This is a genomic window from Geodermatophilus obscurus (assembly GCF_900115395.1).
Classification (GTDB): domain Bacteria; phylum Actinomycetota; class Actinomycetes; order Mycobacteriales; family Geodermatophilaceae; genus Geodermatophilus; species Geodermatophilus obscurus_B.
In genome coordinates this window covers 170,916-228,586 of the sequence record NZ_FOWE01000011.1, presented here as the reverse complement: position 1 = coordinate 228,586, position 57,671 = coordinate 170,916, and the positions used below count along the sequence as shown (strand labels likewise).

Genomic DNA, 57,671 nt, shown 5'->3' with positions numbered 1-57,671 from the left:
AAGCCGACGTGCGGGACGGGGGAGATGAACTCCTTGGGCGAGCCGGTCAGGCCGGTCCGCACCAGGTGCGACCAGAACTGCCGGGACACCTGGAACTGCTCGTTGATCGTGCGGGCCTTGGCGGTGTCGACCCGCCCGTCGGGGCCCTGGGGCGTGTAGTTGAGCTCGCACAGCGCGGCGTGCCCGGTGCCGGCGTTGTTCCACGCGTCCGAGCTCTCCCCGGCGACGTCGGCCGCGGACTCGAACAGGGTGACGGTCCACTCGGGCGCGACGACACCCAGCAGCGACGCGAGGGTCGCGCTCATGATGCCGCCGCCGACGAGCACCACGTCGGGGTCGGTGGCTGAACCGAGGTCGCTGGACACGACTGCCTTCCTGCAGGGGGGACGTGCGCCACCCCCCAAGATCGGCCGAACGGCGGGTGAACACGCCCTCGGCGGGGTGTGAGATTCGTCTACCCCAGCACGACCTCCGACACGGCCGAGCACCGGTACCGGTCCGGAACGGTTCCCGGGGGAGCGCCGCGCGGCGGGTCGGGGGAGCCCGGGACGCGCGGCTATCGTCGCGTCGTCGGCCCCCGCCCCACCCACCGCTGCACCCACGAGGAGACGCGCTGAGCGAGCAGCCCGAGGACGCCGCCGCGCCCGCGGCGCCGCCGGTGCGCCGGCCGCGCACGCGGCTGCTGCTGACCCTCGCCGCGCTGGTCCTGCTCGCCGACCTGGCCACCAAGCTGCTCGTCGTCGCCACCATCGACCGCGGCGAGAACATCCGCCTGCTCGGCGGGCTGGTCTACCTCACCCAGGCCCGCAACACCGGCGCCGCCTTCTCCCTGGCCGAGGGCTTCACCGTGGTGTTCACCCTCATCGCCGCCACGGTGGCCGTCGTCATCGTGCGGACGGCGCGGCGGCTGGCCTCCACGGGCTGGGCGGTGGCGCTGGGGCTGGTGCTCGGCGGGGCGCTGGGCAACCTCGTCGACCGGGTGTTCCGCGACCCCGGGTTCCTGCGCGGCGGCGTCGTCGACTTCGTGTCGGTGTTCGCCCCGGACGGCGAGGTCTACCCGATCTTCAACGTCGCCGACTCGGCGATCGTCTGCGGCGGCGTGCTCGGCGCCTACCTCGCCCTGCGCGGCGTCGAGTTCGACGGGACGCGCGCCCGGGACCGCGGTGCCGGTCCCGACTCCGGCGCCGTCCCGCACGACTGACCTGACACGATGACACCGTGAGCTCTCCCGGTCCGCACCGTGCGCTCCCGGTGCCCGACGGGCTGGAGGGCCAGCGCGTCGACCAGGGCCTGGCCCGGTTGTTCGGCCTCTCCCGCGCCGTGGCCGCCGAGCTCGCCGACGCCGAGCGGGTGTGGGTCGACGGCCGGGTCCGCGGCAAGGGCGACCGGCTCACCGGCGGCAGCTGGCTGGAGGTCGAGCTGCCCCCGCCGCCCGGCGAGCCGCCCGCCCCCGAGCCCGTCCCCGGCCTCACCGTCGTCCACGACGACGACGACGTCGTGGTCGTCGACAAGCCGGTCGGCGTCGCCGCGCACCCCAGCCCCGGCTGGGACGGGCCCACGGTCGTCGGCGGGCTGGCCGCGGCCGGCTACCGCATCTCGACCTCCGGCGCGGCCGAGCGGCAGGGGGTCGTGCACCGCCTCGACGCCGCCACGACCGGCCTGATGGTGGTCGCCAAGAGCGAGCGCGCGTACTCGGTGCTCAAGGCGGCGTTCAAGGAGCGCACCGTCGACAAGGGCTACCACGCACTGGTGCAGGGCCACCCCGACCCCTCCCGCGGCACCATCGACGCGCCCATCGACCGCCACCCCCGGCACGACTGGCGGTTCGCCGTCGTCACCGGCGGGCGCCCGTCGGTCACCCACTACGAGGTCATCGAGGCCTTCGCGGCCGCCAGCCTGGTCGACATCCACCTCGAGACCGGCCGCACCCACCAGATCCGCGTGCACTTCTCCGCGCTGCGCCACCCCTGCGTCGGCGACACGACCTACGGCGCGGACCCCACGCTGGCCGCCCGGCTCGGCGTGTCCCGGCAGTGGCTGCACGCGGTCCGCCTCGGCTTCGCCCACCCCGCCGACGGGCACTGGGTCGAGTTCACCAGCGCCTACCCGGCCGACCTCGCGGGGGCACTGGCGATCCTGCGCGCCGAGTCCTGACGCCGGCGGTGCGCCACCCGTGACCGAGCTGCCCGCCTCCCTCGACGCGTTCGGCCCCGCCGCGCTGTCGGCCGTGGTGGTCGCGGTGTACCTGGTGGCCGGCGAGCCGCTGGTCGGGCACGTGCTGCACCGGCGCTTCGAGGGCCGGCTGCGCACCGACCCCGCGGCCCGGCGCTCCTTCTACCGGCGGCTGCTGGTCCTCGAGTGGGGCCTGGCGCTGCTGGCCCTCGTCCTGTGGCTGGCCGCCCCGGGGGTCGACGCCGCGGCCGTCGGGCTGTCCTGGCCCACCGGCCTGCCCGGCCCGGTGACCGGGACGGCGACCGTGCTGGTGGTCGTGTTCTCCCTGGCCTCGGTGCGGGCGCTGCGCTCCGGTGCGCTGGCCCGCGCGGTGCCGCCACCCGGACCGCCGCCGGGCGCCGGGCGGCACGCGGAGCCGCCGGGGCACGCGACGCTGGCCCTGCTGCCGCGCTCGCCGGCGGAGCGGCGGCTGTTCTCGGTGGTCGGCGTGACGGCCGGCGTCTGCGAGGAGTGGCTCTACCGCGGGTTCTTCCTCGCCGTCGTCGCCGCGGTCGGCGGGGACCTGCCGACGGTCGTGCTGGTCGCCGTCGGGGCGGTCGCCTTCGGCCTGGCGCACGCCTACCAGGGCCTGCCCGGCGTCGTGCTCACCGGCGTCCTCGGCGGGCTGTTCGCCGCGCTGTACCTGGAGACCGGCTCGCTGCTGCTGCCCGTGCTGCTGCACGCCGCCGTCGACCTGCGCTTCCTCCTGGTGCCGGCCTCGGCGCTGCCCGGCGGGCAGCCGGGGCCGCTGCCCGGCCGGCACCCCGCCGGCGGAGCGCCCGCGTGAGCCGGCCGTCCGCGTCGCTCGCGACCGCCGCGGACTGGCCGGAGGTGGTGGCGCTGCGCACCCGGGTCTTCGTCGAGGAGCAGGGGGTGCCGCCGGAGGTCGAGCAGGACGCCGCCGACGCCACCGCCGTCCACGCCGTGGCCCGGGGCCTGGGCGGTGAGCTGGCCGGCCGGGTGGTGGCCACCGGCCGGCTGCTGGAGCGCGACGGGCGGGCGGTGATCGGCCGGATGGCGGTGGACGCGTCCGCCCGCGGCGGCGGGTACGGCGCCGCGGTGCTGGCCGAGCTGCACCGCCGGGCCCGCGAGCGCGGCCTGACCGAGGTGGAGCTGCACGCCCAGGTCGGTGCCCGGGGCTTCTACGAGCGCGCCGGCTACACCGCCGTCGGCGACGAGTACGTGGAGGCGGGCATCGTGCACGTGACGATGCGCCGCGCCCTGTGACGGCCGCGCCGTGACGACCGGGGGACTGTGACGCGGTCGGCCCTCCGGGCCGAGACACGTCCTGTCAGACCCTCGGCGTAGAACGTCCCCGGTGCGAGGATCGGGAGGACCGGCCCGGGCCCGTCCGGACCTCCGCACCACGCCGCCCGGTCTTCCCCGCCGGTCGCCCGCCGGAGCACCATCCGGCCGGGCCAGCACGACCCGTGAGGAGCACCGCACCGCCGTGAGCAGCGCAGCCGCCGAGAGCACCGACTCGTTCGTGCACCTGCACGTCCACACCGAGTACTCGATGCTCGACGGGGCGGCGAAGCTGCCCGAGGTCACCAAGGCCGCCGCCGAGCAGGGCATGCCGGCGCTGGCGATGACCGACCACGGCAACGTGTTCGGCGCCTACGACTTCTACAAGCAGGCCCTCGGCGCCGGCGTGAAGCCGATCATCGGCATGGAGGGCTACTACACGCCCGGCTCCCGCTTCGACCGCGCCCCGTTCGACTTCGGCGACAGGCTGATCGACGAGGAGGGCGACGGCGGCTCCAACCGCGGCAAGGCCGCCTACACGCACATGACGCTGCTGGCCCGCACCACCGAGGGGATGCACAACCTCTTCCGCATCTCCTCGCTGGCCAGCCTCGAGGGCCAGTACCGCAAGCCCCGGTTCGACCGGGACCTGCTCGAGCGGTACGGGAAGGGCCTCATCGCCACCACCGGCTGCCCCTCCGGCGAGGTCAACATGTGGCTGCGCGCGGGCAAGCACGACCGCGCCCGGCAGGCGGCGGCCGACTTCCAGGACATCTTCGGGCGGGAGAACTTCTACGCCGAGCTGATGGACCACGGCCTGTCCATCGAGCAGAAGACCCGCCCGGCGCTGCTGGAGATCGCGAAGGACCTCGGCATCCCGCTGCTGGCCACCAACGACCTCCACTACACGCACAAGGAGGACGCCGAGGCCCACGACGCCCTGCTGTGCATCCAGACCGGGTCGCGGCTCAACGAGCCGAACCGCTTCAAGTTCAACGGCGACGGCTACTACCTCAAGAGCGCCGCGGAGATGCGCGCGCTGTTCACCGGTGACCTGCGCCAGGCCTGCGACAACACGCTGCTGGTCGCCGAGCAGTGCGAGGTCTCCTTCACCGAGGGTGCCGACCTCATGCCGCGCTTCCCCCTGCCGCCGGGGGAGGACGAGACCTCCTGGTTCGTCAAGGAGGTCGAGCGGGGGCTGCACAAGCGGTACCCGAACGGCATCCCCGACCACGTGCGCAAGCAGGCCGACTACGAGGTCGGGATCATCTGCCAGATGGGCTTCCCGGGGTACTTCCTCGTGGTCGCCGACTTCATCAACTGGGCCAAGGACGCCGGTATCCGCGTCGGTCCCGGCCGCGGCTCGGCCGCCGGGTCGCTGGCCGCCTACGCCATGGGCATCACCGACCTCGACCCGCTGGCGCACGGGCTGATCTTCGAGCGGTTCCTCAACCCCGAGCGCGTCTCCATGCCCGACGTCGACATCGACTTCGACGACCGCCGCCGCGGGGAGGTCATCCAGTACGTCTCGCAGAAGTACGGCGAGGAGCGGGTCAGCCAGATCGTCACCTACGGCACCATCAAGGCCAAGGCCGCGATCAAGGACGCCGCACGGGTACTCGACCGGCCCTACTCGGTGGGCGACGAGCTGACCAAGCTCATGCCGCCGGACGTGATGGGCAAGGGCATCCCGCTCTCGGGCGTCTTCGACCCGGCCCACCCGCGCTACAAGGAGGCCGCGGAGTTCCGCGCCCGCTACGAGTCCGACCCGGGCGCCGCCGAGGTGGTCGACCAGGCGCGCAAGCTCGAGGGGCTGAAGCGCCAGTGGGGCGTGCACGCCGCCGGCGTCATCATCGGCCGCTACCCGCTGATCGACTCGATCCCGATCATGCGGCGCGAGGCCGACGGCGCGATCATCACGCAGTTCGACTACCCGACCTGCGAGACGCTCGGCCTGCTCAAGATGGACTTCCTGGGCCTGCGCAACCTCACGGTCATCGACGACGCGCTGCGCAACATCGTGGCCAACGGCAAGGAGCCGATCGACCTCGACGAGATCAGCAAGGACCTCACCGACAAGGCCACCTACGACCTGCTGGCCCGCGGTGACACCCTGGGCGTCTTCCAGTTCGACGGCGGGCCGATGCGCTCGCTGCTGCGGCTGATGCGGCCGGACAACTTCGAGGACATCTCCGCCGTCGGCGCGCTCTACCGGCCCGGGCCGATGGGTGCGAACTCGCACACCAACTACGCGCTGCGCAAGAACGGTCAGCAGGAGATCACGCCGATCCACCCCGAGCTGGCCGAGCCGCTCGAGGAGATCCTGGGCGGCACGTACGGCCTGATCGTGTACCAGGAGCAGGTCATGGCCATCGCGCAGAAGGTCGCTGGGTACTCCCTCGGCAAGGCCGACCTGCTGCGCCGCGCGATGGGCAAGAAGAAGAAGTCGGTCCTCGACGCGGAGTTCGTCGGCTTCGAGGCCGGCATGAAGGAGCGGGGCTTCTCCGCCGCGGCGGTCAAGACGCTGTGGGACATCCTCGTCCCGTTCGCCGACTACGCCTTCAACAAGGCCCACTCGGCCGCCTACGGCCTCGTCTCGTACTGGACGGCCTACCTCAAGGCGAACTACCCGGCCGAGTACATGGCGGGCCTGCTCACCAGCGTCGGTGACGACAAGGACCGCCGTCCGGTCTACCTCGCCGAGTGCCGGCGGATGGGCATCAAGGTGCTCCCGCCGGACGTCAACGAGTCCTCGTGGGACTTCACCGCCGTCGGCACCGACATCCGCTTCGGCCTGGCGTCGGTGCGCAACGTCGGGCACAACGTCGTCGAGTCGATCGTGCGGGCCCGTGAGGACAAGGGCGCGTTCAAGGACTTCGCCGACTTCATGCGCAAGATCGACACGGTCGCCTGCAACAAGAAGGTGATCGAGTCGCTGGCCAAGGCCGGTGCCTTCGACTCCCTCGGCCACTCCCGGCAGGGGATCGCGGCCGTGCACGCCCAGGCGGTGGACTCGGCGATGGCGCTCAAGCGCAAGGAGGCCGAGGGCCAGTTCGACCTGTTCGGCAGCTTCGGCGATGACGGCGCCGCCGACGACCCGTTCAGCGGCGCCCTCGACATCGCCGTCCCGACGGCGGACTGGTCGAAGTCCGAGCGGCTGGTGTTCGAGCGCGACATGCTCGGCCTCTACGTCTCCGACCATCCGCTGCACGGCGTCGAGCACGTGCTGGCCGCCAACGCCGACACCCCGATCGCCGAGATCAACGCCGGCGGTGTGGAGGACGGCGCCAACGTCACCATCGCCGGCATCCTCACCGCGGTCTCCCCGCGCACCAACAAGCAGGGCGCGCCGTGGGCGATCGCCACGCTGGAGGACCTCGAGTCCGGCATCGAGGTGCTGTTCTTCCCCAAGACGTGGGCGGAGGTCTCGGAGAAGGTCGTCCGTGACCAGATCGTCGTGGTCAAGGGACGGATCAGCCGGCGCGACGACCAGCCCTCGCTGTTCGGGTCCGAGGTGACCATCCCCGAGCTCACCGAGGGCCCGCGGGGGCCGGTGCTGGTGTCCATGGCCGCGGCCCGCTGCACCCCGCCGGTGGTCGAGCGGCTGCGCGAGGTGCTGGGCAGCCACCCCGGCACCACCGAGGTCCACCTGAAGCTGGTCAACGGCGGCCGGGAGACGGTGCTGCGGCTGGACCAGGGGCTGCGGGTGCGCCCGAGCACCGCGCTCATGGGGGACATCAAGGCCCTGCTCGGACCCACGAGCGTCGCCCTGCTGTGAGCCGCGACGGCGGCGCCCCTGGCAGCGGGGACCCCGGGGCAGCGGGTTCACTGGGAGCCGTGAGCAGTCCCGCCCCGGTCCCCGACGGCCCGCTCCCGGTCCCCGCGGCCGGCCCCGCCGTCGTCGCCGGCTCCGCTGTCGTCGCCGGCTCCGCTGTCGTCGCCGGCCCCGCCCGGCCGCTCGCCGCGCAGCTGCTGGCCGAGCTGCGGACCGACCTGCGGGGCGCCACCCTCTGGGGGTGCCTGCTGGCGCTGTGCGGCGTGCCCGCCGGCCTGCTGTGGGTGTGGCTGGCCCCGCGCGCCCGGTTCGAGGTCGTCGAGGGCGGCGCGGTCCCCGTCGGGCGGCCCTCGGCCGAGCTGCTGGTGGCCGACGACGCCGTGCTGGTGCTCGTGCTCGCCGGCCTCGGGCTGCTCGCCGGCGGCGTCGCGTGGGCGATGCGCCGGCGCCGGGGTGTGGCGGTCCTGCTCGCGACGGCGCTGGGCACCGCCGTCGCCGGGCTGCTGGCCTGGCAGCTCGGCGAGCTGCTCGCTCCCGGCCCGTCGGCGGCCGAGCTGGCCGAGGTCGGCGCGCAGGTCACCACCGGGCTGCGGCTGTCCTCGACCCCGGCGCTGGCGGTGGCGCCGTTCGTCGCGCTCGTCGTCTACGTCGTCGCGGCACTGTTCTCCACCTCCGACGACCTCGGCCGCGACCCGCAGTAGTCGTCCTCCCGAGGACTCGGGCCGCACGTGACCAGCCTCAGGGGGTCCCGTCGCGGTGGTCCATCGGTCCTGTCCCTGACGGGCAGAGTCCGAGACATCCCGGGCGGATTCCCGTCCGGGCGGAGCGCCTCACGGGCCTGACAGTGCCGGGCTCGGAGCTCTGGCCGCACGTGGTGGCTCGCGCAGGACCCGTCGTCGACGAAGGGCGGCATCGCCCGGATATCGAGCTCTCGGAGTAGCCGGAGGTCGAGCCGGCCGACTCGCACATCGCCGGTCGTCGAGGCCATCCCGGAGGCGTGCTCAGGGCCGCACGGGCTCCCTAGCCTGCATCGAGTACGCCAGCCACCACTTCGGCCACAGTCCCGGCAGCCTCGACGACGGTGCCGGCGACCTCGACGACGGTCCCGACCGCCTCGGTGACGGTCCCGACGACTCCGACAGTCGCCTGCCCGACGCTCCACAGGACCCCGCCGACGCCCAGAGCAACGGCGACGACTCCGGCGTCGCCCGCGGATCGACCCCGCGAGCCGTCCTGAGACCCGGCGCCTCCCGCCGGCTCTCCTCGGACGTCCGGTGCGGCCGTCGAGCTCTCGGAGACGTCGCGATCTCCATCGGCCGAGGCGCGGAAGTGGGCAAGCGAGAACACAGGATCCCCCGTCAGCATGTGCGGTGCCAGGAACGAGAGCTGAGGCAACCCCACGGGAGCCGAGCTGTCCGGGATCCGTCGTGCGACGCTGCGTTGCCTGCTGCCGGTGTTGCACGAGGGGCGACGAACGACAGGAGGGAGACCCGACTTCGGAGCCCGACCCTCGGACTACTCCGCCTGACCGGACCCGTTGAGCGCGTCCGATCCCCCTGGGGGGCCACTCGGCCGTCGGCCAAGGGTGGCGTCATGGCTGCCATTCGGGCGTGTAGTCGGAGTGATCGGCGTACGGCAGGGCCATGACCCGCAGGACGTGACCGAGCGTCTGCCACGCCACGAGGCGCTCTGTCCGCCGTGCATCGTCGCCGGCGGTCCCGGACAGGGCGTCCTGCCATCGTGCGTGCGCTGTGACGATCTGCCGCTTCGCGTCGCACTCGGCGAGCACTCGCTCGGGGTCGTGCCGGACCATGTGGTGAGCCGACGGCTGGTCCATCAGCTGCTTCCACGGGCCACAAGCGATGGGGACGTCGGTTCCGTCGAGGAAGACCGCGTCGCCCGCATCGCTCCAATACCATCCCGCGGTCTCACCTGAGTCCGTGACCTTTACCGCCGCCCGAGCCGCTGCCTCGTCCTCGGCGATGCGGTCAGCAGGAAGCCCGGGAGGTCCACCATGCGCCGATCCTCCCGCGACCGTCCTCCCGCGAGCGTCGGCCGGTGATCGACCTCTCCCCAGGCGGGTCGATCGAGGACGCGGTCTCAGTGCCGAGCCGTCATGGGAACGCCGTCGAGCCCCGGACCCTGCCCGCATTGCCGCGGGAGCGTCCCGGCTGCCGCTCCGCCGGCCGGCTCAGTTCAGGCTGAGCGACCCGGCGAACTGGTGCATCGGCGCGGGCACCGCGCCGACGGCCTCGAGCAGCGTGAGCTCCCGGCGCAGCATCCGGCTCTCGGTGACCAGCCGCCGGCGGGTGGCCGACTCGGCGAGCAGCGCCTGCCGGTCCTCGGTGGTCAGCAGCGCCGCCGAGGCGACGAGGTAGGACAGCGCCCGCGGGTCCCCGGCCACCGCCTCCAGCAGCGCGGCCGCGCCGATCGGGTCCTCGCCGGCACCGGCGAGCTCCGCGGCCCGGCCGACCTCCTCGGAGTCCAGACCCGCCTGCAGCCCGGCCACCGCGGTGACGTACCGGGTGAACAGGCCGCCCACCCCGCGCTCGAGCAGGGCCAGCGACCCGCTGGCCACCTCGGCCACCAGCCCGTCGTCGGGTCCCGGCGCGCCGGCGGCCGGCGCGTCGGCGACCGCTTGCTGGTCGCCCGCGGCCTCCTCGGCGGCCTCCTCGTCGGCGAGCCACTCGACCTCCGCCCGCAGGTACGGCGGCCCGTCGTCCCCGGCCTCGCCGTCGCCGTCCGCGTCCCCGTCGCCGTCCGCGTCCCCGTCGTCGTCCGCGTCCCCGTCGTCGTCCGCGTCCCGGCCGCGGCCGCTCACCAGGACGTCCAGCAGCCGGAACCGCTCGCCGCCCACGGTGACCACGGCGAAGCCGCCGTCGGGCTGCGGCCGGACCACCTGCAGCACCGCGGTGCAGCCGACGTCGTAGAGCGCCTCGGCCGGCGCCACCTGCTCGACCTCCCAGCCCTGCCGGATCGCCACCACCCCGAAGCGCCGCTGCTCGCCCTCGGGCAGCGCGAGGAGGTCGCGCACCAGCGCCCGGTACCGCGGCTCGAAGACCTGCAGGGGGAGCACGATGCCGGGGAACAGCGGCGTCCCGAGCGGGAAGAGCGGGATGAGGTCACCCACGTCGCGGAGCCTACGGGCGTTTCCGCAGGCAGGGGCGCTCCGGCGGGGGCCGGCGGGCGCCCGACTACCCTCGGGGGTCGACTCCCCGTACGTCCCGACCCCGGAGGCCCGCCCGTGCTCGCCCGCATCGACCTGCGCGGATCCGCGCTGCCCGGGGTCCGCGACCTGGCCGGCCTGCTGCCCCGCGCGGCCACCGACATCGATTCGGTGCTGGCCACCGTGCGGCCGCTGTGCGAGGACGTCCGCATCCGCGGCGCCCGGGCGGTCCGCGAGATCACCGCCCGCCTCGACGGCGTCGACTCCGAGGACTTCACCGTCCCGCCGGAGGCGATCCGGGCTGCGCTCGACGGCCTGGCCCCCGACGTCCGGGCGGCGCTGGAGGAGTCCATCGCCCGCGTGCGGAGGGTGCACGCCGACCAGGCCCGCACCGACGTCGCCACCCAGGTGGTGCGCGGCGGCACGGTCACCGAGCGCTGGGTGCCGGTGCGCCGCGTCGGCCTGTACGTGCCCGGCGGGCTCGCGCCCCTGCTGTCGAGCGTGGTGATGAACGTCGTCCCGGCGCAGATCGCCGGCGTGCAGTCGATCGCCGTCGCCTCCCCGCCGCAGCGCGACCACGGCGGCCTGCCCGACCCCGGCGTCCTCGCCGCGTGCGCGCTGCTCGGCGTCACCGAGGTGCACGCCGTCGGCGGCGCGCAGGCGATCGCCGTCTTCGGCTACGGCGCGGGCTCCTGCGAGCCGGTCGACCTGGTCACCGGCCCGGGCAACGTCTACGTCACCGCCGCCAAGCGGCTGCTGCGCGGCCTCATCGGCATCGACTCCGAGGCCGGCCCCACCGAGGTCGCCGTGCTCGCCGACGACACCGCCGACCCGGTGCACGTCGCCGCCGACCTGGTCAGCCAGGCCGAGCACGACCCGCTCGCCGGCGCGGTGCTCGTCACCACGAGCGAGGCACTGGCCGACGCCGTCACCGACCTCGTGCCCGCCCAGGTCGCGGCCACCAAGCACTCCGAGCGGATCCTCACCGCCCTGGGCGGCAGCCAGTCGGGGATCGTGCTGGTCGACGACGTCGACGCCGGACTCGCGGTGGTCGACGCCTACGCCGCCGAGCACCTGGAGATCCAGACCCGGGACGCCCGCGAGGTGGCCATGCGGGTGCGCAACGCCGGCGCGGTGTTCGTCGGCGCGTGGTCGCCGGTGTCGCTGGGCGACTACATCGCCGGGTCCAACCACGTGCTGCCCACCGGCGGCTGCGCCCGGCACAGCAGCGGCCTGAGCGTGCAGTCGTTCCTGCGCGGCATCCACGTCGTCGAGTACGACGAGCAGGCACTCGCCGAGGTGGCCGGGCACGTCGACGCGCTCGCGCACGCCGAGGACCTGCCCGCCCACGCGGCCGCCGTCCGGGTCCGGCAGAAGCCGTGAGCTCGCTGGACCAGCTCCCGCTGCGGCCGGAGCTGCGCGGCCGCACGCCCTACGGCGCCCCGCAGCTGCAGGTCGCGCACCGGCTCAACACCAACGAGAACCCGCACCCGCTGCCGGCCGAGCTGCTCGCCACGCTGGGGGAGGCCCTCGGGCACGCGGCGGTCGACCTCAACCGTTATCCCGATCGGAACGCCGTCGCGCTGCGCGCCGACCTCGCCGCCTACCTCAGCCGCGGCGGGGAGCGGATCGACCCGGCGCAGGTGTGGGCGGCCAACGGCTCCAACGAGGTGCTCCAGCAGCTGCTGCAGGCCTTCGGCGGCGCGGGGCGGACGGCGCTGGGCTTCACGCCGTCGTACTCGATGCACCCGATCATCTCCGCGGGCACCGGGACGGCGTGGGCCGACGGGCACCGCCGCGCCGACTTCACCATCGACCCCGCCGCCGCCGTCGCCCAGGTGCGCGAGGTCGGTCCCGACGTCGTCTTCGTGACCAGCCCCAACAACCCCACCGGCACGGCGGTCGCGCTGGAGACGATCACCGCCCTCTACGAGGCCACGTCCGGCGTGGTCGTCGTCGACGAGGCGTACGCGGAGTTCGCCCGCGCCGGCACGCCGTCGGCGCTGACCCTGCTGCCCGGCCGGCCGCGCCTGGTGGTCAGCCGCACGATGAGCAAGGCGTTCGGCATGGCCGGCCTGCGCCTGGGCTACCTCGCCGCCGACCCGGCCGTCGTCGACGCGGTGCAGCTGGTCCGGCTGCCCTACCACCTGTCCTCGCTCACCCAGGCCGCCGCGCGAGCGGCGCTGGCGCACACCGACGCGCTGCTGGCCACCGTCGACGCGGTCAAGGACCAGCGCGACCGGATCGTCGCCGCGCTGCCGGGCCTCGGGCTGACCAGCGTGCCCAGCGACGCCAACTTCGTCCTGTTCGGCCGGTTCGCCGACGCGCCCGCCGCCTGGCAGGCGCTGCTCGACCGCGACGTCCTCGTCCGCGACGTCGGCATCCCCGGCTGGCTGCGGGTCACCGCCGGCACGGCCGCCGAGACCGACGCGTTCCTCACCGCGCTGGGTGAGGTCGCCCCCGACCACCACCTGGGAGACTGAGACCCATGAGTCGTACCGCCCGCGTCGAGCGCGCCACCAGCGAGACCAAGCTGGTCGTGGAGCTCGACCTCGACGGCACCGGGAAGAGCTCGATCAGCACCGGCGTCGGCTTCTACGACCACATGCTCACCGCGCTGTCCAAGCACAGCGGCATCGACCTCACCGTGCAGGCCGACGGCGACCTGCACATCGACGCCCACCACACCGTCGAGGACGTCGCCATCGCGCTCGGCCAGGCGTTCGCCGAGGCACTCGGTGACAAGCAGGGCATCACCCGCTACGGCGACGCCACGATCCCCATGGACGAGGTGCTCGTGCAGGCCGCCGTCGACCTCTCCGGCCGGCCGTACTTCGTGCACGCCGAGCCCGAGACGATGACGCCGATGATCGGGCCGGACTACCCGACGTCGCTGACCAAGCACGTGCTCGAGTCGTTCGCGTTCAACGCGCGGATCACCCTGCACGTGCGGGTGCTCTACGCCGGCCGCGACGCCCACCACATCGTCGAGGGGCAGTTCAAGGCGCTGGCCCGGGCGCTGCGCACCGCGGTCGCGCTCGACCCGCGCACCACCGGCGTCCCCTCCACCAAGGGCGCGCTGTAACCGCATGGAATTCGGCGTCGTCCTCGTCGTCCTCGGCGGGTTCCTGATCGGCGGGGCGTGGAGCATCTGGAAGGCCGACCACGACACCAAGGGCCGCACCGGCCCGCAGGTGTTCTTCGCCGCCGTGCTGTTCGTGGCGGCGGCCCTGGCGACGGCGTCGGGGATCCTGCGCCTCGTCTGACGGAGGACCGCTTCCTGCGTCTGGTCCTCGCCGACCCGACCGTCGCCGCGGTGCTCGACCGGGCGCCGTCCCTGGGCGTGGGGGAGTGGTGGCTCACCGCCGGGCTGCTCTTCCAGACGGCGTGGAACGCCCTCACCGGCCGCCCGCCGGGCACCGGCATCCGCGACGCCGACCTCTTCTACTGGGACGACGACCCCTCCTGGGACGCCGAGGACGCCGTCATCCGCCGCGGCGCGGACGTCTTCGCCGACCTGCCGGTGCCGGTGGAGATCCGCAACCAGGCGCGGGTGCACCTCTGGTACGCCGGCCGCTTCGGCACCGCCGCGCCCGCGCCGTTCCCTGACTGCCGGGCGGCGGTCGACGCGTTCGCCGCCGTCTGCTGCGCGGTGGGCGTGACCGTCACCGGTGGCGGCCCGCGGGTGTACGCCCCGTACGGCCTCGACGACCTGCTCGGCCTGGTGGTGCGGCCGAACCCGGCGAGCCCGGCGCCGCGCGAGGTCTACGAGACCAAGGCCGCCCGCTGGCAGTCGGTGTGGCCGGAGCTCACCGTGCTCCCGTGGGGGTCCTGACCGGGAATCCCGGCGGGGTCGCGGGTGCTGCTCGGTACCGTGGCAGGCGTGAAGAAGGTGGTCGTCCTCGACTACGGCTCGGGCAACCTGCGGTCCGCGGAGCGGGCGCTGACTCGCGTCGGCGCCGACGTCACGGTGACCGCCGACCAGCGGGCCGCCCTCGACGCCGACGGCCTCGTCGTCCCCGGCGTCGGCGCGTTCGCGCACTGCATGCGGGAGCTGCGCGCCGTCGACGGGCCGCGCACGATCGGCCGCCGGCTGGCCGGCGGCCGCCCGGTGCTCGGCATCTGCGTGGGCATGCAGGTCCTCTTCGAGCGCGGCGTCGAGCACGGGCACGACGCCGAGGGCTGCGGCGAGTGGCCCGGCACGGTCGAGGAGCTGAAGGCGCCGGTGCTGCCGCACATAGGGTGGAACACCGTCAGCGCACCCGAGGACACGGTCCTGTTCGACGGGCTGGCCGGCGAGCGCTTCTACTTCGTGCACTCCTACGGCGTCCGCGAGTTCACCCTCGGCCAGGACGGGCGGCCCGGTCCGCTGGCCCCGCCCAAGGTGACCTGGGCCGAGCACGGCGACCACTTCGTCGCCGGGGTCGAGAACGGCGCTCTGTCGGCCACCCAGTTCCACCCGGAGAAGAGCGGTGACGCCGGCGCCCAGCTGCTCAGCAACTGGCTGGCGACGCTGTAGTCGGCCCCGTCAGGGTCCGCTGCTCCAGCCCCGTCCCGGGGCCCGCCCCGAGCACGCGAGGGGTGGGGAGGACGGGGTCCTCCGATCACTGCAAGGGGACCGGCGGCTGCAGCCACCACGGCGCGTCGACCACCTCCACCCGGCGCACCCACTTGACCCACCAGTAGCCACGCCGGCCGGGTGCGACCAGCCGCACGGGCGCGCCGTGCCCGGCCGACAGCGGCTCACCGGCGTAGTGCGTGGCCAGCAGCAGGAACGCGGCGTCGTCCAGCGGCAGCCGCCGCCGGTAGCCGGTGACGCTCACGACGTCGACGCTGCCGCCGTCGGGCAGCTCGACGCCGGAGCCGGCCAGCAGCCGGTCCAGCCGCACCCCGCGCCACTCCTGCTCGGCGTACCAGCCGCCGGTGCAGTCGAGGACGGCGGTCACGACGTCGCCGCCGTCGAGGTCGCTGGCGCGCAACCGGGTGGTGCGGCCGCCGGCGACCAGCTCGAGCGCGCCGCCGTCGCCGGTCGGCACGGTGTCGGTGAACCACTGGGTGACCGGCATCGCCGACGGGTCGCCGCTGCCGCGCTCGTGCGAGCCGGTGGCCCGCCGCCGCCCACCCGGCGCCCCGGTCAGCCGCAGGCCGCCCTCGACCGCGCCCCACAGCGCCAGCGCGCCGGCCGCCAGCACGCCGGCCTGCAGCAGCACGCGCCGGGAGGCGTCGCTGCGCCGCGGCCGCTGGCGGGCGCCGACGGCGTGCAGCACGACCAGCAGGCCGGTGGCGACCCCGAGGGCCACGTGCACCTGCAGGATGCCGACCCCGGCGACGGCCACGGCGGTCCCGCCGACCGTGTGGAGGACGCCGGTGGCCAGGGTGAGGACCACGAGGACGGCCAGCGCCCACGCGACCGTGGGGTCGCGGCGGCCGAGCGCGCGGCGCCGTGAGCGGCGCACGACGACGGTCTTCCACGGCACGAGGAGCAGCAGGCCCAGCCCGGCGGCGCCGTGGACGGTGGCGACCACCTGCGAGGGCAGCGGCGTCCCGACGCCGAAGGCCAGCACCCCCGTGCCGCCGGCGACGAGCAGCAGCGCGAGCAGGCCGAGGTTGGTGCGGCGCCCGGCACGGCGGGGGAGCGCACCGGTCGGCATGCCCGGAGTCTCCACCTGTCCGCGGCCGGGGCGCGCAGGCCCGGTCAGCGAGAGGGCTGCTCCGAGGAGCCGTGCACGGCGACCAGTTCTGCACCGATGACGGCCAGCTCGGCGCGGACCTCGGCCGGCCCGACCACCTCGACGGCGCCGCCGAAGCCGGCCAGCTGCTCGGCCACCGACCGCGCCGTGTGCGCCGCGACCTGCAGCGCCACCCGCCCGTCGCCGTCGGGCCCCCCGCCGTCCGGCCGCTCGCCGACGGTGCAGTGCCGGCCGAACCGGTCGCGCAGCACCGGCACCAGCCGCGCGGGCGCCCGCACCGACGCGGTCACCAGCGACCGGCGCCGCTCCATCTCGCCGACCACCTCCTGCCAGGCGCCGGGCACGTCGAGGCCGGCGGGCCGTGCGAAGCCCTCGCCGGTCAGCGCGACGCCGGTCATCCGGTCGACCCGGAAGGTGCGCCGCCCGCCCGCCGTGCCGGCCACGAGGTACCAGGTGCCGTCCTTGTCGACCAACCCCCAGGGCTCGGCCCGCCGCCGGCCCGGTGCGCTGCCCCGGCCGGCGTAGTGGAACTCGACGACCCGACGCGCGACGACGGCGTCGGTCAGGAGCGCCACCTCGGGGCGCTCCGGCACGTCCTCGCCCCACCCGGCCGGGTCGACGACGACGGCCTCGGCGGCGGCGGCCGCCTCGGCGCGGAAGGTCCCCGGCAGCGCCCGCACCAGCTTGCGCAGGGCCGCCCGGGCGGACGGACCCGCCGAGGACGCCGGGCCCAGCAGCAGGAACAGCGCGCGGGCCTCCGGTGCGGTGAGCCCGGTCAGGTCGGTGCGTGCCCCGCCGAGCAGCTGCCACCCGCCGCCGCGTCCGGCCTGCGGGTAGACCGGGATCCCGGCGGCCGACAGCGCCTCGAGGTCGCGGCGCGCGGTCGCCACCGACACCTCGAGCTCCGCGGCGAGGGCAGCGGCGGTGACCCGGCCGCGGGCCTGCAGCAGCAGGAGGGCGGCGACGAGCCGGTCGGCACGCATGGGGTGAGGATGCCGCGGAAAGTGCTCAGGAGGTGAGCACTTCGCCGAGCAGTGTGGTCCTCGAGCGGGACGCAAGAGGCGAACCGCCCGACGGAGGGACCCTCCCGTGCTCCGAGGCCTGGCCACCGTGACCCTGACCGCCGCCGACGTCCCCGCCGCCGTCCGCTGGTACGCCGACCTGCTCGGGCTCGAGCCGTACTTCACCCGCCCGGTCGAGGGGCCGCCGGCCTACGTCGAGTTCCGCGTCGGCGACGACGAGGACGAGATCGGCGTCATGGACGCCCGCTACGCCGCCTGGCCGGTGCGGGAGGCGGCCGGCGTCGTCGTCCACTGGCACGTCGACGACCTGCCCGCCGCCGTCGGCCGGTTCGAGGACGCCGGGGCCCGCGTCGTCTCCCCGCCCACCGTGCGCGGCGAGGGCTGGGCCACCGCGGTGGTCGCCGACCCGTTCGGCAACCTGCTCGGCCTCATCACCAGCCCGCACTGGGCGGCCGCGCACGGTGGCTGACCGGCCTCAGCTGCGCAGGTGGGACGCCCCGTTGACGTCGACGATCGTGCCGGTGCTGAACCGCGCCTCCGGCGAGGCCAGCCACAGCACCGCGGAGGCCACCTCCTCCGGCCGGGCGACGCGGCCGAACGGCGACTGCGCGCGGACGGCGTCGCCGCCGGGTCCGTCGAGGACCTCCCTCGCCATCTCGGTCTGCACGAACCCCGGTGCCACGCAGGTCACCGAGATGCCGAGGGGGCCCAGCGCGAGCGCCATCGACTGGGCGAACGCGTTCATGCCGGCCTTGGACGCGCCGTAGGCGGGGTTGTCCGGCTCGCCCCGGAAGGCGCCCCGGCTGGACACGTTGACCACCGCGCCCCCGCCAGCGGCGCGCAGGTGCGGGACGGCGCGGAAGGTCGCGTTGGCCGCGCCGACCAGGTTCACCGCCAGCGTCCGCGCCCACACCTCCTGCCACTCCTCGTACGACGCGGTCAGCGGCGGCGAGGCCACGAAGACGCCGGCGTTGTTGACCAGCACGTCGAGCCCGCCGAGCGCCTCGGCCGCGGTGTCGACCATCGCGCCCACCGCGGCGGCGTCGGCCATGTCGGCCTGCACGAGCACGTGGCCGGCGCCGGGCAGCCCGGCCAGCACGGCCTCCGCGCGGTCGCGGGAGGTGCCGAAGTGGACGGCCACCCGGTCGCCGCGCGCGGCGAACGCCCGGGCGACCGCCCGGCCGATGCCGCGGGAGCCACCGGTGACGAGGACGGCGCGCGGGGAGGTCTCGGGGGAGGAGGTCACGGGGAGGAGTCAACCCGACAGCTCGGCCACGCCGCGGGCGATCGCCGCGCAGCCCCCGGCCAGGGCCACGGCGAGCACCAGCCGCCGCCCGCGGTCGGCGCCCAGGCGGCGGCCGACCACCTCGCCGGCCAGCAGCCCCGTCGCCAGCGCCGCCGCGCACACGAGCCACACCGACAGGGGCAGGTCGGGCGGCCCCTTCCCGGCCAGCGACGCCAGGTTCACCCCCAGCAGCGTCGCCTGCGCCGTCGGGATGAACACCGGCAGCGGCCAGTTCCGCGACATCGCGTAGGCGCTCACCATCGGCCCGCCGACGCCGGCCGTGGCGTTCATGAACCCGGCGAGCGCCCCGGCCGGGACCCCGGCCCAGCGGCCGTGCGGCAGCTCCCGGCCGCGGCTCAGGAGGACCAGCGAGACGGCGGCGACCGACAGCACGCCGACCGTCACCAGCAGCGGCCCGTCGGGCAGCGTGCGGACCACCAGCACCCCGAGCGGGATCGCCGCCAGCGCCGGCAGCGCGAGCAGGGCCACCTCCCGCCACAGCGCCCGCCGCCACGTCCTGGCGAGCACCAGCGCGCACGTCGAGCCGGCCAGCGCGTTGCTCAGGGAGACCCCGGCGACCGGGCCGGCGACCAGCACGAGGAACGGGGCGGACACCAGCGCCAGTCCCAGGCCGGTCGCCCGCTGGGTCAGCGCCCCGAGCAGGACGGCGGCGGCCACCAGGACCGTCTCGAGGAGGCTCACCTCCGGCCCGTGCTACCAGCGACCACGGTGGACGACCTCGGCCACGCCCCGCCGGCCGCGCTTCAGCGACGGCGAGCGCCGGTCGCCGTCGCCGGGGTAGCCGACGGCGACGACCCCGACCGGCCGGTGGGAGGACGGGACGCCGAACGCCTCCCGGAACGGGTCCACCCGCTCGGCCGGGACGCCGAAGAAGCAAGCGCCCAGGCCCTCGTCGACGGCGGTCAGCAGCATCATCAGCGCGGCCATGCCGGCGTCGACGTCCCAGTACGGCACCGGCCAGCGCGTCTCGTCGCGGTCGGTCCAGCCCTTGTCCGGCTCGGCGTAGCGTTCGAGGTAGGCGTCCTTCGACGACAGCGGCACCACCAGCAGCGGCGCCCGCCGCATGCGGGTCAGCCACGCGTCGGGCGCTCCCTCGGCGGCGGTCACCGACCAGAACAGGTCGCGGTCGGCCGGCTCCTCGAGCACCAGGAACGCCCAGCCCTGGGTGAACCCCGCCGACGGTGCCCGGATGGCGTGCTCCAGCAGCCGCTCCCGCGCCTCCGGCGGCACCGGCCGGTCCGGGTCGTAGTCCCGCACCATGCGGCGCCTGCGGACGACGTCGGCGAACTCCACCGGTGCAGCCTGCCCGGGTGGGTCAGGTCACCGGCGGCCGGTCCCTACGCTGGTCGCCGTGCCGACCCTCCAGCTGCTCCCCGCCGTCGACGTCGCCGACGGCCAGGCCGTCCGACTCGTGCAGGGGGAGGCCGGCAGCGAGACCTCCTACGGCGACCCCCTCGACGCCGCCCTGCAGTGGCAGCGCGACGGCGCCGAGTGGGTGCACCTGGTCGACCTCGACGCCGCCTTCGGCCGCGGCAGCAACCGCGAGCTGCTGGCCCGCGTCGTCGGCGCCCTCGACGTCGACGTCGAGCTGTCCGGCGGCATCCGCGACGACGAGTCGCTGGCCGCGGCGCTGGCCACCGGCTGCCGCCGCGTGAACCTCGGCACCGCCGCGCTGGAGTCGCCCGAGTGGTGCGCCCGCGCCATCGCCGAGCACGGCGACCGCATCGCCGTCGGCCTCGACGTGCGCGGCACCCGGCTGGCCGCCCGCGGCTGGACCCGCGAGGGCGGCGAGCTCTACGAGACCCTCGCCCGCCTCGACGCCGAGGGCTGCGCGCGCTACGTGGTCACCGACATCACCAAGGACGGCACCCTGCGCGGCCCCAACCTCGACCTGCTGCGCGACGTCTGCGCCGCCACCCCGAAGCCGGTGATCGCCTCCGGTGGCGTCAGCTCCCTCGACGACGTCCGCGCGCTGTCCGGGCTCACCGGCCTCGGCGTCGAGGGCGCGATCGTGGGCAAGGCCCTCTACGCCGGCGCGTTCACCCTCCCCGAGGCGCTGGCCGTCACCCGCGAGGCGTCGGCGTGAGCACCGTGCAGCGGATCGGCTCCGGCGGGCCGTGGGAGGACGTCGTCGGCTACAGCCGCGTCGTCGTCGCCGGGGCGCAGGCCTGGGTCAGTGGCTGCACCGCCACCGTCGACGGCGCGGTCGTGCACCCCGGCGACGTGGGCGGGCAGGCGCGCGTCGCCTTCGGCGTGCTGGTCGACGCGCTCGCCTCCGCGGGTTTCAGCCCGGCCGACGTCGTCCGCACCCGCATGTACGTCACCGACACGACCCGCTGGGAGGAGGTCGGGCGCGTGCACGGCGAGGTCTTCGGCGCGGTGCGCCCGGCCACCGCGATGATCGGCGTCGCCTCGCTGCTGCACCCCGACATGCTCGTCGAGGTCGAGGCCGACGCGGTGAGGTCGGCGTGAGTCTCGCCGTCCGCGTGATCCCGTGCCTGGACGTCGACGCCGGCCGCGTGGTCAAGGGCGTCAACTTCGTCGACCTGCGCGACGCCGGCGACCCGGTCGAGATGGCCCGCGTCTACGACGCCGAGGGTGCCGACGAGCTGACCTTCCTCGACATCACCGCCAGCTCCGGCGACCGCGAGACCACCTACGACGTCGTCCGCCGCACCGCCGAGAGCGTCTTCATCCCGCTCACCGTCGGCGGGGGCGTGCGCAGCCCCGACGACGTCGACCGGCTGCTGCGGGCCGGCGCGGACAAGGTCGCCGTCAACACCGCCGCCGTCGCCCGGCCGGAGCTCATCAGCGAGATCGCTGACCGCTTCGGCAACCAGGTGCTGGTGCTCTCCCTCGACGCCCGCCGCGTGCGCGACGGCGCCGTCACCGACTCCGGCTTCGAGATCACCACCCACGGTGGGCGTCGCGGCACCGGCCGCGACGCCGTCGAGTGGGTGGTGCAGGCCGCCGCGCTGGGGGTGGGGGAGGTGCTGCTCAACTCCATGGACGCCGACGGCACCCGCGCCGGCTTCGACACCGAGCTCATCCGCGCCGTCCGCCGCGAGGTGAGCGTGCCCGTGATCGCCAGCGGGGGAGCCGGCGCGGTCGAGCACTTCCCGCCCGCCGTCGAGGCCGGCGCCGACGCGGTGCTCGCCGCCAGCGTCTTCCACTTCGGCGCGCTGCGGATCGGCGACGTCAAGGCCGCCCTCGCCGCCGCCGGCGCGCCCGTCAGGGCCGAGCGGGACACGCCATGACCTCGTCGTCCTCCCGGACGACACCGCGTCCCGGTGCCGTCCCCCTGTCGCGCTGAGCCGTTCCGTCGCGCCTGCGCGGACCCCTCCGGGGCCCACTCGGCACGACACGGTCACTCCGCCGGCGCGCCGCCCCGGACGGCGACCCGGGCGACGTCGCGCCGGCCGGTCGCCCACAGCAGCACCTCGAGCGGCTCGCCCTCGACGGTCGTGACGTCCGACCCGGAGCGGACCCGCTTGCCGGGCCCGGGGACGTCGCTGCGCTGCAGCACCAGACCGCCGGGGTACCGGCCGGCGACGGTGCGGGCGAACATCTGCGCGGCACCCCAGAGCCGGTCGGCGTCGGGCAGCGGCAGGCTCCGCGCCTCCCAGCCCGGCTGGGCGCGGCGGACGTCCTCGTGGTGGATGGCGAACTCCGGCCCGTCGACCGCCTGCGCCATGACCCGGCCCGGCAGGTACCAGGCGGGCGGCCCCGAGCGCACCCGCGTGACGAGCTCGGGGTACGGCGTCGAGGTGCGCAGGCCGTCCTCCAGCCGGGCGGAGTACGTGTGCGCCCGGCTGCCCACCGGTGTGCGCTCGAGCGCGTAGCCGGGCAGCGCGTCGGGACGGCGGTCGCGGGTGACCAGGTGCGCGGCCATGTGCGCCGTCGTCCACCCCTCGCAGCAGGTCGGGGCGTCCGGGCCCAGGTCGGCGAGCAGGTCGGCGAGGGCGGCGCGCTCGCGGGCGGCGAGCGGACGGGAAGCATCGGTCACCGCCCGAGGTTATGACGGTGCCCAGCCCGGCGCCCCACCGGAAACCCGCAGGCCGACCGGCCCGCAGGTGGTTAGCCTCGCTGACGACGTGCGGGAGCGCCCGCGTTCGCCGCACCACCCCGAGGAGACCCGTGCCCCGCGTCCGAGACGCCGTCGTCCGGCGCGGGCTGCGCCATGTCGCGCGGGCCGTCCGCGAGCAGCCGGGGATCTTCACCCTCGCGGTGCTGGCCAGCAGCCTGTACGGCGTCATGACCGTGCTCTCGGCGTTCGTGCTCGGCGAGATCACCGACCGCGTGGTGCTGCCGGCCTTCGACGACGGCGACACCACCGCCGCCGCGCTCGCCCTCGCCGTCGCGGTGATCATGGTCGTCGCGGTGTTCAAGATCCTCGGCATCCTCGGCCGCCGGCTGTTCGCCGGGGTCATGCAGTTCCGGCTGCAGGCCGACTACCGCCGGCGGGTCACCGGCCAGTACCTGCGGCTGCCGTTGTCCTGGCACCAGCGCCACCCGACCGGCCAGCTGCTGTCCAACGCCAACTCCGACGTCGAGGCGGCCTGGTACTTCGTCGCCCCGTTGCCCTTCGCCGTCGGCTCGCTGGTGATGATCGCCATCACCGTGGGCGCGCTCGTGGCCACCGACCCGCTGCTGGCCGTCGTCGGCCTGGTCGTCTTCCCGCTGGTGTTCGCGGTCAACGTCGTCTACTCGCAGGTGATGAGCCCGCGCATGCAGCGCGCCCAGCAGCTGCGCGCCGAGGTCAGCGAGATCGCGCACGAGAGCTTCGACGCCGGGCTGGTGGTCAAGACCCTCGGCCGCGAGGACGCCGAGGGCGCGCGGTTCACCGAGCGGGCCGCCGAGCTGCGCGACGGGCTGGTGGCCGTCGGCCGGGTCCGCGGCCTGTTCGACCCGATGATGGAGGCGCTGCCCAACCTCGGCACCCTCGCCGTGCTGCTGGTCGGCGCCGGCCGGGTCGCCGGCGGGGAGACCGACCCCGGCGACCTGGTGAGCATCGCCTACCTGTTCACCGTGCTCGCCCTGCCCATCCGCGCCATCGGCTGGGTGCTCGCCGACCTGCCGCGGGCGCTGGCCGGGTTCGACCGCGTGACCCCCGTGCTCGACGCCACCGGCGAGACCCCGTACGGCTCCGAGACCGCGCCCGCCGGCGACGGCGGCGCAGGCCTGGCCCTGCGCGGGGTCGACCACGTCTTCGACGGCGCGGACCGGCCGGTGCTGTCCGGCGTCACCTTCGACGTCGCCGCCGGCAGCACGGTCGCCGTCGTCGGGCCGACCGGCTCGGGCAAGTCCACGCTGGCCGGGCTGCTGGTCCGGCTCGTCGACCCGGCCGACGGCGCGGTCCTGCTCGACGGGGTCGACCTGCGCCGGCTGCGCGAGGGCGAGGTCAGCGCCCGGGCCGCCCTCGTCCCGCAGGGCACCTTCCTCTTCGACGACACCGTCCGCGGCAACGTCACCCTCGGCGGCGACTTCTCCGACGACGACGTCCGCGAGGCGCTGCGGGTGGCCGCCGCCGAGGACTTCGTCGACCGGCTGCCCGAGGGCCTGGACACGCGCGTCGGCGAGCGCGGCGCCACCCTCTCCGGCGGGCAGCGGCAGCGGATCGCACTGGCCCGCGCGGTGGTCCGGCGGCCGCGGCTGCTCGTCCTCGACGACGCCACCAGCGCCGTCGACCCCTCCGTCGAGGCGCGCATCCTCGACGCGCTGCGCAGCTCACCCGTCGACCGCGCCGGCCGGCCCGCGACGGTCGTCGTCGTGGCCTACCGGCAGGCCACCATCTCGCTGGCCGACGAGGTCGTGTGGCTGGAGGGCGGCCGGGTGACCGCCCGCGGCAGCCACGAGGAGCTCCTCGCCACCGTCCCCGGCTACGCCGCCCTGGTGCGCGCGTACTCCCAGGCGGAGGTGGCGGCATGAGCGTGACCACCGAGGAGCCGCGCGAGGGCGCGTTCGCGACGCTGCGCCGGGGCCTGCGGGCGATGCCGGAGTTCCGGCGCGGCCTGCCGGCCACCTTCGGGCTCGCGCTGCTGGCCACCGCCGGGCGGGTCGTCGTCCCGATCGCCGTCCAGCAGGTGATCGACCGCGGCCTGCTCGCCCCCGACGGGCCCGACCTCGGCCTGGTGCGCACGCTGGTGCTGGTCAGCGCCGTCGTCGTGCTGCTCACCGGCGTGGCCGTGTACCGGATGAACGTGCGGCTGTTCCGCACCACCGAGACGGCGTTGGCCGGGCTGCGCTCGCGGGCTTTCCGGCACGTGCACGACCTGTCGGTGCTCAACCAGCAGGGCCAGCGCCGCGGCTCGCTGGTCTCGCGCGTGACCAGCGACGTCGACCAGCTGTCGACCTTCATGCAGTGGGGCGGCGTCCTCGGCGTGGTGAGCCTCGGCCAGCTGGTCGTGGCGACCGTGGTCATGTTCGTCTACAGCTGGCAGCTGACCGTGCTGGTGGTGGTCTGCTTCGTGCCGCTGGGGTTCGCCGTCCGCTGGTTCGCCCAGCGGCTGCAGGTGGCCTACGGGGTGGTCCGCGAGCGCGTCGGCGACGTGCTGGCCGCCGTCTCGGAGTCCGTCGTTGGCGCCTCGACCGTGCGCGCCTACGGCATCCGCGAGCGCACCGCCGCCCGCCTCGACCGCGCCATCGGCCGGCACCAGCAGGCGCAGGTCCGGGCGCAGAAGGTCACCGCCGCGGTGTTCGTCAGCGGCGAGTTCGTCGCGGCGGTCGCCAACGCCGCCGTCGTCGTCGTGGGTGTCCTGCTCGGCCTGGCCGGCCAGGTCACCGCCGGCACCCTCATCGCCTTCCTCTTCCTCGTCACCCTGTTCGTCGCGCCGGTGCAGATGGCCAGCGAGGTGCTCAACGAGGCGCAGAACGCCCTCGCCGGGTTCCGCCGCGTGCTCGACGTCCTCGACACCGAGCCCGACGTCCGCGACCCCGCCGCCACCGGGGCGGCCCGGGAGCTGCCCGACGGCCCGCTCGGGGTCCGGCTCGAGCAGGTGTCCTTCCGGTACGCGGAGGGGGCCCGTCCCGCGCTGCAGGACGTCGACCTGACCCTCGCGCCGCGCCGCAGCTACGCGGTCGTGGGGGAGACCGGCTCGGGCAAGACCACCCTGGCCAAGCTGGTCACCCGGCTGATGGACCCCACCGAGGGCCGGGTGCTGCTCGGGTCGGACGCGTCCGGCTGGGTGCCGCTGGCCGACGTCGCCTTCGCCTCCCTGCGCGCGCGGGTGAGTATGGTGCCGCAGGACGGCTTCCTCTTCGACGCCACCGTCGCCGACAACGTCCGCTACGGCCGCCCCGGCCTCCCCGACGCGCAGGTGACCGCGGCGCTGGAGGAGCTGGGCCTCGGCGACTGGGTGCGCGGGCTGCCCGACGGCGTCGCCACCCCGGTCGGCCAGCGCGGCGACTCGCTGTCGGCGGGGGAGCGGCAGCTGGTCGCCATCGCCCGCGCGCACGTCGCCGCGCCCGACCTGCTGGTCCTCGACGAGGCGACCAGCGCCGTCGACCCCGCCACCGAGCAGCGGCTGACCCGCGCCCTCGACCGGCTCACCGAGGGCCGCACCACGCTGACCATCGCCCACCGGCTGTCGACCGCCGAGCGCGCCGACGAGGTGCTCGTCGTCGACGCCGGGCGGGTCGTGCAGCGCGGTCCTCACACCGACCTCGTCGACGCCGACGGCCCCTACGCCCGGCTGCACGCCTCGTGGCGGCGGTCCTCGGCCGGGGAGCCCGAGCGCGTCGGCTGACCCCCGCCCCGCCGTACCGGTGGGAGAGCGACCCGTCCCCCGGGTGACCGCGGATGCCGCGGGCGTCCCGGCCGCGCCCGCCGTCCTAGGCTGCGCCGCATGAGCCCGTCCAGGTCGATGCCGGGGACGGCGATCGCCGCCGCCGTGCTGGCCGCGGTGGGGGTCCTGCCGCTGGCGATCGTGGCGTTCCTGGTGGTGGCCCTCGGGGGTCTGCAGGCCGACGCCGGGCGGGACTGGACCCTCGTCGCGCTGCTCGTCGTCCCGCCGCTGCTGCAGGTGTTCGCCCTCGTCTGGTTCCTGCTGCGGCGCGGCCGCGTCCCGCTGGTCCTGGCCGCGCTCGTCACGATCGGCGTCGCCGTCCTGGTCGTGGTGATCACCTCGTCGGCCGGCGAGCCGGCCGGTGCGGGCCCGTTCGTCCTGGTGGTGTGCCCGGTGCTGGCCGCGGTCGTGGCCATGTCGCCGGCCGTCGGCCGGTGGCTGGCCGCCTCCCGGGCGGAGCGACGCCGCACCGCCTGACCGGACCGCCCCCAGTCAGCGCCGAACTACCCTCCGCGGCATGCCGTCGTCCCCCTCCCGCCGGGCGGCACCCCGCCGGTCCCCGCGCGCGGCACCGCTGCCGTCCGCCCGTGGACCCGCCGTCCCGGGCGGCCGCCCGCTCAGCGCCCCGTTCGCCGCGGTGTTCGGCGTGCTCACCGCCGCCGAGGGCGGCTACCTCGCCCGGCTGCTGTGGTCGCCCGGGTCCGGCCCGGACTGGGTCGTCGCGATCCCCGCCGTGCCGGCCGCCCTCGCGCTGGCCGGCGCCCTGCTGGTCCTGCTCGGCCGGGGACGCGGCTGGCTGGTGCTCACCGCCGCCGCCGCGCTGTCGGCGCTCCTGCTCCTCGGTGTCGCGCTGCTGTTCGGTGCCCTGGGCGACGGCACCTCGGTCGGCTGGTCGCTGCTGATGCTCGTCGGGCCGGGTGGCGCCCTCGCCCTGGGCGTGCGCCGCCCGATCCGGGAGTGGACCCGGCCCGGGCGGGGGACACCGCCGCCCGTCCCGGCCCGTCCGGGCCGCACGGTCGCCCACGGCCGCTAGCGTGCCGCTCGTGGCTGACACAGACGTCGTCGTGGTGGGGGCCGGCCTGGCCGGACTGGTGGCGACCGCCGAGCTGGCCGACACGGGCAAGCGCGTGGTCCTCGTCGACCAGGAGCCGGAGGCCTCCTTCGGCGGGCAGGCCTGGTGGTCCTTCGGCGGGCTGTTCCTCGTCGACTCGCCCGAGCAGCGGCGGCTGCGGGTGCGCGACTCCCTGGAGCTGGCCCGCCTGGACTGGTTCGGCACCGCCGGGTTCGACCGCGAGGAGGACCACTGGCCGCGCCAGTGGGCCGAGGCCTACCTGCAGTTCGCCGCCGGGGAGAAGCGGTCCTGGCTGCGGCAGCAGGGCGTCGGCTTCTTCCCGATCGTCGGCTGGGCCGAGCGCGGCGGGTACACCGCCACCGGCCCCGGCAACACGGTCCCGCGCTTCCACATCGTCTGGGGTACCGGCCCCGGCCTGGTGGAGCCGTTCGCGCGCCGCGTCCGCGCCGCCGTCGACCGGGGCCTGGTGGAGCTGCGCTTCCGTCACCGCGTGACGGGGCTGGTCGTCACCGGCGGCGCCGTCACCGGCGTGCGCGGGGCGGTGCTCGAGCCCAGCGACGCCGCCCGCGGCGAGGCCAGCTCGCGCACCGAGGTCGGTGAGTTCGAGATCGCCGCGCAGGCCGTCGTCGTCACCTCCGGGGGCATCGGCGGCAACCACGACCTGGTGCGGCGAAACTGGCCCGCGCGGCTGGGGCCGGCGCCGCGACGGCTGCTGTCGGGCGTGCCCGCCCACGTCGACGGGCTGATGCAGCAGGCCACCCAGCAGGCCGGCGCGAACGTCGTCAACGCCGACCGGATGTGGCACTACACCGAGGGCATCGCCAACCACTCCCCGGTGTGGGCCCGGCACGGCATCCGGATCCTGCCTGGGCCGTCGTCGCTGTGGCTCGACGCCACCGGCACCCGGCTGCCGGTCCCGCTGTTCCCCGGCTTCGACACCCTGGGCACGCTGGCCCACATCGGGACGACCGGGTACGAGCACACCTGGTTCGTCGCGACCAAGAAGATCGTCGAGAAGGAGTTCGCCCTCTCCGGCTCCGAGCAGAACCCCGACCTGACCGGGAAGGACGTGCGGCTGCTGGTCAACCGGGCGCGGGCCGGCGTCTCCGCCCCGGTGCAGGCCTTCCTCGACCGCGGCGAGGACTTCGTCGTCGCGACCACGCTCCCGGAGCTGGTCGCCGGGATGAACCGCGTCACCGGCGGCGAGCCCGAGATCGACCTCGCCACGGTCGAGCGCGAGGTCGTCGCCCGCGACCGCGCGGTCGACAACGTGTTCGGCAAGGACCTGCAGATGACCGCGATCCGCGGTGCCCGCAGCTACCTCGGCGACAAGCTCATCCGGGTCGCGCCGCCGCACCGGCTGCTCGACCCCGCGGCCGGCCCGCTCATCGCGGTGCGGCTCAACCTGCTCACCCGCAAGTCCCTCGGCGGGCTGGAGACCGACCTGTCCGCCCGGGTGCTGCGGCCCGGCGGCGAGGTGTTCCCCGGCCTGTACGCCGCCGGTGAGGTCGCCGGCTTCGGCGGCGGGGGCGTGCACGGTTACCGCTCGCTGGAGGGCACCTTCCTCGGCGGCTGCCTGTTCTCCGGCCGCGTCGCCGGCCGCGCACTGGCAGCCGCGCTGTGACCGCGCCCGGCAGCCCCTGGTCGGACCCGGCCACCGAGACCGAGCCGGTCGCCTACGCCGGCCCGCCCACGTACGCGACGGCGTCTGCACCCGGGTGGACCGCACCCGGGTACACCGCGCCGGGGTACACCGCACCCGGGTACACCGCGCCCGGGTACGGCTGGGCGCCCCCACCGGCGCCGTACTGGCCGGCCTACGGCCCGCCGGCGCCGGCCCGCCCGCGCCGTCCCGGCCAGGTCGTCGCCGCGGCGGTGCTGGCCTTCGTCCAGGCCGCCGTCGTGGCCCTGTCCTCGGCCTACCTGCTCCTGCTGGCCAGCACCCTCGGCCTCGTGTCGTCGGAGTTCGGCGGCAGCAGCGAGGCGGAGTCGCTGGTCACCGAGGCCGTCGTCCTGACCGTCGTGCAGCTGCTGTCGGCCATCGCGCTCGTGGTCGGCGGGATCATGGTGCTCAACCGGCGCAGCCGCGCGTCCTGGCTGACCCTGCTCGTCTCCTTCGCCGCCCAGCTCGCGCTGTCGCTGTACTGGGTCGTCCGGCTGAGCACCCTCGACGGCTTCACCGACGACGACGTCCTCGGCTCGGCGCCGGTGCTGCTCCTCGGGGTGCTCTTCTTCGCCGCCGTGCCGGCGGTGGGTCTCGGGCTGCTGCTGACCGGCACGGCGCGCCGCTGGGGCGCCGCTGCCGAACCCGCTGCCGAACCCGCTGCCGAACCCGCCGCCGGAGCCTCGCGGAGCCGCTGAGCCGGTCGGTCCACCCGCGGTGGGACGATCGGCGGCATGTCCGCCGTCCCCGCCGTCGAGTCCGCCCTCGACCCCGCGACCGCCGCGCTGCTGCGCCGCGACCCCGCCGGGCTGGTCGCCGCCGTCGTGCAGCAGCACGACACCGGCGAGGTCCTCATGGTCGCCTGGATGGACGACGAGGCCCTGCACCGGACGCTGACCACCGGCCGGGCCACCTACTGGTCGCGCAGCCGGCGCGAGTACTGGGTCAAGGGCGAGACCTCCGGGCACCGCCAGTGGGTGCGTGACGTGCGCCTCGACTGCGACGGCGACGCGCTGCTCGTCCTCGTCGACCAGGAGGGCCCGGCCTGCCACACCGGCGCGCGCTCCTGCTTCTCCCGCGACCTGCTCCCTCGTGACACGGAGGTCACCCGTGCGGCTCGGTGAGACCACGCCGTCCCGCGAGGCGTTCGCCGGCCTCGACCAGCCGGTCGTGCCGGTCACCCGGCGGCTGCTGGCCGACGGCGAGACCGCGGTCGGCGTCTACCGCAAGCTCGCCGGCAACCGCCCGGGCACCGTGCTGCTCGAGTCGGCCGAGCAGGGCAAGCGGTGGTCGCGCTACAGCTTCGTCGGCGTGCGCAGCGCCGGCGTCCTCACCGAGCGGGACGGGCGCACCCTCTGGCTCGGCGACCGGCTGCCCGGCCTCACCGACGACCTGCCCGACGACCCGCTGGCCGCCGTCCGCACGCTGGCCCGCAGGCTGCGCTCGCCGCGCACCCCGGACCTGCCCCGCCTCACCGGCGGACTGGTCGGCTACCTCGGCTACGACGTCGTCCGGCGCCTGGAGCGGCTGCCCACCACCGCCACCGACGACCTCGGCATGCCCGAGGTCTCGTTGATGCTGGTCACCGACCTCGCCGTCCTCGACCACACCGACGGCACGGTGCTGCTCATCGCCAACGCCTTCCGGCAGGCCGGCGACGACCCGGGCGCCGCCTGGGACGACGCCGTCGCCCGCCTCGACGCCATGGCCGCCGACCTGACCAAGGCGGTGCCGCCGGGCGTGGCCACCTTCACGCCCGCCGAGCCGCCCCCGGTGCGCAGCACGATGGCGCCGGGTCGGTACGAGGCCGGCGTCGAGAGGGTGCGCGAGCACATCCGCGCCGGCGACGCCTTCCAGGTGGTGCTGGCCCAGCGGTTCGAGACCGACACCGACGTCGACGCGCTCGACCTCTACCGGGTGCTCCGGGCGACCAACCCCTCGCCGTACATGTACCTGCTGCGCTTCGCCGGCCGGGAGTCGCCCTTCGACGTCGTCGGGTCCTCCCCGGAGGCGCTGGTGACCGTCACCGGCCGCCAAGCCGTCGTCCACCCGCCGGCCGGCACCCGCCCGCGGGGCGCCACCGAGGAGGAGGACCTGCGGCTGGCCGAGGGGCTGCTGGCCGACCCCAAGGAGCGCGCCGAGCACGTGATGCTCGTGGACCTGGCCCGCAACGACCTCGGCCGCGTGTGCGTGCCGGGGACGGTCGAGGTGCCCGACTTCATGCGCGTCGAGTACTACAGCCACGTCATGCACCTGGTCTCCACCGTCTCCGGCGAGGTGAGCCCGGAGCGGGACGCGCTCGACGTCTTCGACGCCACCTTTCCGGCCGGCACCGTCTCCGGCGCCCCCAAGCCGCGCGCCATGGAGATCATCGAGTCGCTGGAGCCGACGCGGCGGGGGCTCTACGCCGGCACCGTCGGCTACCTCGACACCGGCGGCGACATGGACATGGCCATCGCCATCCGCACCGCCGTGCTGCACCGGGGCCGCGCGTGGGTGCAGGCCGGCGCGGGGATCGTGGCCGACAGCGACGCCGCCACCGAGGAGGCCGAGACCCGGCACAAGGCGCGGGCGGTGCTGTCGGCGATCGCGACGGCGGAGGGCATGCGGGAGGTCCGGTGACGGCGCGCGACCGGCGGGAGCTCGGGACGGCGCTCGCCGGCTGCGCGCTCGCCGGGGCGCTCGCGCTGTCGGCCGCGGGGCAGACCTGGTCCACCGTCACCGTGACCCGCCGGGCGCCGCTGCCGCCGGTCACCGAGGTCCTCACCGGGTCTGCACTGGCCCCGCTCGTCCCCGCCGCCGGCCTGCTGCTGCTCGCCGCCGCGGTCGCCGTGCTCGCCGTCCGCGGCGCCGGGCGGGTCGCCGTCGGGGTGCTCGTGGTGCTCGCCGGGGCGGCGCTGGCCTGGTCGGGCCTACGGGTGCTCACCGGCGGCGCCGACCCCGGCACCGCCGCGCCGGGGGAGCGGCGCACCGCCGACCTCGCCGCGGCCTGGCCGGTGCTGTGCCTGGCCGCCGCCGCGCTCGCCGTCGCCGCGGGCGGGTTGGTGCTGGCCCGCGGGCGCTCCTGGCCGGGGATGGGCCGGCGCTACGAGCGCGGTCCCGGGGCCGCAGCGCCCGCACCGGCCCGGCCCCGCACCGACGAGGACCGGGCGCTGGACGCCTGGCGCGCCCTCGACCGCGGCGACGACCCGACCGACGACCCGGCGGGCGACCCGGCGGCCGGGCCGCCCGGCCGCCGCCTCTAGAGTGTGGTCACCGGCCCAGCGGGGCAGGAGACACCACTTGACCAGGAGCGAGGAGGCGGTGTGACCGTCCTCGACGACATCGTCGCCGGCGTCCGCGAGGACGTCGCGACGCGCGAGGCGGCCACCCCGCTGCCCGAGGTGAAGGCCGCCGCCCGCGCCGCCCGTCCGGCCCGCGACGCGCTCGCCGCCCTGCGCGCACCGGGCGTCGGCGTCATCGCCGAGGTCAAGCGGCGCAGCCCCAGCAGGGGCGCGCTCGCCGAGATCCCCGACCCCGCGGTGCTCGCCCGCCACTACGCCGCCGGCGGCGCCCGGGTGATCAGCGTCCTCACCGAGCAGCGCCGTTTCGGCGGCTCGCACGCCGACCTCGCCGCCGTCCGCGCCGCCGTCCAGGTGCCGGTGCTGTGCAAGGACTTCGTCGTCAGCAGCTACCAGGTCCACGAGGCCCGGGCGCACGGCGCCGATGTCGTCCTGCTCATCGTCGCCGCGCTCGAGCAGAACGCCCTGCTGGGCCTGCTGGAGCGGGTCGAGTCCCTCGGCATGACCGCACTGGTCGAGGTGCACACCGAGGACGAGGCCGACCGCGCGCTCGCCGCCGGCGCGTCGGTGATCGGCGTCAACGCCCGCGACCTCAGGACCCTCGAGGTCGACCTCGGCACCTTCGAGCGGATCGCCCCCGGGCTGCCCTCGGGCGTGGTGAAGGTCGCCGAGTCCGGCGTCCGCGGCCCCCGGGAGCTCATCGCCTACGCCGCTGCCGGCGCCGACGCCGTCCTGGTCGGCGAGGGGCTGGTCACCGCCGGCGACGCCCGCCAGGCCGTCGCCGACCTGGTCACCGCCGGGTCGCACCCCGCGGTGCCGCGCACGACCCGCTGACCCCCTCCGCCGCCGGGTCGTCCCGGCGCGCCACACTGGGGCCATGACCAGCAGCGCCGTGCACCCGACCCAGGCCCGACCCGCCCCGCCGGCGCGTCCGTCCTGGCCGGACGCGACGGGCCACTTCGGCGTCTTCGGCGGCCGCTTCGTGCCCGAGGCGCTCATCGCCGCGCTCGACGAGCTGACCGAGGCCTACGAGGCCATGCGCGTCGACCCCGCCTTCATCGCGGAGTTCGCCGCCCTGCAGCGCGACTACACCGGCCGGCCCAGCCCGGTCACCGAGGTACCCCGGTTCGCCGAGCACGCCGGCGGCGCGCGGGTGCTGCTCAAGCGCGAGGACCTCAACCACACCGGCTCGCACAAGATCAACAACGTGCTGGGCCAGGCGCTGCTGACCAGGCGGATCGGCAAGAAGCGGGTCATCGCCGAGACCGGCGCCGGCCAGCACGGCGTCGCGACGGCCACCGCCGCGGCGCTCATGGGGCTGTCGTGCACCGTCTACATGGGCGAGGAGGACACCCGCCGGCAGGCGCTCAACGTGGCCCGGATGCGGCTGCTCGGCGCCGAGGTCGTCCCGGTGACCACCGGGTCGCGCACCCTCAAGGACGCCATCAACGAGGCCTTCCGCGACTGGGTGACCAACGTCGAGGAGACCAACTACGTCTTCGGCACCGTCGCCGGCCCGCACCCGTTCCCGGCGATGGTCCGCGACTTCCAGCGGGTCATCGGCGACGAGGCCCGCGCCCAGGTGCTCGAGCGCGAGGGCCGGCTGCCCGACGCCGTCCTGGCCTGCGTGGGCGGGGGCTCCAACGCGATCGGCATCTTCACCGCGTTCGTGCCCGACGACGGCGTGCGCCTGGTCGGCCTGGAGGCCGGCGGCGACGGCGTCGAGACCGGCCGGCACGCGGCGACCATCACCGGGGGAGCGCCGGGCGTGCTGCACGGCGCCCGGTCCTACCTGCTGCAGGACGACAACGGCCAGACCATCGAGTCGCACTCGATCAGCGCCGGCCTGGACTACCCGGGCGTCGGCCCGGAGCACTCCTTCCTGCACGACATCGGCCGCGCCGAGTACCACCCGGTCACCGACGCCGAGGCGATGGAGGCCTTCGCGCTGCTGTGCCGGACCGAGGGGATCATCCCGGCGATCGAGTCCGCGCACGCCCTCGCCGGCACCCTCCGGCTGGGCAGGGAGCTCGGCCCGGACGCGCTGTTGCTGGTCAACCTGTCCGGCCGCGGGGACAAGGACGTCGAGACGGCGTCCCGCTGGTTCGGGCTCGGGGACCGCGACGAGGTCGACCCCGGCCCCGGCATGGACACCGACCAGCAGCCCACCGAGGGCGCCGTGACCTCCGGCGACGCGGTGCCCGGCCACGAGGCGGGGGAGTCGGCATGAGCCTCCTCGCCGAGCGCATCGCCGCCGCCCGGGCCGAGGGCCGCGCCGCGCTGATCGCCTACCTCCCGGTCGGCTACCCCGACGTCGACACGTCGATCGAGGCGATGGTCGCGGCCATCGAGGGGGGCGCGGACGCCCTCGAGGTCGGTGTCCCGTACTCCGACCCCGGCATGGAGGGCCCGGTGATCCAGGAGGCCATGGACGTCGCCGTCCGGGCCGGCGTCGGGCTGCGCCACGTGCTCCCGGCCGTGCGGGCGGTCGCCGCGGCCGGTGGCGTGCCGGTGGTGATGAGCTACTGGAACCCGATCGAGCGCTACGGCGTCGACCGGTTCGCCGACGACCTGGCCGCCGCCGGGGGAGCGGGCGCGATCACGCCCGACCTCATCCCGGACGAGGCGGGCGCCTGGATCGCCGCGTCCGACCGCACGGGCCTCGACCGCGTCTTCCTGGTCGCCCCGTCGTCGACCGACGCACGGCTGGCCGCCACCGTCGCGGCGTCCCGGGGCTTCGTCTACGCCGCCTCGACCATGGGGGTCACGGGCACCCGCACCACGGTCAGCACGGCCGCCGGCGAACTGGTCGCCCGCACCCGCACGGTGGCCGGGGACCTGCCGATCTGCGTCGGGCTCGGCGTCTCCAACGGCGACCAGGCCGCCGAGGTGGCCGGCTTCGCCGACGGGGTCATCGTGGGCTCGGCCTACGTCCGCGAGATGCTCGACGGGCGCGGGGCCGAGGGGGTCCGGGCCCTCTCGGCGGAACTGGCCGACGGGGTGCGCCGGGCGGGGGTGCGGGCATGACGCTCGCCGCCATCCCGAGCCCCGCGCAGGGCGTGTGGGAGCTCGGGCCGTTCCCGATCCGGGCCTACGCGCTGTGCATCATCGCCGGCATCGTCGCCGCCTGCTGGATCACCGAGCGGCGCTGGGTGGCCCGCGGCGGGCGCCCGGGCGAGGTCCTCGACATCGCGGTCTGGGCGGTGCCGTTCGGGATCCTCGGCGGCCGGGTCTACCACGTGATCAGCACGCCGCAGCCCTACTTCGGCGAGGGCGGTGACCCGCTGCGGGCCTTCGCCATCTGGGAGGGCGGCCTCGGCATCTGGGGCGCGATCGCCCTCGGCGGCGTCGGCGCGTGGATCGCCTGCCGCCGCCGCGGCATCCCGCTGCCGCCGTTCGCCGACGCCATCACCCCCGGCCTGCTGGTCGCCCAGGCCATCGGCCGCCTGGGCAACTGGTGGAACCAGGAGCTCTTCGGCAGCCCGACGACGCTGCCGTGGGCCCTCGAGATCGACCCGGTGCACCGGCCCGCCGGCTACGAGGCCTTCGCCACCTTCCACCCGACGTTCCTCTACGAGCTGCTGTGGAACCTCGCCGCGGCCGCCGTCGTGATCTGGGCCGACCGCCGCTTCCGGCTCTCCCACGGCCGCGCGTTCGCCCTCTACGTGGCCCTGTACTGCGCCGGCCGGCTGTGGATCGAGATCCTGCGCATCGACGACGCCAACCGCATCCTCGGCGTCCGGCTCAACGTGTTCACCTGCATCGTCGTCGGCCTGCTCGCGGTGGCCTACCTGGTGTGGCAGCGCGGCCGGCCGCGGGAGGTCCTCGACCGGGCCGGCGACGGTGACGGTGACGACGACCACACCGCCGTGGCCGCCGACGAGACGCCGACGGGGGCCGCCACCAGCCCGGACGCCGACGAGCCGGACCGCGTGCGTGACCGGTCTCACGACACGCCGGGCACCCCCTGACGGGACGCGCCGGAGCCGCCGTCCGACGGCGTAATCCGCCTGTTCCCGCTGTGTACCCTCCTCGTCAGATCACCCAGCGATCCTGGGCGGTCCTCCCCGTCGGAACCGGGCCAGCGCTGCCCCGCGGACGACGACCCCGTGGCACCACCCTCGGGGCCGCGAGCTCCAGCCGGTCCGGGCACACCGTGTCCCGCCGGCTTCCGGCTCACCGCAGTCCCGCGCTGCTCTCCGCCGCTCCGCCCCCTTGACCACCGGCCGGGCCCCTGCGCCCCCACGCCGTTCCTCGTGGACGGCGCGACAGCCGACGACGGGAGTGATCATGTCCGGGTCCCGCACCCCCGCCCCTCGCACCACCGGCTCGGCCGTGCCGTTCTCGGCCACGCCGCCGGCCGCCGGTCTCTACGACCCGGCCAACGACTCGGACGCCTGCGGCGTCGCCTTCGTGGCCGACGCCCGGGGCCGCCGCTCCCGCTCGATCGTGGCCGCCGGCCTGACCGCGCTGCACAACCTCGACCACCGCGGCGCCGCCGGCTCCGAGCCCAACTCCGGCGACGGGGCCGGGATCCTCACCCAGGTGCCCGACGCGCTGCTGCGCGCCGGCGTCGACTTCGACCTGCCGCCCCTGGGCGAGTACGCCGTCGGCATCGCCTTCCTGCCGGCCGACGAGCAGGAGCGGGCCGCCCGCTACGCCGACGTCGAGCGGATCGCCACCGAGGAGGGACTGACCGTCCTCGGCTGGCGCGACGTCCCCGTCGACCCCGACGGCGCCGACCTCGGCCCCACCGCCCGCGCGGTCATGCCGCACTTCGGCCAGCTGTTCGTCGCCGAGACGATGGGCGCGCGCGCCGACGCCGCGGCCTTCGGCGGCCCCCGCGCGGTCAACGGCGTCACCCGGCTGGAGCGGCGCTCCTTCGTGCTGCGCAAGCGCGCCGAGCACGCGGCCCGCGAGGCCGGCAGCTCGCTCTACGTCGTCTCGCTGTCCTCGCGCACCATCACCTACAAGGGCATGCTGACCACCGACCAGCTGCCCGCGTTCTTCCCCGACCTGCGCGACGAGCGCTACGAGTCGGCGATCGCGCTGGTGCACAGCCGGTTCTCCACCAACACCTTCCCGAGCTGGCCGCTGGCCCACCCGTTCCGGTTCATCGCCCACAACGGCGAGATCAACACCATCAAGGGCAACCGGAACCGGATGCGCGCCCGCGAGGCCAAGCTCGAGACCGACCTGTTCGACGGTCCCGCGGGTCCGGCCTCCGAGCTCGGCCTGGACCGGATCTTCCCCGTGACGGCCAGCGACTTCAGCGACTCGGCCACCTTCGACGAGGTGCTCGAGCTGCTGCACCTGTCGGGCCGCTCGCTGCCGCACGCGGTGCTCATGATGATCCCGGAGGCGTGGGAGAACCACGACGAGATGGACCCGGCCCGCCGGGCCTTCTACCGGTTCCACTCCTCGATCATGGAGCCCTGGGACGGGCCCGCCTGCGTGGCCTTCACCGACGGCACGCTCATCGGCGCGGTCCTCGACCGCAACGGCCTGCGCCCGGGCCGCTGGTGGCGCACGAGGGACGACCTCGTCGTCCTGGCCAGCGAGGCCGGCGTGCTCGACATCCCGGCCGGCGACGTCGTCGCCAAGGGCCGGCTGCAGCCGGGGCGGATGTTCCTCGTCGACACCTCCTCCGGGCGGATCGTCTCCGACGAGGACGTCAAGGGCGCCCTGGCCACCCAGCACCCCTACGAGGACTGGCTGCACGCGGGCCTGGTGCACCTGCCCTCGCTGCCCGAGCGGCGGCGCGCGCGGCCCAGCCACGAGTCGGTGGTGCGCCGGCAGATGATGTTCGGCTACACCGAGGAGGAGCTGCGCGTCCTGCTGACGCCGATGGCCTCCAGCGGCGCCGAGCCGATCGGCTCCATGGGCACCGACACCCCGATCGCGGCGCTGTCGGACCGCTCGCGGCAGCTCTACGACTACTTCGGGCAGCTGTTCGCCCAGGTGACCAACCCGCCGCTGGACGCCATCCGCGAGGAGCTGGTGACCAGCCTCGGACGCACCTTCGGCCCCGAGCAGAACCTGCTGGAGGCCACCGCGGCCTCCTGCCGGAAGGTGTTCCTGCCCTACCCGGTCATCGACAACGACGAGCTGGCCAAGATCCTGCACATCGACGACGACGGCGACCTGCCCGGCTTCGCCGCCGTCCGGATCACCGGCCACTTCGACGTCACCGGCGGCGGCCCGGCGCTGGTCGAGGCGATCGAGCAGCTGCGGACCAAGGTCAGCAAGGCCATCGCCGCCGGCGCGCGGGTCATCGTGCTCTCCGACCGCGACTGCGACGAGAAGCGCGCCCCCATCCCGTCGCTGCTGATGACCGCCGCGGTGCACCACCACCTGGTGCGCGAGCGGACCCGCATGGAGGTCGGCCTCGTCGTCGAGTCCGGCGACTGCCGCGAGGTGCACCACGTCGCGCTGCTGCTCGGCTACGGCGCGGCCGCGGTCAACCCCTACCTCGCGTTCGAGTCCATCGAGGACCTCATCCGCGACGGCGTCCTCACCGGCGTCCAGCCCGCCCAGGCGGTGCGCAACGTCGTCAAGGCGCTCGGCAAGGGCGTCCTCAAGGTCATGAGCAAGATGGGCATCAGCACCGTCGGCTCCTACACGATGGCGCAGATCTTCGAGGCCGTCGGCCTGTCCCAGGACGTCGTCGACGAGTACTTCACCGGCACCTCCTGCCCCCTCGGCGGCGTCGGCATGGACGTGCTCGCCGAGGAGGTCGCGATGCGGCACCGGCGCGCTTACCCTCAGAACCCCACCGAGCGGGCGCACCGGCGGCTGGAGACCGGCGGGGAGTACCAGTGGCGCCGCGAGGGCGAGGTGCACCTGTTCAACCCCGAGACGGTGTTCCTCCTCCAGCACTCCACCCGCTCGCGGCAGTACGAGGTCTTCGAGCGGTACACGCAGACGGTCGACCAGATGTCGGAGGACGCGGCCACCCTGCGCGGCCTGTTCTCGATCCGGACGGGCGTGCGCCCGCCGGTGCCGATCGAGGAGGTCGAGCCGGTCAGCGAGATCGTCAAGCGCTTCCAGACCGGCGCGATGAGCTACGGCTCCATCTCACAGGAGGCGCACGAGACCCTCGCCATCGCCATGAACCGGCTCGGCGGGCGGTCCAACACCGGGGAGGGCGGCGAGGACCCCGACCGGTTCGTGCCCGACCCCAACGGCGACCTGCGCCGATCGGCGATCAAGCAGGTGGCCAGCGGCCGCTTCGGCGTCACCAGCGAGTACCTGGTCAACGCCGACGACATCCAGATCAAGATGGCCCAGGGCGCCAAGCCGGGGGAGGGTGGCCAGCTGCCCGGCGGCAAGGTCTACCCGTGGGTGGCCCGCACCCGGCACTCGACGCCCGGCGTCGGCCTGATCAGCCCGCCGCCGCACCACGACATCTACTCGATCGAGGACCTCAAGCAGCTGATCCACGACCTGAAGAACGCCAACACCGAGGCGCGGGTCAACGTCAAGCTGGTCGCCGAGGTCGGCGTCGGGACGGTCGCGGCCGGCGTCAGCAAGGCCCACGCCGACGTCGTCCTCATCTCCGGGCACGACGGCGGCACCGGTGCCGCGCCGCTGACCTCGCTCAAGCACGCCGGCTCGCCGTGGGAGCTGGGCCTGGCCGAGACGCAGCAGACGCTGCTGGCCAACGGCCTGCGCGACCGGATCGTGGTGCAGGTCGACGGGCAGATGAAGACCGGCCGCGACGTGGTCGTCGCGATGCTGCTCGGTGCCGAGGAGTACGGCTTCGCCACGGCCCCGCTGGTGGTCTCCGGCTGCATCATGATGCGGGTCTGCCACCTCGACACCTGCCCGGTCGGGGTCGCCACGCAGAACCCGGAGCTGCGCAAGCGGTTCACCGGGCGGCCGGAGTTCGTCGTCACCTTCTTCGAGTTCCTCGCCGAGCAGGTGCGCGGCTACCTCGCCGAGCTCGGCTTCCGCTCGGTCGAGGAGGCGATCGGCCACGTGGAGCTGCTCGACACCCGCACCGCGGTCGACCACTGGAAGGCCCGCGGCCTGGACCTGTCGAAGATGCTGGCCCTGCCCGAGCTGCCCGAGGGCGCGCCGCGGCGTGCGGTCCGCACCCAGGACCACGGCCTCGACGTCGCCCTGGACCAGACGCTCATCCAGCTGTGCGAGGGCGCGCTGCTCGACGCGCGGCCGGTGCGCCTCGAGCTGCCGGTGCGCAACGTCAACCGCACCGTCGGCACGATGCTCGGCTCGATGGTCACCCGCCGCTTCGGCGGCCAGGGCCTGCCCGACGACACGATCGACCTGACCTTCACCGGGTCGGCCGGCCAGTCCTTCGGCGCCTTCGTCCCGCGCGGGGTCACCATGCGGCTGCTCGGCGACGCCAACGACTACGTCGGCAAGGGCCTGTCCGGCGGGCGGATCGTCGTCCGCCCGGCGCGCGAGGCGACCTTCGCCGCCGAGGACAACGTCATCGCCGGCAACGTCATCGGCTACGGCGCCACCAGCGGGGAGATCTTCCTCCGCGGCCGGGTGGGCGAGCGGTTCTGCGTGCGCAACTCCGGGGCGCTCGCCGTCGTCGAGGGCGTCGGCGACCACGCGCTGGAGTACATGACCGGCGGTCGCGCGGTGATCCTCGGGCCGACCGGGCGCAACGTCGCGGCCGGCATGTCCGGCGGTGTCGGCTACGTCCTGGACCTCGCCCGGCACCGGGTCAACCCCGAGATGGTCGACGTCGAGGCGCTCGACGGGGAGTCCTCGCAGTGGCTGCGCGAGGTCCTGGAGCGCTACGCCGCCGAGACCGGGTCCCCGGTCGCCGCCGCGCTCCTGGCCGACTGGGGCCGCTGGTCGGAGCAGTTCAGCGTGATCATGCCGCGCGACTACCGGCGCGCGCTGGAGGCCCGGCGCGCCGCCGAGGCCGCCGGTACCGATGTGGATCGAGCAGTGATGGAGGCCGCACGTGGCTGACTCCACGGGGTTCCTGAAGTACGAGCGCGCCCTGCCGCCCCGGCGGCCGGTCGACGTCCGCATCCTCGACTGGAAGGACGTCTACCTCACCCGCGACAGCGGGGAGGACGGCGTCTACCCGGTCGCGGCGCTGCGCCAGCAGGCCGCCCGGTGCATGGACTGCGGCATCCCGTTCTGCCACCACGGCTGCCCGCTGGGCAACCTGATCCCGGAGTGGAACGACCTCGCCCGCCGCGACGACTGGCGCGACGCGATCGAGCGGCTGCACGCGACCAACAACTTCCCGGAGTTCACCGGGAAGCTGTGCCCGGCCCCCTGCGAGGGCGCCTGCGTGCTGAACCTGCAGGACTCGCCGGTCACGATCAAGCAGATCGAGTGGGAGATCATCGACCAGGCCTTCGAGCGGGGCCACGTCGTGCCGCAGGCCCCGGCCGAGCGCACCGGCAAGAAGGTCGCCGTCGTCGGGTCCGGCCCGGCCGGGCTGGCCGCGGCCCAGCAGCTGACCCGCGCCGGCCACGACGTCACCGTCTACGAGCGGTCGGACAGGGTCGGCGGCCTGCTCCGGTACGGCATCCCCGAGTTCAAGATGGAGAAGTCCGTCCTGGACCGGCGGCTGGACCAGATGCGCGCCGAGGGCACCCGCTTCGTCACCGGCGTCGAGGTCGGCGGCAGCGGCGAGGGCGACCTCTCGGCCGAGCAGCTGCGCGGGGAGCACGACGCCGTCGTGCTCGCCGCCGGCTCGACGATCGGCCGCGACCTGCCCGTCCCGGGGCGCGAGCTCGACGGCATCCACCTCGCCATGGAGTTCCTGCCCTTCGGCAACCGGCAGGCCCTCGGCGAGCTCGACGACCCGCCGATCACCGCGCGGGGCAAGGACGTCGTCATCATCGGCGGCGGCGACACCGGCGCGGACTGCCTGGGCACCTCGCACCGGCAGGGCGCGCGGTCGGTCACCCAGCTCGAGATCATGCCGGCGCCCCCGGACAGCCGGGACCCCGGCAGCAACCCGTGGCCGACCTACCCGATGGTCATGCGGGTCTCCTCGGCGCACGAGGAGGGCGGGGAGCGGCTGTACTCGGTCAACACCGAGCGCTTCCTGGGTCATGACGAGGGCCCCACCCAGGGCCGCGTGCGCGCTCTGATGATCCACGAGGTGGAGCGGGTCGACGGCCGGTTCCAGAAGGTCGAGGGCACCGAGAGGGAGCTGCCCGCCCAGCTGGTGCTGCTGGCCATGGGCTTCACCGGCGTGCAGCGCGAGGGGCTCGTGGAGGCGCTCGGCCTCGACGTCGACGGGCGCGGCAACGTCGCCCGCGACGACGAGTTCATGGCCAGCGTGCCCGGCGTCTTCGTCGCCGGTGACGCCGGCCGGGGCCAGTCGCTCATCGTGTGGGCCATCGCCGAGGGCCGCGCCGCCGCCGGCGCGGTCGACCAGTGGCTGACCGGCAGCACGATGCTGCCCCGGCCGGTCACCCCGACGGCGGTCGCGCTGCGCTGACGAGGCGACCCCTGCAGGGTCCCGCCACGGGCAGGCCCGTGGCGGGACCCTGCAGGGGGGCCGGACGACCGCCGACTAGCGTTCCACCCATGTCGCGACGCGCGAAGATCGTCTGCACCCTGGGCCCCGCCACCTCCTCCCTCGAGCAGATCACCGCTCTGGTCGAGGCCGGCATGGACGTCGCCCGCCTCAACTTCAGCCACGGGTCGCACGCCGACCACGAGGTCGCCTACCGCAGGGTCCGGGAGGCCTCGGACTCGACCGGCCGCGCCGTCGCCGTCCTCGCCGACCTGCAGGGCCCCAAGATCCGCCTCGGCACGTTCGCGGACGGCCCGGTCACCTGGGCGACCGGCAGCCGGGTCTGCATCACCGTGGACGACGTCGAGGGCACCGCCGAGCGGGTCTCCACCACCTACAAGGGCCTGGCGAACGACGCCCGCGTGGGCGACCGGCTGCTGGTCGACGACGGCAAGCTCGCCCTGTCGGTGGTCGGCGTCGACGGCCCGGACGTGTGGTGCGTCGTCGTCGAGGGGGGCCAGGTCAGCAACAACAAGGGCCTGTCGCTGCCCGGCGTCGCGGTCAGCGTCCCGGCGCTGTCGGAGAAGGACGAGGAGGACCTGCGCTTCGCCCTGCACCTGTCGGTCGACGTCGTCGCGCTGTCGTTCGTCCGCTCACCGGCCGACGCCGAGCTGGTGCGCGACATCATGCGCCAGGAGGACGTGCAGGTCCCGGTCATCGCCAAGCTGGAGAAGCCCGAGGCGGTGCAGAATCTCGACGCCATCGTCGAGGCCTTCGACGGGATCATGGTCGCCCGCGGCGACCTCGGCGTGGAGCTGCCGCTCGAGACCGTCCCGCTGGTGCAGAAGCGCGCAGTCCAGGCCGCCCGCGAGCGCAACAAGCCGGTCATCGTGGCCACCCAGATGCTCGAGTCGATGATCACCAACTCCCGGCCCACGCGGGCGGAGGCCTCCGACGTGGCCAACGCCGTCCTCGACGGCGCCGACGCGGTCATGCTGTCGGGCGAGACCTCGGTGGGGAGCCACCCGGTCGGCGCGGTGCGCACGATGGAGCGGATCATCGACGCCGTCGAGAACGACGACCGCTGGGTGGCCGAGCTGACCCGCCGCAGCCGGTCCCGGTCGGGCGCCATCGTGCGCGCGGCCCGCGACATCGGCGAGGCGCTCGACGTCAAGGCGCTGGCCACCTTCACCCAGACCGGCGAGACCGCCCGCCGCCTGGCCGCCCTGCACCCCCGTCAGCCCCTGCTGGCCTTCACCGTCGACGCCCGGGTGCGCAGCCAGCTGGCGCTGTCCTGGGGCGTGGAGACCTTCCTGGTGCCCTCGGTGGAGCACACCGACGACATGGTCGAGCAGGTCGACTTCTCGCTGCTGTCGATCGGGCGGCTGCGCGTCGGCGACCGGGTGGTCGTCGTCGCCGGCAGCCCGCCCAACACCGTGGGCTCGACCAACCTCATCCGCGTCCACGAAGTCGGCACCGACTCGTGACCGGCGGCGGGACCCAGGCCGCCGCCCTCATGAGCGTCCTCGACCTCGAGGAGCGGTCACCCGACGTCTTCGTCGGGCAGACCCCGACCACCCGGCTGCAGCGGATCTTCGGTGGGCAGGTCGCCGCGCAGGCGCTCATGGCCGCGGTGCACACGGTGGCGCCCGGCCGCGGCGTGCACTCGCTGCACTCCTACTTCCTGCGGCCCGGTGACCCGCACGAGGAGCTGCGGTACACCGTCGAGCGGATCCGCGACGGCCGGTCGTTCTCCACCCGGCGGGTGATCGCCTGCCAGCGCCGCAGGGACGACGACGTCGCCGTCTTCGCGCTGACCGCCGACTTCCACGCCGGCGAGGCCGCCGTCGTCGGCCACTCCCGGCCCATGCCGGAGGTTCCGGGCCCCGACGGGCTGCTGTCCCTGGCCGACCACGCGGCCGGCCACGGCGCGCTGGCCGCCCCGGCGCTGGAGATCAGCCGGGCGGTCGAGCAGCGGCCGATGGCCGACCCGTTCGCGCCCGAGGCGAAGACGCCGCCGCACACCCAGTCCCACGCCTGGTTCCGGGTGGCCGGGCGGCTGCCCGAGGACGCCGGCGTGCACGCGGCCGCGCTGACCTTCGTCAGCGACCTGACGCTGCTGTCGGCCGGGCTGGCGCGGGTCGGCGGCGGGTGGGGCGGCCGCTACGTCGGGGCCAGCCTCGACCACGCCGTCTGGTTCCACGCGCCGGTGCAGGCCGACCAGTGGTTCCTCTACGAGACCGACAGCCCCGCCGCCACGGCCGGCCGCGCGCTGTGCTTCGGCAGCATCTGGTCCGCCGACGGCACCCACGTCGCCACGGTGGCCCAGGAGGGGCTCATCCGGTCACTGGGGGAGTGACGGGCTCGTCCTCCGCCGGCCGGGGCGCCTCCTCGCGTGCCCGGCGCTCGGCCTCGGCGACGCGGCCGGCCTCCTTGCGCTCGGCGTCGGCGCGGGCCCGCTCGGCGGCGGCCTCGGCGAAGTCGGCGGCCAGCCAGTCGTGGCCCTCGCAGAGCAGCGCCCACGCCCGCTCGACGTGCGCACGCGTCGTCGTCGGCGCGCCGATCGCCACCCGCAGCACCACCTGGCCGCGGACGGTGGTGTGGGTCAGAAACACCTCACCGCCGTCGTTGAGCCGCTCGAGCAGCGTCATGGTGGCGACGTCGGCGTCGACGTCGGCCGGCCAGCGCGGGCGCAGGCACACCAGCGACAGGGGGTGCGGCGTGACGACGTCGAAGCGGTCGTCCGCGTCGGCCCGGCCGGCGAGCTCCTGCGCCAGCGCGACGCCGGAGCGCACGTGTGCCCGCAGGCCCTCCGCGCCGTACCAGCGCAGCACCGTCCACAGCTTCAGCGCGCGGAACCGGCGGCCCAGCTCGATCTGCCAGTCGCGGTAGTCGACGACCGCGCCGGCCTCGGTAGCGGCGTTGCGCAGGTACTCGGGGAGGATCGCCAGCGCGCCGGTGAGCGCCGCCCGGTCGGCGACCCAGAAGAGGGTCGCGTCGAAGCCGGTGAGCAGCCACTTGTGCGCGTCGGTGGTGTAGCTGTCGGCCTCCTCGACGCCGGCCTGCAGGTGCCGCAGCTCCGGGGCGACGGCGGCCACCCCGCCGTACGCGGCGTCGACGTGCAGCCAGGCGCCGTACCGCCGGCAGATCGGCCCGATCCCGGCGAGCGGGTCGACCGCGGTCGTCGACGTCGTGCCGACCGTGGCGCAGACCAGCACCGGCCGGTACCCGCGGGCGGTGTCGCGCTCCAGCCGGGCGGCGAGCGCGGCCGGGCGCATGGCGAGGTCGCCGTCGACCTCGACGATCCGGATGGCGTCGCTGCCCAGGCCGGCGATCCGCACCGCCTTCTCCATCGACGAGTGCGTCTCGGCGGAGACGTAGACCGTGTACTCCTCGGGCCGCACGCCCTGGCGGACCGTGGCGCCGCCGCTGGCGCGGTGCAGTGCCGCCAGCAGCGCGACGAGGTTGGCACCGGAGCTGGAGTCCTGGACGACGCCGCCGCCGGTGCCGTCCGACCGGAACGCCGCGGGCAGGTCGAGCAGCTCGGCCAGCCAGTCCATCACGTGCTGCTCGAGCTCGGTGGCCGCCGGGCTGGTCACCCAGGACATGCCCTGCACGCCGAGGCCCGCCGAGAGCAGGTCGCCGAGGACGGAGGGCCCGGAGGTGTTGGCGGGGAAGTAGGCGAGGAAGCCCGGGTGCTGCCAGTGCGTGATGCCGGGCAGGACGACGCTCTCCAGGTCGGCCAGGACCGCCGAGAACGGCTCGCCCCGCTCGGGCGCCGACGACGGCAGCGCCGACCGGACGTCGCCCGGGAGGACGCGGGAACGGACGGGGAAGGACTCCAGCCGCGTCCAGTAGTCGGCGATCCAGTCGACCACCTCGTGACCGTGCTGCCGGAACTGCTCGGGGGTCATGTGGGGCACGGGCTCGCTCACCGTCCCACCGTATTGCCCGTGACGAGCGGGCCACCGAGGGTCCCCCGAGGAGGACCCGGCCGCAGGGCTGCACGGTCCCCGGGCAGGGCACCTGGCCGTGGTGCGGTTCGGGGTGCGGGGGGCCGGGGGGTTCCCCGAGGAGGACCCGGCCGCAGGACTCCACGGTCCGGGGCACGGCACCTGGCCGTGGTGCGGTCCGGAGGACCGCAGTGTCACGTGCCCCCGGTGCGATTCGAACGCACACTGCGCGGGTTTTGAATCCGCTCCCTCTGCCGGTTGGGGTACGGGGGCCGCCCGCCGCGACCGTGGTCACGGCGCGGCCAGCCTAACCGGGCGGCCGCTGTCAGCCGCTCTCGCTAGGCTCTGCGCCCGTGAGCAGCGAGCCGACCCGGGTCCTCATCGCCGAGGACGAGGCCCTCATCCGCCTGGATCTCAAGGAGATGCTCGAGGAGGAGGGGTACGTGGTCGTCGCCGAGGCCGGTGACGGCCAGACCGCCGTCGACCGGGCGCGGGAGCTGACGCCGGACCTGGTCATCCTCGACATCCAGATGCCGGTCCTCGACGGGCTGGCCGCGGCCGAGCAGATCGCCTCGGCCCGGATCGCGCCGGTCATCGTGCTGACCGCCTTCAGCCAGCGGGAGCTGGTGGAGCGGGCCCGGGACGCCGGTGCCATGGCCTACCTGGTCAAGCCGTTCTCCAAGAACGACCTGGTGCCGGCCATCGAGGTCGCCCGGGCCCGGTTCACCGAGATCGCCGCCCTGGACGGCGAGGTGCGCACGCTCGAGGAGCGGCTGGAGACCCGCAAGGTCGTCGAGCAGGCCAAGGGCCGGCTCATGGCCGACCAGGGGATGACGGAGGCCGAGGCGTTCCGCTGGATCCAGCGGAACGCCATGAACGAGCGCACCTCGATGAAGGTGCTGGCCGAGCGCATCCTCCGCCCCGAGGCGACACCGCCGGGCGGCGCGACCCCCTGAGACCCGGCGACGGGCCGGAACCGGGCAGGTCACGACCTCGTCACGGTCTCGGCCGACGTCCGTCCGTGCCCTGTAGCAGCGGTTACCTTCTGCGGACTGACGGGGCCGGGGGTCCACGCCCGGCCTGCCGGACCGACGTACGACAACTGGGAGTTGCTGGATGCGCACGCGTACTTACGCCCGCAGCATCGCCGTCACGTCCGCTGCCCTGGTCGCCCTCACCGCCTGCGGTGGCAGCGACGACGAGGGCGGCGGCGGCTCGAGCGGCGAAGCCGCGGCTAGCGGTGAGAAGCAGGTCAACATCTACGGCACCGACGGCAACATGGGCAACGCCCTCGGTGAGGACTTCTCCGAGCAGGGCGCCCTGGCCGGCATGAAGGGCACCACCCCGCTCACCGAGCTGGGCTCGGACTTCACCGACCGCCTGCTCGAGGTCGACCCGAACCTGCAGGACTACAACTACGCGGGCGAGACCTACGACGCGGTGATCGTCACCGCGCTGGCCGCCCAGGCGGCGGGTACCAACGACGCCAACACCTTCAAGGCGTACGTCAACGGCATCACCGCCGGTGGCGACAAGTGCGAGGACTTCGCCGCCTGCCTCGAGATCATCAACAGCGGCGGGAACGTCGACTACGACGGCATCTCCGGCCCGCTGGCCTTCACCGACGCCGGCGAGCCCGCCGCGGCGAGCTTCGGCCTGCTGCAGTTCGGTGACGACAACGCCCTCGACGACGGCGCCACCGAGTTCGTCATCGCCGGTGACGAGGCCAACGCCTCCACCGACGAGGGCCCGGCCTACGCACCGGCCGGCGCCACCGGCGGGCCGCTGATCATCGGCACGCTGCTGCCGCTGACCGGCAACCTGGCCTTCCTCGGCCCGCCCGAGGTCGCCGGCGCCAAGCTCGCGCTCAACGACATCAACGCCGCCGGTGGCGTCCTCGGTGCGCCGGTGCAGCTGGTCGAGGGTGACTCCGGTGACGCGTCGACCGACACCGCCACCCAGACCGTCGACCGGCTCCTGCAGTCGGGCGTGAACGCGATCATCGGTGCGGCGTCCTCCGGCGTGAGCCTGACGGTCATCGACGCCATCACCGGCGCCGGTGTCATGCAGTTCTCGCCGGCGAACACGTCCGACCAGTTCACGACCTACAACGACAACGGGCTGTACTTCCGCACCGCCCCGCCGGACACGCTGCAGGCCCGCGCCCTCGCGGACCTGATCATCGCCGACGGCAACAACACCGTGGGGATCCTGGCGCTCAACGACCCCTACGGCACCGGGCTGGCGGAGAACACCCTGAACAACCTGGTCAGCGCGGGTCTGGCGGAGGACGACATCCAGTCGATCACCTACGACCCGCAGGCGGCGAACTTCGACGCCGAGGTGCAGCGGATGGTGGACTTCAACCCCGACGCGATCATCGTGATCGGCTTCGAGGAGTCCTCCCGGATCCTGCAGGGCCTCAACGACCAGGGCATCGGCCCGCAGCGCTGAGCGACCCCGACGGCGTCGTGAACGTGCGGCGCTGACACACCACACACCGGCCGCGGCCCGGTACCCCTCAGGGGGTGCCGGGCCGCTGTCGTGCGCGGTGGCCGTCCCGGGCCGCTGGCCGGCGCGTGGCGGTCATCCGGGGGCGCGTCCTGGGCGGCGGCTGCGGCCTGTCGAGGGACCTGCGGGTCCGTACGGCGGCGAGGGACTCCCTGCCGGCCCGGGTGCCGCCCACTCGTGCCGGCCCGGGGGCCCGCCCACTCGTGCTCGCCCACGACCGCAGGAGCCGGTCTGACGACCGCGCCACCGGGCCGTCGCGGGCCGTCGCGGGCCGTCGCGGGCCCTCGCGGGCCGTCGCGGGCCATCGCCCCGGCGCAGGGTCCCCGCGCTGTCCGTGCCGGTGACAGCGCCCTGCCGCCGTCGGGCCGCCGTAGCGCGGATGCGCTCCACGGCAGAGGCCGGCGTCCCCAGGGGGACGCCGGCCTCTGCCGGATCGGGAGGGAGGACCCTCCGCGGTCACTGCGCCTTGGCGAGGGTCCCCAGGTAGAGCTCGATCACCTTGGGGTCGGTCATGAGCGACCGGCCGGTGTCGGTGTAGGCGTTGCGCCCCTGGTCGAGCACGTAGCCCCGGTCGCAGATCTGCAGGCACCGCCGCGCGTTCTGCTCGACCATGATGATCGAGACCCCCGTGGCGTTGATCCGCCGGCAGCGGATGAACACCTCGTCCTGGTAGGCGGGGGAGAGGCCCGCCGACGGCTCGTCGAGCAGCAGCACCGAGGGGTCCATCATCAGGGCGCGGCCCATGGCCACCATCTGCCGCTCACCGCCGGAGAGCGACCCGGCCTTGCCCTTGCGCCGCTCCCCGAGCAGGGGGAACAGGTCGATGACGTAGTCGAAGCGCTCCTTGAACGTCTTCGGCCGCAGGTACACGCCCATCTGCATGTTCTCCTCGATGGTGAGCGAGGGGAACACGTTGTTGTTCTGCGGGACGTAGCCGACGCCCATCGACACCAGGCGGTGGGCCGGCGCGGAGGTGATCTCCTCGCCGCGCAGCGTCACGGTGCCCGAGCGCACGGGGATGAGCCCGAACAGCGTCTTGAGCAGCGTGGACTTGCCGGCCCCGTTGGGGCCGATGATCCCGACGAGCTCGCCGTCCTGCAGGTAGAAGTCGCAGCCGCGCAGGATGTTGACGCCCGGCACGTAGCCGGCGACGAGGTCGTCGGCGCGCACCAGGGCGCCCTCGGCGAGGCGCACGTGCTCCTCGCGGGTGGCCGCCTTCTCCGCGGGGGAGAGGGTGGCCGTGTCGACGACCGTGTCGGCGCGGGTGCGGTCCTCGCCGGACTCGTCGACCTCGAACAGTGGCTCGCTCATCGCTCGCCCTTCCCGGTGGTGGTGGAGGTGGAGCCGAGGACCTCGCCGCCGCCGTGCTCCTCGCGCGCGATGGCCTGCTCGGCCTCGGCGAGCACCTGGTCCTCCTCCTCGACGGTGAGGGGCGCGTCGTGGTGCGCGCCGAGGTAGGCGTCGACGACGGCCTGGTTCTGGCTGATCGACTCCGGTGGCCCCTCGGCGATGACCCTGCCGGCGGCCATGACGACGACCCAGTCGCTGATGTCGCGGACGACGTCCATGTCGTGCTCGACGAAGATGACCGTCATGCCCTCCTCGCGGAGGTCCTTGACGTGCCCCAGCAGGCTCTGGGTGAGCGCCGGGTTCACCCCGGCCATCGGCTCGTCGAGCATGACGACCTTCGGGTCGCTCATCAGCGCCCGCGCCATCTCCAGCAGCTTGCGCTGACCACCGGAGAGGGTGCCGGCGAACTCGTCCTTCTTGGCGTCGAGCTTGAACCGCCGCAGCAGGTCCATCGCCTTCTCGGTGTTCGCCTTCTCCTGGGCGCGCCAGGTCCCGGGGACCAGGGCCCGCAGGAAGCTCTCCCCGCGCTGCCCCTGGGCCCCGAGCAGCATGTTCTGCAGCACGGTGAGGCGGGACAGCGCCTTGGTCAGCTGGAAGGTCCGGACGACGCCGAGCCGGGCGACCTGGTGCGGGGCCAGCTTGCCCAGCGACCGGCCGTCGAACGACCAGGTGCCGGTGTTGGGCTGGTCGAAGCCGGTCAGCAGGTTGAACAGCGTCGTCTTGCCGGCGCCGTTGGGCCCGATGAGGCCGGTGATGCCGCCGCGCTGGACCTCGAGGTGGTCGACGGCGACCGCCGTCAGCCCGCCGAAGGTCCGGGTCACGCCGTCGACGACGATCGCGGGGTCGGGCTTGGCGACGCCGACCTCCCAGGGGAGGTCGCGCAGCGCGGCCTGCGCCAGCCGCTGCGGGGTGTCGCCCCGCTGCCAGGTCGCGCCCTTGTCCAGGGACGCGCCGGACGCCGAGGCGCCGGACGCCGAGGCACCGGACGCCGAGGCACCGGAAGCGCCGGACGCACCCGACGCCGAGGCGCCGTGGGGGTTGGGGTCAGCGCGCATCGAGCATCACCTCTCGTCGGTCACCGAAGATGCCCTGTGGCCGGAAGACCAACAACAGCATGAGCCCGATACCCACGAGCACGAAGCGGATCTGTGCCACGTCGGTGGCCGACAGCAGCCCCTCGGGGATGATCCCGTTGTCGATCAGGAGCCGCAGGCCGGTGTCGGCGAACTGCAGGATGAACAGCAGGACGATCGAACCGATGACCGGCCCGAGCACGCGGGCAGCGCCACCGAGGATCAGGGCCGCGTAGGCGAGGAACGTGTTGGCGTTCTGGTACTGGTCCGGGACCGCCGAGCCGGTGCCGACGGCGTAGACCATCCCGCCGAGCGCGCCGAGGATCCCGCCGAGCACCAGCGCCTGCATCTTGTAGACGTAGACGTTCTTGCCCAGCGAGCGGACGGCGTCCTCGTCCTCGCGGATGGACTTGAGCACGCGGCCCCACGGGCTGCGCATGAGGGCGAAGACCAGCAGGCAGGCCAGGACGACGACCACCCAGCCGACGACGGCGACCCACAGCTCGCCGCCGGACCAGCTGGTGCCGAGGAGCCGGTAACGCGCGTTGGTCGCCCACGGGGCGAGGGCGATGAAGTCGCCGTTGAAGGCGGACAGGCCGCGGGTGCCGTTGGTGACCGGCGTGGCCGACACCGACCGGAACAGCAGCCGCAGACCCTCGGCGGTGGCGATCGTGGCGATGGCCAGGTAGTCGGCCCGCAGCCGCAGGGTCGGCAGGCCCAGGAGGAGGGCGAGCACGACGGCGGCCACGAGACCGACGATCACGCCCACCCAGAACGGCAGGCCCCACTGGCTCACCGAGATGGCGATGCCGAAGCCGCCGAGCAGGGCGAAGGCGATCTGGCCGAAGTTGAGCAGCCCGGCGTAGCCGAACTGCACGTTGATGCCGATGGCCAGCAGCGCGAAGAAGATCGCCTGGAAGCCCAGGCCGGCCTTCAGCGCGACGGCGACGGCGTCGAGGAGGTCACCCATGGCTCAGCCGATCCGGGCGCGGCTGCCCAGGATGCCCTGGGGCCGGATGACGAGGATGACGATCAAGAGCAGCAGCCCTCCGACGTACTTCACGTCATTCGGGATGACGAGGGTCGACATCTGCACGAACACGCCCACGATGAGGCTGCCCACCAGGGCGCCGTAGGCGGTGCCGAGGCCACCGAGGGTGACGCCGGCGAACATGAGCAGCAGCAGGCGGAAGCCCATGTCCCACTGGACCTGGTCGGAGAGCCCGAGCAGGACCCCACCCAGCGCGGCGAGGGCGCCGCCCATCATCCAGACGACGAGGATCACGCGGTTGACGTCGATCCCCGACGACGCCGCGAGGTCGCGGTTGTCGGAGACGGCCCGCATGGCCTTGCCGATCTTGGTGCGCTGCAGCATCAGGGCCACGAGCACGAGGACGACGACCGAGACGACGATCGAGACGAGTGCCCGGTTGGTGAGGGTGAAGGCGCCGTAGTCGACGGCGCGGCCGGTGGCCACCTGGTACGGGCTGGACCGGCCGCCGTACACGATCTGGATGAGGTAGCGCAGCAGCAGCGACAGGCCGATGGAGACGACCAGGGCCGCGATGAGCCCGGTGCCGCGCCGGCGCAGCGGGCGCCACAGCGCCAGTTCGTTGAGCGCGCCGATGCCCGCTCCTGCGATCATCGCGATGATCGTCGCGGGGATCAGCGGGACGCCGCCCGAGACGTTGACGTACCAGGCGACGATGGCGCCGATGGTGACCAGCTCACCGTGGGCGAAGTTGGTCAGCCCGGTGGTGCCGAAGATCAGCGACAGGCCGACGGCGGCCATCGCGATGAGCAGGCCGAAGCGGATGCCGTCGACGAGCAGTTGGACGGCGCGCACCGTGCCACCGCCGCCGCCCCGGCTGCCGTCCTCGAGGCCGATAATGACCGGCTCACGGCGCCCCTCGGCCACGGTGACCGCACGGTTGTCCGCGCCCGCCAGCTCGACCCCCTCGGGGAGGTCGCCGTCGTCGATGGTGACGACGTAGTCGCCGGGGCCCGGCAGCTCGACGGCCCAGCGGCCGTCCTCGTCGCTCGCGACGCTGTCGACCTCGTCCCCGGCGGCTGTCGTGACGGTGACCTCGACGCCCTCGATGGGGCCCGAGCGGCTGGTCTGCAGCGTGCCGATGACCTGCTCGCCCTCGGCGCTCGCGATGCCGGGGACCAGCACGGCGAGGCCGGTGGCGGCGACGAGCACCAGCAGGAGCCGCAGCATCACCCTGTGGGCGGTCCCGGGGCCCGGGCGGATCGCGCTCCGGGACCGCCCGGGTGGCCCGGCGGTGGCTGACGGGTGGGTCACACAACCTCCCTGGTCGTGGCAGAACTGTGGGGCGTGGTGTCGATCGGCACGATGGTGTCGCGCGACACGAACGCGGGCAGTGGGGCGTGACGGTAACCCAGGCCTGTTGCATCGCCGTTCGCCTGACGCCGAGCTGTGACCTAGGTGCGACGCGGCGAGGGGCCGCGCTGTCGTCACTCCTGTCCCATTCCGGCGCGTCGTCGTCCCCCACCGGGCACGCCGGGTGCAGTCTCGCCGCACCGTCCAGGGGGAGGACTCCCGTGTCAGGAACCGACCGGCGTTCCGGCGTCACGACGCGCACGGCGCGTCCCGACGACCTGCCCGCGGTGCTCGCGCTGGTACGCCAGCACCGGGCCGAGGCGCACGCCGAGGGGGTGCTGACCGGGCAGACCCCGGGAGCCGCCGCAGCGGCCGGGTTCCGCCGGCTGCTGGCCGACCCCGGTCACCGGGTGGTCCTCGCCGTCCTGCCGGGTGCGTACGCGCCGGGGGCGGGCTCGGCGGGGGAGGTCCCGGTCGGCCTGGCCGTCCTCGGGCTCGACGCGCTGTCGACCGTGCTCGGTGTCCCGCAGGTGACCGTGGACAACCTCGTCGTCCACCGCGACCACCGCCGCCGCGGCGCCGGGACCGCGCTGCTGGCGGCCGCGGCCGCCTACGCCGCGGAGCTGGGGGCCCTGCACGTGGTCGCCGCCGTGGGCGGGCACGAGGCCGAGCGGCAGCGGTTCTTCGCGCGGATGGGGTTCGCCCCGCTGACCACTCGCCGGATCGTGCCGCGCGAGACGCTGGCCCGTGCGCTGGCCAGCTGGCAGCGCGGCGGCCTGCCGGTGCTGCGCCGGCCGCTGCCGCGCCGGCGGCCGCTGCCGCCCCGGACGCTGCCCGTGGTCACCGCGGTCGCCGTCGACAACTGACGCCGCCCGCAGGGAGGGCCGGGGCAGCGGGGTCCTGCGTCTACGCCGGGACGATCGCGCAGGTGAGCCGGGCGGTCGCGGTCGTGCGGCCGCGCTCGTCGGTGACCTCGACCAGGAACGTCGACAGCGTGCGCCCGACCCGGGCGGGGGTGCAGACGGCGGTCACCGTGCCGGAGGTGGCGGCGCGCAGGTAGCTGGCGTTGAGCTCCACGCCGACGGCCTTCCTCCCCGGCCCGGCGTTGATCATCGCCGCCCAGGACCCGATCGTCTCCACCAGCGAGCAGGTCGCCCCACCGTGGAGCAGGCCGAAGGGCTGCTGGTTGCCCTCCACCGGCATGGTGGCGACCAGCCGCTCGGGGGCGAAGTCGACGATCTCGATGCCGAGCTTGTCGTCGAGCGGGCTGACCGCGCTCGCGGGCATCCAGTCCGGGGGAGGGGTGCTCACCTCCCGCACGCTAGCCACCCGCCGTCAGGACGGATCGCCGGGGACCGGGACCGTCGCCCTCCCGACCTAGGATCGGCGGCGATGTCCGCTCCGGTGACCACCCCAGCGCCCACCGTCCCGTCGACGCCCGGGACGCGGCCGCGGCTGCTGCTGCTCGACGGCCACTCGCTGGCCTACCGGGCCTTCTTCGCGCTGCCGGTGGAGAACTTCTCCACCACGACCGGCCAGCCGACCAACGCCGTCTACGGCTTCACGTCGATGCTGATCAACGTGCTGCGCGACGAGCAGCCCACGCACCTCGCCGTCGCCTTCGACGTCGGCCGGCAGACCTTCCGCAGCGAGATCTACGCGGAGTACAAGGCCAACCGCACCGAGAGCCCGACCGACTTCCGCGGGCAGGTCAGCCTCATCCAGGAGGTGCTCGGCGCGTTGCACATCCCGGTGGTCACCGCGCCGGGCTTCGAGGCCGACGACGTCATCGCCACGCTCACCGTGCAGGCCGTCGAGCAGGGCATGGACGTGCTCATCTGCACCGGCGACCGCGACGCGCTGCAGCTGGTGAACGAGCACGTGACGGTGCTCTACCCCCGCAAGGGCGTCTCCGACCTCACCCGGTTCACGCCCGGGGAGGTGGAGGCCAAGTACGGGCTGACGCCGCAGCAGTACCCCGACTTCGCCGCGCTGCGGGGCGACCCCAGCGACAACCTGCCGAGCATCCCGAGCGTCGGTGAGAAGACGGCGGCCAAGTGGGTGCGCGAGTACGGCTCCCTCGACGAGCTCGTCGACCGCGTCGACACGGTCAAGGGCAAGGTCGGGGAGAAGCTGCGCGAGCACCTGTCGTCGGTGCTGCAGAACCGGCGGCTCACCGAGCTCGACCGCTCCGTCGCCCTCGAGGTCGGCCCGCAGGACCTCGCCGTCCGCGCGTGGGACCGCAACGAGGTGCACACCCTCTTCGACAACCTGCAGTTCCGCGTGCTGCGCGACCGGCTGTTCGCCACGCTCAGCAGCGCCGAGCCCGAGGTCGAGGGCGGCTTCGACGTCACCGCCGACGAGGTCGCGGCCGGGGAGCTCGGCGCCTGGCTCGACGCGCACGCCCGTACCGGCCGCACCGGGCTGGTCTTCCGCGGGACGTGGGGCCGCGGCACCGGCGAGCTGGCCGGCCTCGCGCTGGCCGCCGCCGACGACCACGCCGTCTTCGTCGACTGCGGCCCCGACCTCGGCGCCGCCGACGAGCAGGCCCTCGCCGCGTGGCTGGCCGACCCGGCCACCGAGAAGGTCGCCCACGACGTCAAGGGCCCGCTGCTGGCGGTGTGGGCACGCGGCTGGGAGCTGCAGGGCGTGGTCAGCGACACCGCGCTGGCTGCCTACCTGGCCACCCCCGGGCAGCGCTCCTTCGACCTCGCCGACCTCTCGGTGCGCTACCTCAAGCGCGAGCTCAAGGACGACGCCGCGCCCGAGCCCCAGCTGACCCTCGAGGGCCTGGGCCCCAGCGAGGCCGACCTCGCCGCGGAGGCCGCGCACGCCGACGTCCTCAAGGCCGTCGCGGTCAACGACCTCTCCGACGCGCTCGAGCAGGTGCTCGGCCAGAAGGGCGGGGACCACCTGCTCGGCGAGATCGAGCTGCCGCTCACCCGGGTGCTCGCCGGCATGGAGCGCCGCGGCATCGCCGTCGACGTCGACCTGCTCACCGAGCTGCAGCGGGAGTTCGCCGACGGCGTGGCCGCCGCGGCCGCCGAGGCGTACGCCGTCATCGGGCACGAGATCAACCTCGGCTCGCCCAAGCAGCTGCAGGCGGTGCTCTTCGACGAGCTCGGCCTGCCGAAGACCAAGAAGATCAAGTCCGGCTACACCACCGACGCCGAGGCGCTCACCTACCTGCTGGCGCAGACCGGGCACCCCTTCCTCGAGCACCTGCTGCGCCACCGCGACGTCACCCGGCTGCGCACGGTCATCGACGGCCTGATCCCGATGGTCGACGACGCCGGGCGCATCCACACCACGTTCCAGCAGACGATCGCCGCCACCGGCCGGCTGTCCTCCATCGACCCGAACCTGCAGAACATCCCCATCCGCACCGCCGAGGGCCGGCGGATCCGGCAGGCGTTCGTCGTCGGGCAGGGCTACGAGTCGCTGATGACGGCCGACTACAGCCAGATCGAGATGCGGATCATGGCGCACCTGTCCGAGGACGCCGGCCTCATCGAGGCGTTCACCTCGGGGGAGGACCTGCACTCGTTCGTGGCCTCGCGGGCCTACGACATCCCGATCGAGCAGGTCGACCCGGAGATGCGCCGCCGGATCAAGGCGATGAGCTACGGCCTGGCCTACGGGCTGTCGGCCTACGGGCTGGCGCAGCAGCTGCGGATCACGCCGGAGGAGGCGCGCGGGCAGATGCACGCCTACTTCGAGCGCTTCGGCGGGATCCGCGACTACCTCGACGGCGTCGTCG

53 protein-coding genes and 1 tRNA gene (2 of these 54 cut by a window edge) are annotated in these 57,671 nt (G+C 74.6%); 37 read left to right on the top strand and 17 right to left on the bottom strand.

Going from position 1 to position 57,671, the window contains the following annotated elements; genetic code table 11:
* On the bottom strand, positions 1-365 hold the 5' end (the start) of the coding sequence (gene mqo / locus BM165_RS21175) for a malate dehydrogenase (quinone) (protein WP_075015491.1). Its footprint begins 1,129 nt before the window's first position; 365 of the gene's 1,494 nt are visible here — the first part of the coding sequence; its start codon is at positions 363-365; its stop codon lies beyond the left edge, outside the window.
* A gap of 293 nt (positions 366-658) precedes the next feature.
* Here mqo and lspA point away from each other — a divergent pair, with 293 nt between their 5' ends.
* The 6 genes from lspA to BM165_RS21145 all read left to right on the top strand — a co-directional run bounded on the left by lspA (position 659) and on the right by BM165_RS21145 (position 7,932).
* A complete protein-coding gene (gene lspA, locus BM165_RS21170; RefSeq protein WP_244274378.1) occupies positions 659-1,201 on the top strand; it encodes a signal peptidase II in 543 nt (180 codons plus the stop codon).
* A gap of 17 nt (positions 1,202-1,218) precedes the next feature.
* Positions 1,219-2,154: an RluA family pseudouridine synthase gene (locus BM165_RS21165; protein ID WP_075015490.1), complete on the top strand. Its 936-nt coding sequence runs from the start codon at positions 1,219-1,221 to the stop codon at positions 2,152-2,154.
* Positions 2,155-2,173: 19 nt separating this feature from the next.
* Entirely contained in the window at positions 2,174-2,998 is an 825-nt protein-coding gene (locus BM165_RS21160) for a CPBP family intramembrane glutamic endopeptidase (protein ID WP_075015489.1), read from the top strand.
* Entirely contained in the window at positions 2,995-3,438 is a 444-nt protein-coding gene (locus BM165_RS21155) for a GNAT family N-acetyltransferase (RefSeq protein WP_075015488.1), read from the top strand. Before BM165_RS21160 ends, BM165_RS21155 begins: the two co-directional genes overlap by 4 nt.
* A 223-nt stretch (positions 3,439-3,661) precedes the next feature.
* Complete coding sequence (gene dnaE / locus BM165_RS21150) at positions 3,662-7,234, top strand: DNA polymerase III subunit alpha (protein WP_244274377.1); 3,573 nt, start codon at positions 3,662-3,664, stop codon at positions 7,232-7,234.
* 59 nt (positions 7,235-7,293) lie between these two features.
* The gene (locus BM165_RS21145; protein WP_075015487.1) at positions 7,294-7,932 is read left to right on the top strand and encodes a DUF2567 domain-containing protein; all 639 of its coding nucleotides are present in this window, start codon (positions 7,294-7,296) and stop codon (positions 7,930-7,932) included.
* Between the two features lie 319 nt (positions 7,933-8,251).
* Here BM165_RS21145 and BM165_RS21140 read toward each other — a convergent pair whose 3' ends face one another.
* The 3 genes from BM165_RS21140 to BM165_RS21130 form a co-directional block, all read right to left on the bottom strand.
* Entirely contained in the window at positions 8,252-8,578 is a 327-nt protein-coding gene (locus BM165_RS21140) for a hypothetical protein (protein ID WP_143108263.1), read from the bottom strand.
* Between the two features lie 244 nt (positions 8,579-8,822).
* The gene (locus BM165_RS25830; protein WP_244274376.1) at positions 8,823-9,383 is read right to left on the bottom strand and encodes a DUF6221 family protein; all 561 of its coding nucleotides are present in this window, start codon (positions 9,381-9,383) and stop codon (positions 8,823-8,825) included.
* Between the two features lie 39 nt (positions 9,384-9,422).
* Complete coding sequence (locus BM165_RS21130; RefSeq protein WP_075015484.1) at positions 9,423-10,361, bottom strand: LON peptidase substrate-binding domain-containing protein; 939 nt, start codon at positions 10,359-10,361, stop codon at positions 9,423-9,425.
* A gap of 114 nt (positions 10,362-10,475) precedes the next feature.
* On the opposite strand from BM165_RS21130, the gene hisD reads away from it, so the two are divergent.
* Genes hisD through hisH form a run of 6 tightly spaced genes read left to right on the top strand, consistent with a single transcriptional unit; the run spans position 10,476 to position 14,916 of the window.
* Positions 10,476-11,780 (top strand): histidinol dehydrogenase, encoded by a 1,305-nt coding sequence (hisD, locus tag BM165_RS21125; protein WP_075015483.1) that lies wholly within the window; start codon positions 10,476-10,478, stop codon positions 11,778-11,780.
* Positions 11,777-12,880, top strand: coding sequence for a histidinol-phosphate transaminase (locus BM165_RS21120; RefSeq protein ID WP_075015482.1), 1,104 nt, complete (start codon positions 11,777-11,779; stop codon positions 12,878-12,880). The genes hisD and BM165_RS21120 overlap by 4 nt, the downstream gene beginning before the upstream one ends.
* A 5-nt stretch (positions 12,881-12,885) precedes the next feature.
* The gene (gene hisB, locus BM165_RS21115; RefSeq protein ID WP_075015481.1) at positions 12,886-13,482 is read left to right on the top strand and encodes an imidazoleglycerol-phosphate dehydratase HisB; all 597 of its coding nucleotides are present in this window, start codon (positions 12,886-12,888) and stop codon (positions 13,480-13,482) included.
* A 4-nt stretch (positions 13,483-13,486) separates the two neighbouring features.
* Entirely contained in the window at positions 13,487-13,663 is a 177-nt protein-coding gene (locus tag BM165_RS24980; RefSeq protein WP_177225269.1) for a hypothetical protein, read from the top strand.
* A 50-nt stretch (positions 13,664-13,713) separates the two neighbouring features.
* Complete coding sequence (locus BM165_RS21110; protein WP_208976828.1) at positions 13,714-14,232, top strand: nucleotidyltransferase family protein; 519 nt, start codon at positions 13,714-13,716, stop codon at positions 14,230-14,232.
* A 48-nt stretch (positions 14,233-14,280) separates the two neighbouring features.
* On the top strand, positions 14,281-14,916 hold the full coding sequence (gene hisH, locus BM165_RS21105; RefSeq protein ID WP_075015539.1) for an imidazole glycerol phosphate synthase subunit HisH: 636 nt from the start codon (positions 14,281-14,283) through the stop codon (positions 14,914-14,916).
* Positions 14,917-15,001: 85 nt separating this feature from the next.
* Here hisH and BM165_RS21100 read toward each other — a convergent pair whose 3' ends face one another.
* Both BM165_RS21100 and BM165_RS21095 read right to left on the bottom strand, forming a co-directional pair.
* On the bottom strand, positions 15,002-16,048 hold the full coding sequence (locus BM165_RS21100; RefSeq protein ID WP_075015480.1) for a molybdopterin-dependent oxidoreductase: 1,047 nt from the start codon (positions 16,046-16,048) through the stop codon (positions 15,002-15,004).
* Positions 16,049-16,092: 44 nt separating this feature from the next.
* Positions 16,093-17,070: a helix-turn-helix transcriptional regulator gene (locus BM165_RS21095; RefSeq protein WP_075015479.1), complete on the bottom strand. Its 978-nt coding sequence runs from the start codon at positions 17,068-17,070 to the stop codon at positions 16,093-16,095.
* A 106-nt stretch (positions 17,071-17,176) separates the two neighbouring features.
* On the opposite strand from BM165_RS21095, the gene BM165_RS21090 reads away from it, so the two are divergent.
* Entirely contained in the window at positions 17,177-17,578 is a 402-nt protein-coding gene (locus BM165_RS21090; RefSeq protein ID WP_075015478.1) for a VOC family protein, read from the top strand.
* Between the two features lie 6 nt (positions 17,579-17,584).
* Here BM165_RS21090 and BM165_RS21085 read toward each other — a convergent pair whose 3' ends face one another.
* The 3 genes from BM165_RS21085 to BM165_RS21075 are packed head-to-tail and all read right to left on the bottom strand — an operon-like array spanning position 17,585 to position 19,708.
* Positions 17,585-18,355 (bottom strand): SDR family NAD(P)-dependent oxidoreductase, encoded by a 771-nt coding sequence (locus BM165_RS21085; protein WP_075015477.1) that lies wholly within the window; start codon positions 18,353-18,355, stop codon positions 17,585-17,587.
* A gap of 9 nt (positions 18,356-18,364) precedes the next feature.
* The gene (locus BM165_RS21080) at positions 18,365-19,096 is read right to left on the bottom strand and encodes a TSUP family transporter (RefSeq protein ID WP_083427564.1); all 732 of its coding nucleotides are present in this window, start codon (positions 19,094-19,096) and stop codon (positions 18,365-18,367) included.
* Between the two features lie 12 nt (positions 19,097-19,108).
* Positions 19,109-19,708, bottom strand: coding sequence for a nitroreductase family protein (locus BM165_RS21075; protein ID WP_075015476.1), 600 nt, complete (start codon positions 19,706-19,708; stop codon positions 19,109-19,111).
* 58 nt (positions 19,709-19,766) lie between these two features.
* Between BM165_RS21075 and priA the strand changes: the two genes are divergently transcribed.
* Genes priA through hisF form a run of 3 tightly spaced genes read left to right on the top strand, consistent with a single transcriptional unit; the run spans position 19,767 to position 21,672 of the window.
* The gene (gene priA, locus BM165_RS21070; protein WP_075015475.1) at positions 19,767-20,501 is read left to right on the top strand and encodes a bifunctional 1-(5-phosphoribosyl)-5-((5-phosphoribosylamino)methylideneamino)imidazole-4-carboxamide isomerase/phosphoribosylanthranilate isomerase PriA; all 735 of its coding nucleotides are present in this window, start codon (positions 19,767-19,769) and stop codon (positions 20,499-20,501) included.
* Positions 20,498-20,887 (top strand): RidA family protein, encoded by a 390-nt coding sequence (locus BM165_RS21065; protein WP_075015474.1) that lies wholly within the window; start codon positions 20,498-20,500, stop codon positions 20,885-20,887. The genes priA and BM165_RS21065 overlap by 4 nt, the downstream gene beginning before the upstream one ends.
* Complete coding sequence (gene hisF / locus BM165_RS21060; RefSeq protein WP_075015473.1) at positions 20,884-21,672, top strand: imidazole glycerol phosphate synthase subunit HisF; 789 nt, start codon at positions 20,884-20,886, stop codon at positions 21,670-21,672. The genes BM165_RS21065 and hisF overlap by 4 nt, the downstream gene beginning before the upstream one ends.
* 110 nt (positions 21,673-21,782) lie before the next feature.
* On the opposite strand, the gene BM165_RS21055 is transcribed toward hisF, so the two are convergent.
* The gene (locus BM165_RS21055; protein WP_075015472.1) at positions 21,783-22,421 is read right to left on the bottom strand and encodes a TIGR03085 family metal-binding protein; all 639 of its coding nucleotides are present in this window, start codon (positions 22,419-22,421) and stop codon (positions 21,783-21,785) included.
* Positions 22,422-22,552: 131 nt separating this feature from the next.
* Here BM165_RS21055 and BM165_RS21050 point away from each other — a divergent pair, with 131 nt between their 5' ends.
* The 17 genes from BM165_RS21050 (at position 22,553) to BM165_RS20970 (ending at position 45,039) form a co-directional block, all read left to right on the top strand.
* Entirely contained in the window at positions 22,553-24,343 is a 1,791-nt protein-coding gene (locus BM165_RS21050; RefSeq protein ID WP_075015471.1) for an ABC transporter ATP-binding protein, read from the top strand.
* Positions 24,340-26,160, top strand: coding sequence for an ABC transporter ATP-binding protein (locus BM165_RS21045; RefSeq protein WP_075015470.1), 1,821 nt, complete (start codon positions 24,340-24,342; stop codon positions 26,158-26,160). Before BM165_RS21050 ends, BM165_RS21045 begins: the two co-directional genes overlap by 4 nt.
* A 99-nt stretch (positions 26,161-26,259) precedes the next feature.
* Positions 26,260-26,676: a hypothetical protein gene (locus BM165_RS21040; RefSeq protein ID WP_143108262.1), complete on the top strand. Its 417-nt coding sequence runs from the start codon at positions 26,260-26,262 to the stop codon at positions 26,674-26,676.
* Positions 26,677-26,716: 40 nt separating this feature from the next.
* Complete coding sequence (locus tag BM165_RS21035) at positions 26,717-27,232, top strand: hypothetical protein (protein WP_075015468.1); 516 nt, start codon at positions 26,717-26,719, stop codon at positions 27,230-27,232.
* A gap of 10 nt (positions 27,233-27,242) precedes the next feature.
* Complete coding sequence (locus tag BM165_RS21030) at positions 27,243-28,895, top strand: FAD-binding dehydrogenase (RefSeq protein WP_208976827.1); 1,653 nt, start codon at positions 27,243-27,245, stop codon at positions 28,893-28,895.
* Complete coding sequence (locus BM165_RS21025; protein ID WP_075015466.1) at positions 28,892-29,632, top strand: hypothetical protein; 741 nt, start codon at positions 28,892-28,894, stop codon at positions 29,630-29,632. The genes BM165_RS21030 and BM165_RS21025 overlap by 4 nt, the downstream gene beginning before the upstream one ends.
* Before the next feature lie 36 nt (positions 29,633-29,668).
* On the top strand, positions 29,669-30,058 hold the full coding sequence (gene hisI / locus BM165_RS21020) for a phosphoribosyl-AMP cyclohydrolase (RefSeq protein WP_075015465.1): 390 nt from the start codon (positions 29,669-29,671) through the stop codon (positions 30,056-30,058).
* Positions 30,045-31,556 (top strand): anthranilate synthase component I, encoded by a 1,512-nt coding sequence (locus BM165_RS21015; RefSeq protein ID WP_075015464.1) that lies wholly within the window; start codon positions 30,045-30,047, stop codon positions 31,554-31,556. The genes hisI and BM165_RS21015 overlap by 14 nt, the downstream gene beginning before the upstream one ends.
* Positions 31,553-32,179, top strand: a complete 627-nt coding sequence (locus tag BM165_RS21010) for a Trp biosynthesis-associated membrane protein (protein ID WP_075015463.1) — start codon at positions 31,553-31,555, stop codon at positions 32,177-32,179. Before BM165_RS21015 ends, BM165_RS21010 begins: the two co-directional genes overlap by 4 nt.
* A 60-nt stretch (positions 32,180-32,239) precedes the next feature.
* Positions 32,240-33,049 carry an indole-3-glycerol phosphate synthase TrpC gene (trpC, locus tag BM165_RS21005; protein ID WP_075015462.1) on the top strand — a complete coding sequence of 270 codons (810 nt, stop codon included), beginning with the start codon at positions 32,240-32,242 and terminating at the stop codon, positions 33,047-33,049.
* A gap of 43 nt (positions 33,050-33,092) precedes the next feature.
* Positions 33,093-34,445: a tryptophan synthase subunit beta gene (trpB, locus tag BM165_RS21000; protein ID WP_075015461.1), complete on the top strand. Its 1,353-nt coding sequence runs from the start codon at positions 33,093-33,095 to the stop codon at positions 34,443-34,445.
* Positions 34,442-35,242, top strand: coding sequence for a tryptophan synthase subunit alpha (gene trpA, locus BM165_RS20995; RefSeq protein ID WP_075015460.1), 801 nt, complete (start codon positions 34,442-34,444; stop codon positions 35,240-35,242). Before trpB ends, trpA begins: the two co-directional genes overlap by 4 nt.
* The gene (gene lgt, locus BM165_RS20990; RefSeq protein WP_083427562.1) at positions 35,239-36,186 is read left to right on the top strand and encodes a prolipoprotein diacylglyceryl transferase; all 948 of its coding nucleotides are present in this window, start codon (positions 35,239-35,241) and stop codon (positions 36,184-36,186) included. Before trpA ends, lgt begins: the two co-directional genes overlap by 4 nt.
* A gap of 319 nt (positions 36,187-36,505) precedes the next feature.
* On the top strand, positions 36,506-41,167 hold the full coding sequence (gene gltB / locus BM165_RS20985; RefSeq protein ID WP_244274375.1) for a glutamate synthase large subunit: 4,662 nt from the start codon (positions 36,506-36,508) through the stop codon (positions 41,165-41,167).
* Positions 41,160-42,662 carry a glutamate synthase subunit beta gene (locus tag BM165_RS20980; RefSeq protein ID WP_075015459.1) on the top strand — a complete coding sequence of 501 codons (1,503 nt, stop codon included), beginning with the start codon at positions 41,160-41,162 and terminating at the stop codon, positions 42,660-42,662. The genes gltB and BM165_RS20980 overlap by 8 nt, the downstream gene beginning before the upstream one ends.
* A gap of 89 nt (positions 42,663-42,751) precedes the next feature.
* Positions 42,752-44,167, top strand: coding sequence for a pyruvate kinase (gene pyk / locus BM165_RS20975; protein ID WP_075015458.1), 1,416 nt, complete (start codon positions 42,752-42,754; stop codon positions 44,165-44,167).
* Entirely contained in the window at positions 44,164-45,039 is an 876-nt protein-coding gene (locus BM165_RS20970; protein ID WP_244274374.1) for an acyl-CoA thioesterase, read from the top strand. The genes pyk and BM165_RS20970 overlap by 4 nt, the downstream gene beginning before the upstream one ends.
* Here the strand turns inward: BM165_RS20970 and BM165_RS20965 are convergent.
* On the bottom strand, positions 45,017-46,615 hold the full coding sequence (locus BM165_RS20965; protein WP_244274373.1) for a pyridoxal-dependent decarboxylase: 1,599 nt from the start codon (positions 46,613-46,615) through the stop codon (positions 45,017-45,019). The genes BM165_RS20970 and BM165_RS20965 overlap by 23 nt on opposite strands.
* A gap of 217 nt (positions 46,616-46,832) precedes the next feature.
* A tRNA-Leu gene (locus tag BM165_RS20960) sits at positions 46,833-46,906 on the bottom strand.
* Between the two features lie 80 nt (positions 46,907-46,986).
* On the opposite strand from BM165_RS20960, the gene BM165_RS20955 reads away from it, so the two are divergent.
* Together BM165_RS20955 and BM165_RS20950 are read left to right on the top strand one after the other, a co-directional pair.
* On the top strand, positions 46,987-47,589 hold the full coding sequence (locus BM165_RS20955; RefSeq protein WP_075015457.1) for an ANTAR domain-containing response regulator: 603 nt from the start codon (positions 46,987-46,989) through the stop codon (positions 47,587-47,589).
* Between the two features lie 160 nt (positions 47,590-47,749).
* Entirely contained in the window at positions 47,750-49,087 is a 1,338-nt protein-coding gene (locus tag BM165_RS20950) for an ABC transporter substrate-binding protein (protein ID WP_075015456.1), read from the top strand.
* A 513-nt stretch (positions 49,088-49,600) separates the two neighbouring features.
* Here the strand turns inward: BM165_RS20950 and BM165_RS20945 are convergent.
* Genes BM165_RS20945 through BM165_RS20930 form a run of 4 tightly spaced genes read right to left on the bottom strand, consistent with a single transcriptional unit; the run spans position 49,601 to position 53,788 of the window.
* A complete protein-coding gene (locus BM165_RS20945) occupies positions 49,601-50,455 on the bottom strand; it encodes an ABC transporter ATP-binding protein (protein ID WP_208976826.1) in 855 nt (284 codons plus the stop codon).
* Entirely contained in the window at positions 50,452-51,549 is a 1,098-nt protein-coding gene (locus BM165_RS20940) for an ABC transporter ATP-binding protein (RefSeq protein ID WP_083427560.1), read from the bottom strand. Before BM165_RS20940 ends, BM165_RS20945 begins: the two co-directional genes overlap by 4 nt.
* Positions 51,539-52,537, bottom strand: a complete 999-nt coding sequence (locus tag BM165_RS20935; RefSeq protein ID WP_075015455.1) for a branched-chain amino acid ABC transporter permease — start codon at positions 52,535-52,537, stop codon at positions 51,539-51,541. The genes BM165_RS20940 and BM165_RS20935 overlap by 11 nt, the downstream gene beginning before the upstream one ends.
* A gap of 3 nt (positions 52,538-52,540) precedes the next feature.
* The gene (locus BM165_RS20930) at positions 52,541-53,788 is read right to left on the bottom strand and encodes a branched-chain amino acid ABC transporter permease (protein ID WP_177225274.1); all 1,248 of its coding nucleotides are present in this window, start codon (positions 53,786-53,788) and stop codon (positions 52,541-52,543) included.
* Between the two features lie 344 nt (positions 53,789-54,132).
* Between BM165_RS20930 and BM165_RS20925 the strand changes: the two genes are divergently transcribed.
* Entirely contained in the window at positions 54,133-54,777 is a 645-nt protein-coding gene (locus BM165_RS20925; protein ID WP_075015454.1) for a GNAT family N-acetyltransferase, read from the top strand.
* A gap of 40 nt (positions 54,778-54,817) precedes the next feature.
* On the opposite strand, the gene BM165_RS20920 is transcribed toward BM165_RS20925, so the two are convergent.
* Positions 54,818-55,222: a PaaI family thioesterase gene (locus BM165_RS20920; RefSeq protein ID WP_075015532.1), complete on the bottom strand. Its 405-nt coding sequence runs from the start codon at positions 55,220-55,222 to the stop codon at positions 54,818-54,820.
* 81 nt (positions 55,223-55,303) lie between these two features.
* Between BM165_RS20920 and polA the strand changes: the two genes are divergently transcribed.
* Positions 55,304-57,671: the 5' portion of a DNA polymerase I gene (gene polA, locus BM165_RS20915; RefSeq protein ID WP_075015453.1), read on the top strand. The gene runs 371 nt beyond the window's last position; the window shows 2,368 of its 2,739 coding nt (coding positions 1-2,368); its start codon is at positions 55,304-55,306; its stop codon lies off the right edge, out of view.

Bases quoted from the DNA above. Each gene is read 5' to 3' on its own strand.
- BM165_RS25830 (WP_244274376.1), bottom strand. From the start codon at position 9,383: ATGCGGGCAGGGTCCGGGGCTCGACGGCGTTCCCATGACGGCTCGGCA.
- hisB (WP_075015481.1), top strand. From the start codon at position 12,886: ATGAGTCGTACCGCCCGCGTCGAGCGCGCCACCAGCGAGACCAAGCTG.
- BM165_RS24980 (WP_177225269.1), top strand. From the start codon at position 13,487: ATGGAATTCGGCGTCGTCCTCGTCGTCCTCGGCGGGTTCCTGATCGGC.
- BM165_RS21100 (WP_075015480.1), bottom strand. From the start codon at position 16,048: ATGCCGACCGGTGCGCTCCCCCGCCGTGCCGGGCGCCGCACCAACCTC.
- BM165_RS21095 (WP_075015479.1), bottom strand. From the start codon at position 17,070: ATGCGTGCCGACCGGCTCGTCGCCGCCCTCCTGCTGCTGCAGGCCCGC.
- BM165_RS21045 (WP_075015470.1), top strand. From the start codon at position 24,340: ATGAGCGTGACCACCGAGGAGCCGCGCGAGGGCGCGTTCGCGACGCTG.
- BM165_RS21040 (WP_143108262.1), top strand. From the start codon at position 26,260: ATGAGCCCGTCCAGGTCGATGCCGGGGACGGCGATCGCCGCCGCCGTG.
- BM165_RS21035 (WP_075015468.1), top strand. From the start codon at position 26,717: ATGCCGTCGTCCCCCTCCCGCCGGGCGGCACCCCGCCGGTCCCCGCGC.
- hisI (WP_075015465.1), top strand. From the start codon at position 29,669: ATGTCCGCCGTCCCCGCCGTCGAGTCCGCCCTCGACCCCGCGACCGCC.
- trpB (WP_075015461.1), top strand. From the start codon at position 33,093: ATGACCAGCAGCGCCGTGCACCCGACCCAGGCCCGACCCGCCCCGCCG.
- trpA (WP_075015460.1), top strand. From the start codon at position 34,442: ATGAGCCTCCTCGCCGAGCGCATCGCCGCCGCCCGGGCCGAGGGCCGC.
- lgt (WP_083427562.1), top strand. From the start codon at position 35,239: ATGACGCTCGCCGCCATCCCGAGCCCCGCGCAGGGCGTGTGGGAGCTC.
- gltB (WP_244274375.1), top strand. From the start codon at position 36,506: ATGTCCGGGTCCCGCACCCCCGCCCCTCGCACCACCGGCTCGGCCGTG.
- pyk (WP_075015458.1), top strand. From the start codon at position 42,752: ATGTCGCGACGCGCGAAGATCGTCTGCACCCTGGGCCCCGCCACCTCC.
- BM165_RS20950 (WP_075015456.1), top strand. From the start codon at position 47,750: ATGCGCACGCGTACTTACGCCCGCAGCATCGCCGTCACGTCCGCTGCC.
- BM165_RS20945 (WP_208976826.1), bottom strand. From the start codon at position 50,455: ATGAGCGAGCCACTGTTCGAGGTCGACGAGTCCGGCGAGGACCGCACC.
- BM165_RS20940 (WP_083427560.1), bottom strand. From the start codon at position 51,549: ATGCGCGCTGACCCCAACCCCCACGGCGCCTCGGCGTCGGGTGCGTCC.
- BM165_RS20935 (WP_075015455.1), bottom strand. From the start codon at position 52,537: ATGGGTGACCTCCTCGACGCCGTCGCCGTCGCGCTGAAGGCCGGCCTG.
- BM165_RS20930 (WP_177225274.1), bottom strand. From the start codon at position 53,788: ATGCTGCGGCTCCTGCTGGTGCTCGTCGCCGCCACCGGCCTCGCCGTG.